The following is a 46,326-nucleotide window of genomic DNA, read 5'->3' as shown; positions in this document are numbered from 1 at the left end:
GAGCTGACCCCGGGGTTCGGGCACCCGGCGGCGGGGGCCCGGGGCCCCCGCGCCCGGGGCCTCGGGTCCGTCCGGCACGGACGGACCCGAGGCCGCGGGCCTTCAGCACCGCGGCGGCAGGACCCGCCCCGACGGAGAACTGTGCACGCCCGCGTGGTATTTGGGGATGCGCACGGTCACCTTCATGCCGGCGCCGACCCCCGTCTCCATCACCGGACCGTACGCGTCCCCGTACACCTGCCGGATCCGCTCGTCGACATTGGGCAGTCCCACCCCCGACGAGGAACCCCCGCGCTCCCCGGCCAGGATCCGGCGCAACAGGGCCGGATCCATCCCCACCCCGTTGTCCTCGACGGTGATCACGGCGTCGGGACCCGTGTCCTGTGCCGTGATCGTGATCCGGCACTCCTTGGTCGAGTCCTCCAGCCCGTGTTTGACGGCGTTCTCCACCAGCGGCTGCAGACACAGGAACGGCAGGGCCACCGGCAGCACCTCGGGCGCCACCTGCAAGGTCACCTTCAGCCGGTCACCGAACCGGGCCCCGGCCAGCGCCAGGTACTGCTGGATGGAACGCAACTCATCGGCCAGCGTGGTGAATTCGCCGTGCCGGCGGAAGGAGTAACGCGTGAAGTCCGCGAACTCCAGCAGCAGCTCCCGCGCCCGCTCCGGATCGGTCCGCACGAACGAGGCGATCGCCGCCAGCGAGTTGAAGATGAAATGCGGGGAGATCTGCGCCCGCAGTGCCTTGATCTCCGCCTCCATCAGCCGGGTCCGCGAACGGTCCAGCTCGGACAGCTCCAGCTGCACCGACACCCACCGCGCCACCTCCGTCGCGGCCCGTACCAACACCGCCGACTCCCGCGACCCGTACGCCACCAGCGCCCCCAGCACCCCGTCCTCGCCGGTCAGCGGGGCGAACACCGCCCACTTCAGCGGACAGTCCGGCCGCAGGCAGTCCGTCCGCACGCTCTGGCTGCGCCCCGACTCCAGCATCACCGCCACCCGCGCCATCGCCCGCCGCTCGTGGTGGTCGGCACCCGGGCCGTCCCACGCCAGGACCGCCTCCCGGTCCGTCAGGCACAGCGCCTCCGTCCCCAGCAGCGACCGCAGCCGCCGGGCCGCCTTGCGCGCCGCATCCTCGGTCAGTCCGGCGCGCAGCGGGGGAGCGGCCAGCGAAGCCGTGTGCAGCGTGTGGAAGGTGGCCCGCTCCACCGGAGTGCCCAGGTCCAGACCCGCCAGGCGCTCCCCGCGCCGCGCGTGCCAGCGGCCCGCCGCCCAGCCGAGCCCCAGCATCACCGCCGCACCCGCCACCACCAGCACGGCGAGCAGTGCCTGTCCCACCCCGGTCACCGCAGGCCCCCCGCACGGCTCCCCGCCACGACCTCCGGCAGGTGCAGCCGGGTCAGGATCGCCGCCGTCCCCGCCGGTATCCGGGACCGGGTGGCCAGCGACACCGCCACCATCGTCAGGAACCCGAGCGGTACCGACCATGCCGCCGGCCAGGCCAGCATCGTGTGCGCCCAGCCCGCCGGAGCCAGCCCGGTCCGTGTCGCCAGCACTGCGCTCAGCGCGGCCCCGCCACCGGTGACCAGCCCGGCCACCGCACCCGGCGGGGTCAGTCCGCGCCACCAGATGCCCAGCACCAGCAGCGGGCAGAACGACGAGGCCGACACGGCGAACGCCAGGCCCACCGCGTCCGCCACCGGCACCTGGGTGGCCGCCATGCTCCCGCCCAGCGGCACCCCGATCGCCACCAGCGCCGCCCACCGGAAACCGTGCGCCCCGCACCTCGGCAGCACGTCCTGGTGCAGTACCCCGGCCACCGCCACGGTCAGGCCCGAGGCCGTCGACAGGAACGCCGCAAAGGCACCCCCGGCCAGCAGGGCCCCCAGCAACTCGCCCAGCACACCGCCCAGCATCCGCTCCGGGAGCACCAGCACCGCGGCGTCCGCGTCACCCGTCAGCGCCAGCTCGGGGGCGTAGATCCGGCCCAGCGCCCCGTACACCGGCGGCAGCAGGTAGAAGGCACCGACCAGCCCCAGCACCACCAGCGTGGTGCGCCGCGCCGCCCGCCCGTTGGGGCTCGTGTAGAAGCGGACCGCCACGTGCGGCAAGCCCATCGTCCCGAGGAACGTCGCCAGGATCAGTCCGTACGTGGCGTACAGCCGGTACTCCCGCAGCTCCCCGGACGGCGGCTCCGACCACGTGCCCACCCCCGCCCCCGGCTCCGCCCGGGCGTCCGGGACCGGTGTGTCCGCGGCGAACTCCAGCCGCGCGTGAGCCCGTACGGAATGTTCACCGGCGGCCAGCACCAGCGGTACCGACACATGGCTGCGGCCGTCCACCTGCCCGGTCACCGTCACCGCCAGCGGCTCCCGCACCGACAGTCGCACGTCCTGCGCGAGCGTCACCGACGTGGCCTGGCGGAAGACCGCCGGCGCGTCGAAGGTGGCCCGCGGCGCACCGTCCCCGGCCCACGCGCCGAGCAGGAAGAACGCAGGCACCAGCAGGGCGGTCAGCTTGAGCCAGTACTGGAAGGCTTGCACGAAGGTGATGCTGCGCATCCCGCCGGCGGCCACAGCCACGCTCACCACACAGGACACGACCAGCCCGCCGGCCCAGTGCGGAGCCCCGGTGAGGATCTCCAAGGTCAGCCCGGCCCCCTGCAACTGCGGCAGCAGGTACAGCCAGCCGACCCCGACCACGAACAGCACCGCGATCCGGCGCACCGCCCGGGACTCCAGCCGCGCCTCGGCGAAGTCGGGCAGCGTGTAGGCGCCGGACCGCCGCAGCGGGGCGGCCACCAGTGCCAGCAGCACCACGTATCCGGCCGTGTAGCCGACCGGATACCAGAGCATCCCGGGGCCCTGCAGCAGCACCAGCCCGGCCACCCCGAGGAAGGACGCCGCGGAGAGGTACTCCCCGCTGATCGCCGCCGCGTTCAGCCGCGGCCCCACCGTGCGCGAGGCCACGTAGAAGTCGGACGTGGTCCGGGATATCCGCAGGCCCAGCGCGCCGAGCAGCAGGGTGACCAGGACGACGACACCGACCGCGGTCAGCGCGTACGTCTGGTTCACCAGAGCGGTCCTTCGGACGGGAGGCGGGGTGACCGGAGTCTACGCAGGCCCCCGACCGGGCGACAGACACGATTCGGACCCTCCCGGTCCGCCGCCGTCAGATGGCCGGGTCACGATGCCCGGCGCAGTCCCGCAGTGCGATCTCCAGCTCCACGTACGACTCCTCCGCGCGCCGGAAGGCCAGCGTCAGCGCCGCCTCCGCACGCGGCGGGACCTGATCGCGGACGCCCTCACCCGCCTCGTACAGGATGTCTGCCCAGCGGGCGGCCGCACTGCGCAGCAGGGCGAGCAGCGCCTCGGCCTCGGCGGGCCCCGCCGGCCGCCTCCGCGGCAGCCCGCTCAGGGCGTCGACCAGCGCCTGGACCTCGGACATCTCGCTCCTCCCGGGCCGGGAAGATCCACGATACGCAGCGGCGACGGCATCGGCGGGCCGTTCACACCACCGCTGCGGCAGGCGGCTCCCGCGGATCGCCGTACGCCCCTCCCGGTGCGGTGAACGGCATCCGCGCGCGCCCGGCGGTCGCCGCGAACAAGCCCGGCAGGGGCGTACGGTGGGCGACGGCGGGCCGCGGCGACCGGATTCAACCGGTCGCGTGCCGCATCAGCAGGTCCCGCAGCTCCCGCGCATGCCTGCGGCTCACCTGGAGGTCCGCCGACCCGACCCGGACCGTGGTCGTGCCCGAGTCCAGCCGGAGCTCGTCGATCCGGGCCAGCGCCACCAGGTGGCGGCGGTGGATCCGCACGAACCCGCGCGCCGCCCAGCGCTCCTCCAGCGTGGACAGCGGGATCCGCACCAGATGGCTGCCCCCGTCGGTGTGCAGGCGGGCGTAGTCGCCCTGCGCCTCGACGTAGGCGATGTCGGCGATCGCCACGAAGCGGGTGACGCCGCCCAGTTCGACCGCGATCTGCTCCGGGCCGCGGTCGGCGGCGGCGCCCTCCGGAGCAGGCCGGGCTGTCGCGACCACGGCCGGCTCGGCCGGCTCCGGAGGTGCCGGTGCCGTGGCGGCGGTCGGCACCGCCTCGGCCCGGCCCAGCTGCGCACAGGCCCGCCGTACGGCCTCGGCCAGCCGCTCCGGGCGCACCGGCTTGAGCACGTAGTCCACGGCCTTCAGGTCGAAGGCCTGCACGGCGAAACCTTCGTGGGCGGTGACGAACACGATCAGCGGCGGGTGCGCGAACCCGGCCAGCAGCCGGGCGATGTCCAGCCCGGTCAGACCGGCCATATGGATGTCGAGGAACACCACGTCGATGCCGTCGGGCCCGTCATGACCCGACTCCAGCGCCCGGGTGACCCGGCGCAGCGCCTCGGTGGCGTCCGAGGCGCCCTCGGCGCTGCGCACCCGGGGGTCGGAGCGCAGCAGGTAGAGGAGTTCCTCCAGGAGCGGTTTCTCGTCGTCGACAGCGAGCACGCGCAGCATGCGGCCGAGTCTAGTGGGGGGTCCGGCCGGTCCGGCCGGGCTCGCGGGCCCCGGCATCCTCCGGGGAGGGCACGTTCGGGCCGCTCCGGAGCGCCGTGAACAGTGCGCGGCCCCTGCCCGGGGGGAGGTGGGGCAGAGGCCGCGCGGACCGTGGTGGTGGGGGGATCGGGCCGGCTACTGGACGGTGATCAGCTTGCCGTCGGGGGAGACCGCGTACCAGGTTCCGCCCACGCCCTGCCCGTTGGTGTCGCCGGGCTTCTTGTCGCCGGAGAAGGTGTAGACGGGCCAGCAGTCGACGGTCTGCTGCTTCTTGCCGTCGGGGCGGTCCATGACCCGGTAGTTCTTCTCGATGATGCCCTTGGCGTTGGCCTTGTCCACCGGGGGCACGACCGGCCATTTGGCCAGGCAGTCACCGACGCAGTTGGAGACCATCGGCCAGGCGGTGTCCTTCTTGAAGCGGTAGACCGTCATGCCCTTGCCGTCGACGATGTGCTCGCCCAACTTCGGGTCCTTCGCGACGGACAGGCCGGGGGTCGGCTCGCCGGCCTCGGCGGGAGCACCCTCGGCGGGGGCGTCCGGGGCGGCCTCGGCCGGAGCCGACTTCGCCGCCTTCTTGCCGTCCGGACCGAAGGCGAACCACACTCCGCCGACACCCTGGCCGTTGATGTCGCCCGGCTTGGCGTCCTTGTTGAAGCGGTACGCGGGCCAGCCCGCAACCGTCAGCTGCTTCGTGCCGTCGCTGCGCACCACCTCGCCGAGCAGCGACGGGTCCATGCCCGAGGCGGCGGTCACGTCACCGGCCGCGACCACCGGCCAGGTCTTCGCGCAGTCCCCCTCGCAGTTGGACTTCGGGGGCTTCGCGGTGTCCTTGTCGAACCGGTAGAGGGTCAGGCCCGCGCTGTCGGTCAGGACCGAACCGAGCTGCTCGGTGACCGACGCCGCCAGCTGGCCGCCGGGCTGGTTGCCCGGGCCGGCCGCCGCCGGGGCGGCCTCGGCGGCGCCGGCGGGCTGTGTGGAGTCCGAGGCCGAGTAGTCCGAGGGGCCGCAGGCGCTGGCCGCCAGGACGACGGCTGCGGCGGCCGCGGCGAAGGTGGTTGCGCGCTTCATGCCCATGTTGATCTCTCCCACATCGTGTCTGTCTGTGCCGTCGCCCCCAGCGGCGGCAACTGTGCACAGGACACGCCCTGGTGGACGGGATCTGTTCACCCCGTCCGGTGTGGGCTGTTTCACTCACCCCGCACCGAACCCGGCGCGCCGCAGGGCCGTGGCCACAGCGAGGCCGAGCACCTGGTGTCCGGAGTCGTTGGGGTGCAGCCCGTCCGCGAGGTGTTCGGGTCCGAGCAGGTCACGGCCGGGGAGGACGGCGAGCCGGGCGTCACCGGCGGCGATCCGGTCGTGGGCGGCGCGCTCCATCGCGTCGCGCAGCGCGCCCAGGGTGGCGCCGAGCCGGTTCGGGGTGCGTTCGGCGTCGGGCCGCAGCACGGGGGAGACCAGCAGCAGGGGGGTCCGCGGGTGCCCCTGGCGGACCAGTTCGAGGAAGGCGCGCGTGGTCTCGTACAGCAGCGGCGCGGAGAACGGCACCCGGGACCAGCAGTTGGTGCCGAAGGCGAGGGTCAGGACGTCCGCCGGTAGCCCCGAGAGCTGTTCGGCGGTGGCGAGTTCACCGCGCGCTGCGCCCGCGTAGCCAAGGTTGACGGTGTCCCAGCCGAGGGCTCGGCCGGCGACGGAGGGCCAGCCGTGGGCAGGGCGGGTGGCCCACCAGCCCTCGGTGATGGAGTCGCCGTGGACGACCCAGCGCGGAGTGGGCGGTGCGGGCGCGAGGGCGCCGCCGATCCCGCGCAGGCCGAGCACGACGGGCGACTGGTTCTCGGGCGGGTGGATGGTGAAGGGACCGTGGAAAGGCCCGTCGCCACCCCCGAGCCCGATGCGTACGACAGCCTCCGCGGCCGGTTCGGTGAACACCTCGCTGACCACCCCGTGGCGGTCCCACAGGGCGAAGCCGTGAGCGAGGTCGCGCAGGGCGTCCGTGGGGCCGGGCACGGTGGCCCGGTAGCGGATCTCGACCGCCGTCGCGGTCTCGGTGGTGAACTCCAGGCGCACCCCGATGGGCAGGGTGGCCCGCTCGCCGGTGTCCCAGGGCAGCCGCATCGTGTCGGCGGGGTCGGCGCGCACCGGACGGCCCTTGTCCAGCCAGGCGATCCCGCGCAGGAAGGGCTGCGGGTCCTGCCATCCGCCGGGCACCTCGTCCCGCCCTGCGCCCCGCCGCTCGGCCCGCCACCGGTCGCCCTGCCGCCGGTCGTCCCGCTGCTGCTCCTCCTGTCGCCGGTCCGGCCACACCGCCCGTCCGGGCCGCCCCGCCCGCTCCTGCCGCGGTCCCGGCCGCCCCTCGTCGTGCACCGGTGCGCTCATCCTTCGCCTCCGATCGTCGGGTACGGGAACTCCACGCCGACCCCGCCGTCCACCACGGGCTTCTGCCCCGCCCCGTACGAGGGCAACGGTGGGACGGGGGAGCACGTGGTGGCCGCGCCGCCACCGCGTTCACCCGTACCCCGCGGCGGCCTGCTTCCACCGCCGCCGGGCGGCACCGATGCGATCCGGGTGGCCGCGGTGGGCCCGGTGGGCACGGTGGGCACGGCTGCCGTGTGCGGCGCGCCTCGGGCCACCGGTGCCGGCACCGGCACCGGCGCGCCGATCGTGCGGAGCGCGTCCGGCTCAGGGCCGCAGGCTGCGACAAATCTGACGAAGTGTCAATGGAGCGGGTCTCCGGCGGCCCGCGCAGCGATCGATCATCCCTACGCAACAAACAACTGTCCGTGACCGATCCGCGCAATGATCGTGCGCCAATGTGCAAGGATGGTCCATTACGGGCGGTATCACTCAGCTCGTAGGCTCACTCGCTGTACGTGGAGTGGCGCGGATCGCCTGCTCGGCGGTCCCCCATGCCAGGCCCTTCCTCCGTCGGGCCCTGTCCTGCTCCGGACCGTCGCGGTCGACGCCTCATCCCCGACCTCTCCGATCCGCAGTGACAAGGAGTCCCCTCGTGCTCGACCACGGCCAGGCGCCACCGCTCGCTTCCGAGCCCCGCAGGCCCGCCAACCCGCTGCTCCGCCGCAAGCCGGTCGAGCTGCTGGTCGCCGAAGGCGGCCAGGGCGAAGGCGGCGCGCTCAAGCGTTCGCTCACCATGTGGCAGCTGACCATGATCAGCATCGGCGCGACCCTGGGCACGGGCATCTTCGTCGTCCTCGGCGAAGCCACCCCGATCGCCGGCCCGGCCGTCTTCATCGCCTTCATCGTCGCGGGCCTGACCGCGCTCTTCTCGGCGCTCTCCTACGCCGAGCTCGCGGGCTCCATCCCCGTCTCGGGCTCCTCGTACTCCTACGCCTACGCCACCATGGGCGAGCTCATAGCCTGGGTCTGCGGCTGGTGCCTGGTCCTGGAGTACGGCGTCTCGGTCGCCGCCGTCGCCGTCGGCTGGGGCCAGTACCTCAACGAGCTGCTCGACGGCACGCTCGGCGTCACCATCCCCGAGGGCTTCTCCGCTCCGCTGGGCGAGGGCGGCTACATCAACATGCCGGCGCTGGTCGTCGTCCTGCTCTGCATGGTGTTCCTGCTGCGCGGCGCCAAGGAGAGCGCCCGGATCAACACGATCATGGTCGCCGTCAAGATCGTCACGCTGGGCCTCTTCATCGTGATCGGCTTCATGGGCATCAAGGCCGGCAACTACACCCCGCTGGCCCCGCTCGGCGTCACCGCCATCAGCACCGCCGCCTCCATGCTCTTCTTCTCCTACATCGGCTTCGACGCGGCCTCCACGGCTGGCGAGGAGGCCAAGGACCCGAAGCGGGACCTGCCCCGCGCGATCATGCTCTCGCTGCTGATCGTCACCGCGATCTACTGCCTCGTCGCCCTGGTCGCCGTCGGCGCCATGCCGTGGCAGGAGTTCGAGGGCAGCGAGGCCGCCCTGGCCCAGATCATGGAAGACGTCACCGGCCACTCCTTCTGGAGCGTCATCCTGGCCGCCGGCGCGGTCGTCGCCATCGCCAGCGTCGTCTTCGCCGTCCTCTACGGCCAGACCCGCATCCTCTTCGCCATGTCCCGCGACGGCCTGATGCCGAAGGCCTTCGCCAAGGTCGACGAGAAGACCGGCACCCCGAAGGTCAACACGATCATCGTCTGCCTCTTCTGCGGACTCCTCGCCGCCTTCATCCCGCTGGGTGAACTGGCCAACGCCACCAGCATCGGCACGCTCTTCGCCTTCGGCCTGGTCAACGTGGCGGTCGTCATCCTGCGCTACACCCGCCCCGAGATGAACCGCACCTTCAAGGTCGCCCTCTTCCCGGTCACCCCGATCCTGGGCTTCCTCTTCTGCGCGTACCTCATGACCGAGCTGCCGCTGGCCACCTGGTTGGTGTTCGGTGGCTGGATGGCGGTCGGGCTCGTGATCTACTTCTTCTACGGCATGCGCCGCTCCAGCCTGGCCACCGTGGCCGACGTGGCCGCCCCGGCCGCGGAGGTCGCTGAACAGAAGTGATTCACCCCCCGTGCGACTGAACGATCTCGACGAACGCATCGTGCACGCCCTCGCCGAGGACGCCCGCCGCTCCTACGCGGACATCGGCTCCGAGGTCGGGCTCTCCGCCCCCGCCGTGAAGCGGCGCGTGGACCGGCTGCGCGCCGAAGGCGCCATCACCGGATTCACCGTCCGCGTCGACCCGGCCGCCATGGGCTGGGAGACCGAGGGCTTCATCGAGATCTACTGTCGCCACAACACCTCGCCGGACGACATCCGGCGAGGACTGGAGCGGTACCCCGAGGTGGTGTCCGCGTCGACCGTCACCGGCGACGCGGACGCCCTCGTCCAGATCTTCGCCTCCGACATGCGGCACTTCGAGCGGGTCCTGGAACGCATCGCGGGCGAGCCCTTCGTCGAGCGCACGAAGTCCGTCCTCGTCCTCTCCCCGCTGCTGCGCCGCTTCACCTCGGGCGCCCCCGCGTAGCCGCCCCTTCGTCCCGCGCGCCTCGTGCGCCGCCGGACGGAAAACCGGGTGCCCGGAGCGTCCCGGACCGGGACGGTGTACGGGTGAACCGAGAAACGATCTCCCACCTGGCCCACACCCACCACCCCATCGCGGCCCCGCTGGGCGACGCCGCCGTGGCCCGGCTCCTGGACCGCGCGTGGCCCGCGGCACCGAACGCGTCCTCGACCTCGGCTGCGGCCCCGGCGAGTGGCTGCTGCAGGCCCTGCGCGACCGCCCCGGCGTGCACGGCGTCGGCGTCGACGTCTCCGGGAACGCCCTCGACCGGGCCGCCGGCGCGGCACGGGCCCTCGACCACCCCGACCACCCGGACAGCGCCGAAGCCCTCGACGCAGCGAACGGCCACCGCGCCGCATGGCTCCGCGGATACCGCGCCACCTGGGGTTTCGCCACCCTCCTGCTGCGCCGGACCGCCGACTGACCGGCCCCTGCGGCCACCGGACGCAACGAATCGCCGCCAGAGCCCCGTAACGCGCAACGAATCGCACAGCAGCGCGCAACATCGGCGCCTTGTTGCGCCGGGAGGGCGAAACGTACCGTTCATAGGACCGCACACACCCCTCCTGCCACAGAGGTACGCCCATGCCCCCGCTGCGCACCGCCCTCCTCCAGAGCTCCGGAGTCCTCGGCGACGTCGCCGAGAACCTCAAGGCGCTCGACGAGGCCGCCGAGCGCGCCGCACAGGCGGGGGCCGGGCTGCTGGTGGCGCCGGAGATGTTCCTGACCGGCTACGCGCTCGACCTCGACGCCGTCCCCGGACTCGCAGAGGCCCACGACGGCGACTCCGCCCGGGCCATCGGCGAGATCGCCCGCCGCCACGGACTCGCGGTCCTCTACGGCTACCCCGAGCGGGACGGCGACACGGTCTACAACTCCGCCCAGCTCATCGGCCCCGACGGCGCCTCCCTGGCGAACTACCGCAAGACCCACCTCTTCGGCTGCTTCGAGCAGGACGCCTTCACCCCCGGCGACGCCCCCGTAGTCCAGGCCGACCTCGGCGGCATCCGCGTCGGCATCATGATCTGCTACGACGTGGAGTTCCCCGAGAACGTCCGCGCCCACGCACTCGCCGGTACCGACCTCCTCCTGGTGCCGACCGCCCAGATGCACCCCTTCCAGTTCGTCGCCGAGCACCTCGTCCCCGTCCGGGCCTTCGAGAACCAGATGTACGTCGCGTACGTCAACCGCACCGGCCCCGAGGGCGAGTTCGAGTTCGTCGGTCTCAGCTGCCTGGCGAGCCCCGACGGCACCACCCGCACCCGCGCAGGCCGCGGCGAGGAAATGGTGTTCGGCGAGGTCGACCCCGAGCTGCTCAGCGCCTCGCGCGAGAACAACCCCTACCTGCGCGACCGCAGGCCCGGGCTCTACGCCTCGCTCGTCTGACCCCGCCGGTATCCCGCCGCACCCCGCCCCCACCGCTCCACCCCCGAGCCCTGCCCCGCAAGGAGTCGTACCCCATGACGTCCACGGTGCCCACCACCGCCGTCCCGCACAGTGACGGACAGCCGCCGATCACCATGTTCGGTCCGGACTTCCCGTACGCCTACGACGACTTCCTCGCCCACCCGGCGGGCCTCGGCCAGATACCCGCGACCGAGTTCGGCACCGAGGTCGCCGTCATCGGCGGCGGACTCTCCGGCATCGTCTCGGCCTACGAGCTGATGAAGATGGGCCTCAAGCCCGTCGTCTACGAGGCCGACCAGATCGGCGGCCGCCTGCGCACCGTCGGCTTCGAGGGCGCCGAGACCGAGGGCCTCACCGCCGAGATGGGCGCCATGCGCTTCCCGCCCTCCTCCACGGCCCTGCAGCACTACATCGACCTCGTCGGCCTGGTCACCGAGCCCTTCCCGAACCCGCTCGCCGAGGCCACCCCCTCCACGGTCGTCGACCTCAAGGGCGAGACCCACTACGCCGAGACCATCGCCGACCTCCCGCAGATCTACCGCGACGTCGCCGAGGCCTGGAACGCCTGCCTCGACGAGGGCGCCGACTTCTCCGACATGAACACCGCGATGCGCGAGCGGGACGTCCCGCGCATCCGCGAGATCTGGGCCAAGCTCGTCGAGAAGCTCGACGACGAGACCTTCTACGGCTTCCTGTGCAAGTCGGAGGCCTTCAAGTCCTTCCGCAAGCGCGAGATCTTCGGCCAGGTCGGCTTCGGCACCGGCGGCTGGGACACCGACTTCCCGAACTCGATCCTCGAAATCCTGCGCGTCGTCTACACCGAGGCCGACGACCACCACCGCGGCATCGTCGGCGGCTCGCAGCAGCTGCCGCTGCGCCTGTGGGAGCGCGAGCCCGAGAAGATCGTCCACTGGGCGCAGGGGACCTCGCTGTCCGCCCTCCACGACGGCACCCCGCGCCCGGCGGTGACCCGACTGCACCGCACGGCGGGCAACCGGATCACGGTCACGGACTCCTCCGGAGACATCCGCACGTACCGCGCCGCGATCTTCACGGCCCAGTCGTGGATGCTCCTGTCGAAGATCGAGTGCGACGACACGCTGTTCCCGATCGACCACTGGACGGCGATCGAGCGCACCCACTACATGGAGTCGTCCAAGCTGTTCGTTCCCGTCGACCGGCCGTTCTGGCTGGACAAGGACGAGGAGACCGGCCGCGACGTCATGTCGATGACGCTGACCGACCGCATGACCCGCGGCACCTACCTGCTGGACAACGGCCCCGACAAGCCCGCCGTCATCTGCCTGTCGTACACCTGGTGCGACGACAGCCTGAAGTGGCTGCCGCTGTCCGCGAACGAGCGGATGGAGGTCATGCTGAAGTCCCTCGGCGAGATCTACCCCAAGGTCGACATCCGCCGCCACATCATCGGCAATCCGGTCACCGTCTCCTGGGAGGACGAGCCCTACTTCATGGGCGCGTTCAAGGCCAACCTCCCCGGCCACTACCGCTACCAGCGCCGCCTGTACACCCACTTCATGCAGGACCGCCTCCCCGAGGACAAGCGCGGCATCTTCCTCGCGGGCGACGACATCTCCTGGACGGCGGGCTGGGCCGAGGGCGCGGTCCAGACGGCCCTGAACGCGGTCTGGGGCGTCATGCACCACCTCGGCGGGTCCACGGACTCCACCAACCCGGGCCCCGGCGACGTCTACGACGAGATCGCCCCGGTCGAACTCCCGGAGGACTGACCCCCTCCCGGTCCCGCGATCCACGGGCCGTCGCCCCGCGCCGTCAGCACGCGGGCCGGCGGTCCGTTCCCGTACCGGGCCCCGAGCGGAGCCCGCGCTTGTCCACGGGGCCGGGCCCCTCCCTTCAGCCGCGGGGAGTCAGCAGGCAGCGGCCGACCAGGCCCACGCATGCGTCCAAGGAGTCCGCGAACTCCTCGGCCAGGTCCGGCGCGCGGCGCAGCGTCCACAGCAGCCGCGCCGCGGACCAGGCACCGGCGCGGGCCCGCTCCAGGCTCCACGAGCCGACCAGGTGGGTCAGCGGATCGGCGATCTCCAGCAGGTCCGGACCCGGCATCAGGTCCTCGCGGATGTGCTCCTCCAGCGAGACCAGCGTGTCGCCGACCCGGTCGAAGTCCGCCTCCAGGGCCCGCGGTTCGCAGTCCAGCTCACCGCAGGTGGCGACCACCGCGAGCGCCAGGTCGTGACCGATGTGGGCGTTGATCCCGGCCAGCGCGTGTTGGAGCGGCCGGATCCCTGGGTGGCGGCGGTACTGCAGCAACGGGCGCCAGCAGGCCGGAGCCCGGTCCGCCTCCACCGCCGCCAGGTACCGCTCCGCGAACCGCACGCTGAGGGTCGCCGCGCGCCGCGGCGCCGGGAAACCCCCGTGCTCGATCCGATGGTGCAGGGCCTCCGTCACCGTCAGGTAGACCCGGTTGAAGACGGCGACACCGTCCCGCGGCGGGAGCCGCTCCTCCAGGGCGCGCATCCGCGCCAGCACCGCTTCCATGGGAGGCAGAGTCGCAGGCGCCGGCACGGATCCGGGGAACTTGGCCGTACGCTTCCCCGGTTCGGGCGAAACCCCGTCAACGGGGCTTGTCCTCCGCCTCCCCGCCGTCGTCATAGCCGGACGTGCCCGCATCGAGCAGCGGTTCCTGCGGCTTCAGGTGCGCGGGGGCGAGGCATCGCAGCGCGTGGTAGCCCCCTATCACCACGATCGTGCCCAGTGCGATGCCGCCCAGCTCGAAGTCGTCGGTGATCTGCAGCTTCACCCCGCCGACGCCGATGATGATGCCCGCGGCGGCCGGGACCAGGTTCAGCGGATTGCGCAGGTCCACCCGGCCGTTGATCCAGATCTGGGCGCCGAGCAGGCCGATCATGCCGTACAGGATGACGGTGATGCCGCCGAGGACGCCGCCCGGGATCGCCGCGACGACCGCGCCGAACTTGGGGCACAGCCCGAAGAGCAGCGCGAAGCCCGCCGCGGCCCAGTACGCCGCCGTGGAGTAGACCCGGGTGGCCGCCATGACGCCGATGTTCTCCGAGTAGGTGGTGTTGGGCGGGCCGCCCACCGCCGTGGACAGCATCGACGCGGCGCCGTCCGCCGCGATAGCCGTGCCCAACATGTCGTCCAGGGGGTCGCCGGTCATCTCTCCCACGGCCTTGATGTGGCCGGCGTTCTCAGCGATCAGCGCGATCACCACGGGCAGGGCGATCAGGATCGCCGACCACTCGAAGGACGGTCCGTGAAAGGACGGCAGTCCGATCCAGTCGGCCTCCGCGACCGCGGAGAGGTCCAGACGCCAGTGGTCCACCGCCGCCGTCCCGCCCACCGTCGAGTGGATCTTCCCGAAGAGCCGGTCGAAGAGCCATGAGATCGCGTAGCCGAAGACCAGCCCGAGGAAGATCGCGACGCGCGACCAGAAGCCCCGCAGGCACACCACGGCGAACCCGGTGAACAGCATGGTCAGCAACGCTGTCCACTGGTCCTGCGGCCAGTACGTCGACGCCGTCACCGGGGCCAGGTTGAAGCCGATCAGCATCACCACCGCGCCCGTCACGATCGGCGGCATCGCCGTGTGGATGACGCGCGCGCCGAAGCGCCGCACCGCCAGACCGGCGAGAAACAGCGCCACTCCGACGACGAACACGGAGCCCGTGACCACGGCGCTGTCTCCGCCCGACGCCCGGATCGCCGCGGCGACACCGACGAAGGACAGCGAGCAGCCCAGGTACGAGGGCACCCGGCCGCGCGTCGCGAGTAGGAAGATCACCGTCGCGATGCCGGACATCATGATGGCCAGGTTCGGATCCAGGCCCATCAGCACCGGCGCGACGAAACTCGCCCCGAACATCGCCACGACGTGCTGGGCGCCCAGCCCGGCGGTCCGCGGCCACGTCAGCCGCTCCTCCGGCCGGACCACCGCGCCGGGGGCGGGGGTCCGCCCGTCTCCGTGCAGGGTCCAGCCCACGCCGAGGCGCATGTTCCACTCCTCTTCACCGGTTGTCCCGGTTCACTGGTTGTCCCGGTCCTCCGGACGCGCACGGCAGCGGCCGCGCACACATCGAAGCCGCAGCGTGACAGGGTGCCGCTGCGGCCAGTCGACATATTACGGCCGGATATCGACAGGTTCATCCCTGCCGGCCGATCCGGCGTTCCCGGCGACCCCGCCCCCGGACTGCCCCGTCACCGGCCTCGGGCGCAGCACCGCGGCGCCGATCACCAGCGCGAACGCCAACACGGTCACCAGCCCGAACGACACGACCAGCGAGGTCGCGTCCGCCACCGCGCCGATCGCCGACGGCGCGATCAGCCCCGACGTGTACGTGATCGTCGCGACACCCGCGATCGCCTGTGCCGGGGCCGGCCCGCTGCGCCCCGCCGCGGCGAAGGCCAGCGGGACCACCACCGCGATGCCGAGCCCGATCAGTCCGAAACCGGCCAGCACCCCCGCCGGATGCCGGACCCCGACGACGAGCAGCCCGCCGAGGGTGGCCAGTACGCCACCCGCGCGGACCGTGCGCACCGGCCCGAAGCAGTCCACCACCCGGTCGCCGACGAGCCTGGCCACGGCCATGGTCAGTGCGAAGGCGGTGGTCGAGGCGGCCGCGAGGCCCGCGTCCGTGTGCAGGACGTCCCGCAGGTAGACCGCCGACCAGTCCAGGCTCGCACCCTCGGCGAACACCGCGCAGAAGCCGATCGCGCCGATCAGCAGCGCGGACCGGGGCGGCAGGGCGAAGTGCGGGGGTGCCTGCGCGTCCCCGTCGCTGCGCAGGTCCAGCACCCCCTGTACGGCGACCAGGCCGCCCGCGGTCAGCACGAGCGCGGCGAACAGGTGGTGTAGCCGGGCGTCGGTGCCGGCGTGCGCGGCGACCGTGCCGGCCGCGGAACCGAGCAGCGCGCCCACGCTCCACATGCCGTGCAGGGAGGACATGATGGAGCGGCCCAGTCGGTTCTCCGTCTCCACGCCCAGCGCGTTCATCGCCACGTCCGACATGCCGGCGGTGGCCCCGTAGACGAGCAGCACCAGGCACAGGACCGGCAGGCTCGGGGCGAGGCTCGGCAGGATCAGCGACAGGGTCCACAGCGCCAGCAGCCCCCGTAGCGCGGCCCGCGCCCCGAACCGGTGGTTGATCCGTCCGGCCAGCGGCATCGCGAGCGCAGCGCCCACGGCGGGGAAGGCGAGCGCGAGCCCGAGGGTGCCCGCGCTGAGCTGGGCGTGCTCCTGGATCCAGGGGATGCGGGTGGCGAAGGAGCCGGTGACCGCGCCGTGGGCGCAGAACACGGTGGCGATGGCGATGCGGGCACGGCGCAGGCGCGCCGGGCTGAGGTCGGTGTCCCCGGTCATGACGCATAAACTATCAGGGAACCTGCCTGATAAATAATGGGCCCGACTCCTAGGATGGCGCCGTGACTCCAGCCCGCACCCCGGTACCGTCCCCCGCCTCACCCAGTACGGCCCGGGCCATCAACGACCGCCTCGCCCTGCAACTCCTCCAGGACTCCGGGCCGCTGACGGCAGCCCAGCTCAAGAACATGACCGGCCTCTCCCGCCCCTCCGTCGCCGACCTCGTCGACCGGCTCACCGCAGCGGGCCTCATCGAGGTCGTCGGCGAATCCGGGGCACAGCGCCGCGGCCCCAACGCCAAGCTCTACGGAATCGTCGCCAGCCGCGCCCACCTGGCCGCGCTCGACGTCCGCACCGACCGGGTCACCGCCGTCGTCACCGACCTGCTCGGCCATCCCCTGGCCGAAGCCGCCCTGCCCGTCGGCGCACCCGAGGACGCCGTCACGGCCCTGCTGCGCACCGCCCACGAGGCCGGTGCCGCCGAACTGCACACCGTCGTCGTGGGCGCCCCGGGCCTCGTCGCCCCCGCCACCGGCGAACTCCGCGACACCATCGGCCTTCCGGCCTGGCACCGTGACCTGGTCACGGCCCTGCAGCGGACCCTGCCCGCCCTCGTCGTCGTAGAGAACGAGACCAACCTGGCCGCCCTCGCCGAGCAGCGCCTGGGCGTCGCCCGCGACCTGGACTCCTTCGTCCTGCTCTGGCTCGGCGCGGGGGTGGGCGCGGCCGTGGTCCTGGACGGCCGGCTGCGCCGGGGCGCCTCCGGCGGCGCGGGCGAGATCGGCTTCCTGCCCGTACCGGGCACCGGGGGCCTCCCCTCGGCCGCCGACTGCGCGGGCGGGTTCCACGCCCTGGTCGGCCGGGACGCCGTCACTGCTCTGGCGCGCCGACACGGCTACGCAGGCCCGGCGGAGCAGGCCGTCACTGGAGCCGCCGGCGAGCTCTTCCTCGAAGCCCTCGCCGAACGCCTCGCCCTGGGCGCCGCGGCCGCCGCGGCCCTCCTCGACCCCGGCTGCGTGGTCCTCGCGGGAGAACTCGGCCGCGCGGGCGGTCCCGCCCTGGCCGCCCGGGTCTCCCACCGCCTGGCGAAACTGACCCCGGTCCCGACGGAGATCCGTGCCACGACCCTGGGCGACCCGGCGGTCCTGGCCGGTGCCCGCCTGGCGGCCCGCGAAGCGGCCCAGGGCGTGCTGTTCGGGACGTGAGGGCCGGGCGGGCCCCGCCGCGCCGATCGATCACGGTCGTGCTGGAGCCCCTCGCCGCAGCCCCCGCCCACCGAAGCCGCCCTCAGGCCTTCGTCCCCGCCCCGCCGTGTCCCCGCCGTGCCGCGAACTGCTCGAACGTCTCGTGGCCGACCGCGTGCGTGGGGGCCAGGTGGCCGCCCCGGCGGAAGGCGGCGTAGGTTCTGCCCGCCAGGGGGAGGGGGAGGACGCGGCGGGTGCGGCCGGTCGCCCGCAGGTAGACGCGGGCCAGGTCCGGCAGGCTACGGATCTGCGGCCCGCCCATGTCCGGGACCCGACCTGACGGGGTCGGGACCGCCAGCTCCGCCAGGCGGGCGGCGACCTCGCCCACCGCGATGGGCTGTACGGATACGCCCTTGGGGATCGGTGCGACGGGCAGCTTGGCGGCCGTGTCCGCCACCATCGCCACGAGGTCGTGGAACTGTGTCGTGCGCAGGATCGTCACGCCCAGCCCCGACGCCTCCAGCAGTCGCTCCACCCGGAGCTTGCGCTTGTAGTAGCCGAGCGGGACCGCGTCCACCCCGACGATCGAGATGTAGACGATGTTCGCGACGGTCCCGGCCCGCCGGGAAGCCTCGATCAGGTTCCCGGCGGCCATGTCGTCGCCCTTGCCGGCCCCGCGCGTGTTGCTCGCGCAGTGCACGATCACCGCCGCGCCCGACAGCGCCGCGTCCAGGCCGCTGCCGTCCCGGAGGTCGACGGGGTGGTCCGGGGCGTGTCGGCTGAGCACGCGGACGTCGTGCCCGCCCGCCCGCAGCCGTTCGGCGACGAGTGAGCCGAGCGTTCCGGTGCCTCCCGTGACGACGATGGTGCCCATGGTGCCGGTCCTTCCCTGGTGGTGTGCGGGGTGTGTCCACCAACTGGACCGGACAGCCTTCAGGAATGTGACAGCTGCCGCCGGATGAATTCCAGCTTCTCCGGGTTGACCACCGTGCTGATCTCGCTGACCAGCCCATTCTCGAATTCCACCAGCAGAACTGCCACCTCGCCGAAGAGCAGCGCGGGCGATCCGTTGACCTCCGCGACGCTGACCGGCACCCCGGCCACGTACTTCGCCATGGCGCCCATCGCGAAGCGGGCCACGTTGTCGCGCCCCAGGATCGGCCGCCGCGCCGCGTTGACCACGCCGCCGCCGTCCGACACGTACCGCACGTCGGCCGCCAGCACCCCCTCCAGTCGGGTGAGGTCCCCGCTCTGTGCGGCGGCCAGGAAGCTGTCCACGAGCCCCTGCCACCGCTCCGGATCGGCGGAGAACCGCTTTTCCGGCGCGGCCTCGCGCTCGGCGGCGATCCGGCCCGCCGCGCGCCGGTAGATCTGACGGCAGTTGGCCTCCCCGAGGTCGAGGAGGCCGGCGATCTCCCGGTGGCTGTAGGCGAAGGCCTCGCGCAGCACGTACACGGCGCGTTCGACCGGGGTGAGCTGCTCCAGCAGCAGGAGCAGGGCCATGGACACGCTGTCCCGCTGCTCCGCCGACTCCAGCGGGCCGAGGGTGCCGTCCCCGGTGAGGACCGGTTCCGGCAGCCAGGGGCCGACGTACCTCTCGCGCTTGGCCCGCGCCGAGGTGAGGCTGTTGAGGCAGAGGTTGGTGACGACCTTGGCCAGCCAGGCCCCCGGGTGCTCGACGGCGGCCCGGTCCGCGGAGTCCCAGCGCAGATATGCGTCCTGCACGATGTCCTCGGCCTCCGCGGCGGAGCCGAGCATGCGGTAGGCGATGCCGAACATCCGGGGCCGGTGTTCCTCGAAATCCGCTACGGACGGGGCGACATGTGTGATCACCGGGCCAGCCTACGAGGCCGGGTCCGGCGGGAAGGCGGGAGGACCCGGTGGCCGCCGGGCCACCGGGTCCCCTCACGTTCTCGGCGGGCGCTCAGCAGGCGCCCTGGTCCTTCCAGACGCCCCATTCGCCGGTGGTGCCGGGTTCCTCGTTCTGGGTCCACCACTGGGCCTTCCAGTTGTGGCCCTGGTGGGAGACGACGTTGCCGCTGTTGTAGATCGTGCCCGCGACGTACGCCGGGTTGGTGCAGGTCCCGCCGGTCGGCGGCGGGGTCGTGGGGGGTGTGGTGGGAGGTGTGGTCGGGGGAGTGGTGGGCGGGGTGCTGCCGCCGCCCGGCTCGCCGACCGTGGTGCCGCGCGCCAGGTCACCGGCGAGCGCGTACGTCGTGCCGGAGATGTTCACCGTCCAGTTGGAGGGGGTGGACACCGGCAGGTAGTAGTTGAAGGCCAGGTCGACGGAGGCGCCCGGGGCCAGGGACTGCCAGGCCGGGAGCTTCAGCGACACCCGGTGGAAGTCGCCCTTCAGGCCGCCCACGTTGCTCCCCGTGTGGCCACTGCTGATGATCTTCGTGCCGAAGCCGGACTGGTCGGAGGCGTTGTTCGGGGCCGAGGTCGAGTAGTCGAACTGGAACTCGGTTCCGCCGGGCAGTGCCGTCCCCGTGTTGTTGGTGATCTTGATCTTCGGGGTGATCGGGTAGTTCGAGTCGCCCAGCTTGAACTCGGTGAACTGCGTGGTGATGTCCACGGCCCGGGTCGGCAGGGCGGTGGCGCCCGCCTTCGTCGCACCGTACGGGGCGGCCGCCTTGAACTTGTCGTACATCAGCGAGGTGAGCGTCGAGCCCATCTCGTACTGGCCCTTGGCCGCGTTCCAGCCGTAGTCGCCGGCCATCTCCCAGACCATCGTGCCACCGATGCCGCGGTCCACCACGTAGTCGGCCTTGGCGGCCACCGACTGCTCGTCCTCGGTGGAGAGGAAGACCTTCTTCTGCGCGTTCCACAGCCACGGCGCGACCAGGGTCGAGTCGTACTTGCGGGTGTAGGTGCCGGTCAGGGAGGTGTTCGCCGGGAAGCCGTACTGGGTGACGTAGTCGCCGACGATCCCCTTCTCCAGGTTCTTGGCGTGCCACATCGGGTTCGAGCCGGCCGGGGACTCGTTGCCGTTGTCGTCCTTGTCGTGCCACAGGTTGTCGATGCCGACCGCGCCGTCACCGCACTTGGTCAGCCCCGAGCCGGCCGGGCAGCTGGTCGCCGCGGCCTTGCCCCACAGGCCGTCGGTGCCGCCCTGCACGTTCTTGTGGCCGCGGGTGTAGTAGGGCAGGCCGATGTTGATCCGGCCGGCCGGCATGGAGCCGCGGAAGTAGTGGTATGCCCAGTCCGTGTTGAGGTAGCCGATCCCGCCGTACTGCTGGGAGCCGTAGACGCCGGCGGCGGCGAGCTCGCCGTCCTTGCCGTCGTCGAAGAGCGAGGCGTTCGGGCCCACGTACTCGTTCCAGGCGCCGTGCAGGTCGTAGGACATGATGTTGACGTAGTCCAGGTACTGCTGCATCTGGAACGTCTCCATGCCGCGCAGCAGGTAGCCGGAGGAGGGTGCTGCGACGGTCAGCAGGTAGTGCTTGCCGTCGGCGGCGCCGGCCGCGTCCAGCTTCTGGCGCAGGCTCTTCATGAGGGCGTCGTAGCCCTTGACCAGGCCGGCCCGGCGGGCGTTGGCGATCTGCCAGTCCAGCGGATTGCCGGCGTCCTTCATCGTGGTCGGGTACTCGTAGTCGATGTCGACGCCGTTGAACCCGTACGTGCGGATGAAGTCCACCGAGGACTGGGCGAACGTGTCGATGCCCGCCTGGTTGACGGAGCCGTCCGCGTGGGTGGCCATGCTGTAGAAGCCGCCGGAGGCCACGCGCTTGCCGTCCGCGCCGAAGTAGCCGCCGGTCTCGGCCCAGCCGCCGACGGAGATCAGGGTCTTCACGTCGGGGTGCTGCTTCTTGTACTTCGTCAGCAGGTTGAAGTGGCCCTTGTAGGGGAGCGACGGGTCCATCTCGGCCCCGGCGACGCCCGGCCAGGTCATCCCGGTGGCCTCGTTCGTCGCACCGTCGGCGCCGACCGAGATCTTGTTGTCGCTGCCGACGTGCGCGAACGCGTAGTTGATGTGGGTGATCTTGTCCCACGGGATGTTGTTGACCAGGTACGACGGCTGGCCGTTCTTGCCGGTGCGCCAGCCGGTGAAGTAGCCGATGACGCGGCGCTGGTGGTCGGCGCCCATCTTCTCGCGGCCCTCGGTGTCGTAGACCGAGCAGTACGGGACGTCGACACCGGCCGTCTTGTAGAGGCCGTCGGGGCGACAGCTCTCGTTGTCTGCCGCGTGCGAGACGCCCGCGGAGAGTCCGCCGACCAGCAGTCCGGCGATTGCGGCACCGGATGCCAGGAGCAGCGCTCTCGCGCGTGTGGGGGACAGCATTGTGCCTCCTGGGGAGGGGAGGATGCAGGACACGAATGGACACAACATGGAGCAACGTGACTGGTGCAGAAGCTTGTTGGCCCGTGACGTGCGCACATCTGACGGGCTGTTCCCGGGGAGATGAAGGGAACGTTAAAAGGACTAGACCAACCCGTCAATAGGTCTGGACCAGTCGCGCCACTACTTGTCCTGGTTCGCGCCGGGGCGCCCCCGGAGTCACCCTCTGTGAGCCAGGCCACATCGCATCCCCCGCATGGCGGGCGATCGGTCGTGGCAAACTGGCTGGAGTACCAGTAGCAGCGCACTCCGGGGTCGGTGTAATTCCGAACCGGCGGTATAGTCCGCGACCCGTCCGCAGCCAGCGGCCGGTTGACCAGGTGAAATTCCTGGACCGACGGTTAAAGTCCGGATGGGAGGCAGTGCGCGGCGGGCCAGTCACCGGTACGCCGCCGTCGGCGGTTCATCGGCACATCCCCCCGGATGTGCCCGGTCGAGCCGTTGTTCCGGCCTCGGCGTCCCCGTGTGGGCTGTTCCGCTCCATCTGTCGTATCCCGACAGGCCCCGGAGTCCGTGCCCGATGAGGCAGGAGGACCCGGTGGCGACACACGCCGCGCACGCACCCGACGCGGGTACCCGTGCCATGCGACGGGCCATCGCACTCGCCGCCCGCGGACTCGGCTCCACCAGCCCCAACCCGGTCGTCGGCTGCGTCATCACCGATGCCCGCGGCGCCGTCGTCGGCGAGGGCTGGCACCAGCGGGCCGGCGGCCCGCACGCCGAGGTCCACGCCCTGCGCGCCGCAGGCGCCGCCGCCCGCGGCGGCACGGCCTACGTCACCCTCGAACCCTGCAACCACACGGGCCGCACCGGCCCCTGCGCACAGGCCCTCGCTGACGCCGGCGTTGCCCGCGTGGTCTACGCAGTCCCCGACCCGAACCCGCAGGCCAGCGGCGGTGCGGCCACCCTGCGCGCCGCCGGGATCGAGGCCGAGGCCGGACTGCTGCGGGCCGAGGCGGAGGCCGGTAACACCGCCTGGCTGACCTCCGTACGCCTCGGCCGCCCCCACGTGACCTGGAAGTACGCCGCCACCCTCGACGGCCGCAGCGCCGCCGCCGACGGCAGCAGCCGCTGGATCAGCTCCGCAGAGTCCCGCGCCGACGTCCACCGGCTGCGCGCCCAGGTCGATGCCGTCCTGGTCGGCGGCGGCACCCTGCGCGCCGACGACCCGCACCTCGCCGTCCGCGGCGTCGACGGTGCCACCCAGCCCCTGCGCGTGGCCCTCGACACCCGCGCCGCCGTCCGGCCCACCGCCCGCGTCCTCGACGCCGCCGCACCCACCCTGCTGGTCGTCGCCGACGATGCCGACACCCGCCACCTGCCCGGCGTCGACCTGCTCCGGCTGCCCCCGCGCGACGGCCGCATCCCGCTCGACCGACTCCTGGCCGAGCTGTACGCCCGCGGCGTGCGCTCCCTGCTCCTGGAAGGCGGACCCACCCTCGCGGGCGCCTTCCTCGAAGCCGGGGCCGTCGACCGCGTCGTCGGCTACCTCGCCCCCGCCCTGCTGGGCGCCGGCCCCGCCGCCCTCGGCGCCGCCGGCATCACGAACATCACCCACGCCCTGCGCCTCGACATCACCGAGGTCGTCCGGGTGGGCCCCGACCTGCGCATCACCGCCCTTCCATCCACCGCCCCCAAGGAGCACTGAGTGTTCACCGGAATCGTCGAAGAACTGGGCGAGGTCACCGCCGTCGAGCCGCTCCGGGAAGCCTCCCGCTTCCGGCTGCGCGGCCCCCTCGTCACCCAGGACGCCAAACACGGCGACTCCATCGCCGTCAACGGCGTCTGCCTTACCGTCGTGGAGACCGCCGACGGCGAGTTCACCGCCGACGTCATGCAGGAGACCCTCAACCGCTCCAGCCTCGGCGCCCTGACCGCGGGCTCCCGGGTCAACCTGGAGCGCCCGATGGCCCTCGGCGGACGGCTCGGCGGCCACCTGGTCCAGGGCCACGTCGACGGCACGGGTGAGATCCTTTCGCGCACCCCCTCCGAGCACTGGGAGATCGTCAAGGTCGCCCTCCCGGAGCACCTCTCCCGCTACGTCGTCGAGAAGGGCTCCATCACCGTCGACGGCGTCAGCCTCACTGTCGTCGAGGCCGCAGCCGACTGGTTCACCATCAGCCTCATCCCCACCACCCTCGCGCTGACCACCCTCGGCATCAAGCAGCCCGGCGACCCGGTCAACCTGGAGGTCGACGTCCTCGCCAAGTACGTCGAGCGCCTGCTGGCCGCCGGCGTCGACCCGCTGCGCGCCGACCCGGCGGGAGACTCCCAGTGACCGCCCTGAACTGGCTCAACGCGGAGGCCTTCACGGTCCTCGGCCAGCAGGTCATCTGGTCCGACATGATCGGAAACCTGATGGGCCTGGCCGCGCTCGCCCTCGGCTGGCGCCGCTCCATATGGACCTGGCCCGCCCAGCTGCTGTCCGGCCTCATCCTCATCGCCGCCTACGCCTCCGCCCACCTCGCCGGTGGCGTCGGCAAGCAGCTCCTGGTCATCGGCGTGGCCGTCTTCGGCTGGCGCGCCTGGCAGAGCGGCCGACAGCGGGCCCAGGACGGCTCCATCGCCGTGCGCACCGCCACCTGGGCCGAACGCGGACTGCTCCTCGCCGCAGCGGCCCTCGGCACGCTCGCCGTCGGCGGCCTCTTCACGCTCTACCCGGCACTCTCCTGGAGCCCCTGGGCCGACGCCTACATCTTCGTCGGCACCATCGTCGCGATGGTGGCCCAGGCCCGCGGCCTCGTCGAGTTCTGGTTCGCCTGGCTCCTCGTCGACCTCGTCGGCGTCCCCCTCGCCTTCACCGGCGGCCTGGCCTTCTCCGGACTGGTCTACGTCGTCTACTTCGCCCTCGTGGTGTGGGGTGCCTACGACTGGTACCGGCGCTCCCGCACCAACCCCGCCCCGGCCCTCGAAGGAGCAGCGGCATGACCAGCCTCAAGCCCGTGCCCGACATCCCCGAAGAGACCTTCCGCCTCGACCCCGTCGAGCAGGCCGTCCGCGACATCGCCGCAGGCCGGCCCGTCGTCGTGGTCGACGACGAGGACCGCGAGAACGAGGGCGACCTCGTCATCGCCGCCGAGATGGCCACCCCCGAGATCATCGCCTTCATGATGAGCGAGTGCCGGGGCCTGATCTGCGCCCCCATGGAGGGCTCCGAGCTGGACCGGCTCGAACTCCCCCAAATGGTGCAGAACAACACCGAGTCGATGAAGACCGCCTTCACCGTCTCCGTCGACGCGAGCGCCGCCCACGGCGTCACCACCGGCATCTCCGCCGCCGACCGCGCCACCACCCTGCGGCTCCTCGCCGACGGTGTCAGCGGCCCCGGCGAGTTCGTCCGCCCCGGCCACGTCTTCCCGCTGCGCGCCAAGCCCGGCGGCGTCCTGGTCCGCAACGGCCACACCGAGGCCGCCGTCGACCTCGCCCGCCTCGCGGGCCTGCGCCCGGCCGGCGCCATCGTGGAGATCGCCGGCGAGGACGGCGTCATGCTGCGCCTGCCCGAGCTGATCCCCTTCGCCCGCAAGCACGGCCTGACGATCATCTCCATCGAGGACCTGATCGCCTACCGCCGCTCCGCCGAGCCCAAGGTGCGCCGCGAGGCGGAGGTCAACCTGCCGACCGCCTTCGGCGAGTTCACCGCCCACGGCTACCGCTCCACCGTCGACGGCGTCGAGCACGTCGCCCTCGTCCACGGCGAGATCGGCGACGGCTCCGACATCTTGGTCCGCATGCACTCCGAGTGCCTGACCGGCGACATCTTCGCCTCCCAGCGGTGCGACTGCGGCCCCCAGCTGCACGCCTCCATGGAACGGATCAGGACCGAGGGCCGCGGCGTCGTCGTCTACCTGCGCGGCCACGAGGGCCGCGGCATCGGACTGCTGTCCAAGCTGCGCGCGTACGAGCTCCAGGAGCGCGGCCGCGACACCCTCGACGCCAACCTGGAGCTGGGACTGCCGGCCGACGCCCGCGACTACGCGGCCGGCGCGCAGATCCTCGCCGACCTCGGCGTGCACAGCGTCCGGCTGCTGACGAACAACCCCGACAAGTCCGCGGCCCTGGAGGCACACGGCATCACGGTCGCCAGCCGGGAGTCGATGCCGGTCGAGGCCGGCGAGCACAATCTGCGGTACCTGCGCACCAAGCGGGACCGGATGGGCCACGACCTGCCCTGGCTGGACGGGACAGTGACCACGTCCGCCTGCGGCAACCAGTGAGCACGCACCACCACCCCGTACGTACCACCACCCACCACCGAGGAGCAGAGCTGTGAGCGGCAAGGGCGCACCCGAACTGAGCGTGAAGAACTGCGGAGACCTGCGCGTCGCCGTGATCGCGGCTCAGTGGCACGAGAAGGTCATGGACGGACTGGTCGACGGAGCCCTGCGGGCCCTGCACGAGCTGGGCATCGACGAGCCGACGCTGCTCCGGGTGCCCGGCAGCTTCGAGCTCCCGGTCGTGGCGAAGGTACTGGCCGGCCGAGGCTACGACGCCATCGTCGCCCTCGGCGTGGTCATCCGCGGCGGCACCCCGCACTTCGACTACGTCTGCCAGGGCGTCACCCAGGGCCTGGTCCAGGTGTCGATCGACACCGGGGTTCCCGTCGGCTTCGGAGTGCTCACCTGCGACAACGACGAGCAGGCGCTGGACCGTGCCGGCCTCGAAGGCTCGAACGAGGACAAGGGGCACGAAGCGGTCACCGCCGCCGTCTCCACCGCGATGACCCTGCGTACCGTGAGCGAGCCCTGGCGCTAGGGGGCGTCCTGCCGGTCAGGCCGGTCCCGACCGGCACGACATCCCCTGGTCCACAGAGTGAACCCCGGCACCGGGACACCCGGGTGAGCCCGTACTCTAAGGACATCATGGCGAACAAACCCTCCAAGACCTTCGAAGAGCTCTTCACCGAGCTCCAACACAAGGCCGCCGAAGGCGACCCCGGCACCTCCCGCACCGCCGAACTCGTCCACAAGGGCGTCCATGCCATCGGCAAGAAGGTCGTCGAGGAGGCCGCCGAAGTCTGGATGGCCGCCGAGTACGAGGGCAAGGAAGCGGCCGCCGAGGAGATCTCCCAGCTGCTGTACCACGTCCAGGTGATGATGGTCGCGCGCGGGATCTCCCTCGACGACGTCTACGCACACCTCTGAGTCCGGGCCGCCCGCCGGCCCGTTCCCCAGCACGTCCACCCTGCACACCACGCATCAAAGGAAGCCCCATGCTGCGCATCGCCGTCCCCAACAAGGGTTCACTCTCCGGACCGGCGTCGGCGATGCTCCATGAGGCCGGCTACCGGATGCGCAAGGAGTCCAAGGAACTCGTGGTCGTCGACCCCGAGAACGAGGTGGAGTTCTTCTACCTCCGCCCCAAGGACATCGCGATCTACGTCTCCTCGGGCAAGCTCGACATCGGCATCACCGGCCGTGACCTGCTGCTCGACTCCGGCGCCAGCGCCGAGGAGATCCTCCCGCTGAACTTCGGCCGCTCCACCTTCCGCTACGCCACCACCCCCGGAACCGCGAAGGGCCCCGAGGACTTCACCGGCCTGACGATCGCGACCTCGTACGAGGGAATCGTCGCCAAGCACCTGGCCGACCAGGGCATCGACGCCTCCGTCGTCCACCTCGACGGCGCTGTCGAGACCGCCATCCAGCTCGGTGTCGCCCAGATCATCGCGGACGTCGTCGAGACCGGCACCAGCCTGCGCAACGCCGGCCTGGAGGTCATCGGCGAGCCGATCCTCACCTCCGAGGCCGTCGTCATCCGCGGCAACGGCGCCGACGCCGAGGACCCGCAGGTCCAGCAGTTCCTGCGGCGCCTCCAGGGCGTCCTCGTGGCCCGCAGCTACGTGATGATGGACTACGACTGCCGCGCCGAGCACCTCGAGCGCGCCGTCGCCCTCACCCCGGGCCTGGAGTCGCCGACCGTCTCCCCGCTCCACAACGAGGGCTGGGTCGCGGTCCGTGCCATGGTCCCCGCCAAGGAGGCCCAGCGCATCATGGACGACTTGTACGAGCTGGGCGCACGCGCGATCCTCACCACCTCGATCCACGCCTGCCGCCTGTAGGGGCAGTTCGCCGGCCCCCGGGCCGACACACCGCCTCCTCCTCCGCACGCCGCACCAGAAGGCAACGCACCATGGCCGAGTCCGCCGCCCCGCCCGCACCGCCCGCCCTGCCGGTCACCTTCCGGCCGACCCGCACCCGGGTGGTCCTGCTGGGCGTCGGACTCGCCATGTTCGCCACCATCACGGCCATCGCCGTGATGCTGGAACGCCTCCAGCCGGGCGAGCGGATCAGCTTCGTGTTCACGGCCGTCCTGCTGACCTCCGTCCTCGTCCTGCTCAGCCGCCCCAAGGTGGTCGCCGACGAGGACGGCGTGACCGTCGTCAACCTCACCAACACCCGCCGCCTGGCGTGGGCCGAGATCCTCCGGGTCAACCTCCGCCCCGGCGACCCGTGGGTGTTCCTGGACCTCAGCGACGGCACCAGCCTGCCCGTGCTCGGCATCCAGCCGGGCGTGGCCCGGCAACAGGCCATCCGCGACGCGCGCGCCCTGCGCGCCCTCGCGGAAATCCGGGGAACCGGCACGGACGACAGCTGACCCCGCCGAACCTCGTCGCCGCCTACCGTTGCGGCCAGGATCCCAGTGACTACCCTGGTGGCGGGGCGCAGCCGTGCGCCCTCCCACCGGCCCCGGACCCCGAGGCCCGCGGGCACCTGCAACTTGAGGAGTGACTCCCTCCAGCAATGGACGGATCGTCCGGTAATACCCGCGCCGCCCTCTCCGCGGAGGCGGCGGCATGACCATCCCGCTACTCCTGCTCGCGGCGGCCTTCGCCCTGATCCTCGCCAACGGATTCTTCGTGGCGGCCGAGTTCGGCCTCGTCACCGTGGAACGCCCCGAGGCCGAGCGCGCCGCAGCCGACGGAGACCGCCGTGCCCGCACGGTCGTCAAGGCCCTGCGTGAGCTGTCCTTCCAGCTCTCCGGCACCCAGCTCGGCATCACCATCACCTCCCTCGTGGTCGGCATGCTCGCCGAGCCCGCCCTCGCCGCACTGCTGGCCGGGCCGCTCTCCGCGACCGGCCTCCCGAAGGGAGCCGTCTCCGGCGTCGCCGTCGTCATCGGCATGCTGCTCGCCTCCGCCGTCCAGATGGTCGTCGGCGAGCTCGTCCCGAAGAACTGGGCGGTCTCCCGGCCCCTCCAGGTGGCCCGCTTCGTCGCCGGCCCGCAACACGTCTTCTCGCGCGTCTTCCGGCCGGTCATCGCCGGTCTCAACGCCGTCGCCAACCGGCTCGTACGGGCCCTCGGCGTGGAGCCCACCGAGGAGATGGCCTCCGCCCGCACCCCGGGTGAACTGGTTTCCCTGGTACGCCATTCGGCCCAAGCCGGCGCCCTCGAACAGGACACCGCCGACCTCTTCGTCCGGACCCTGTCGCTGGGCGAGCTCACCGCCCAGCACGTCATGACCCCCCGGGTGAAGGTCAGCGCCCTCCAGCACACGGCCACCGCGGCCGACGTGCTCAACCTGACGCGGGCCACGGGCCTGTCCCGCTTCCCCGTCTACCGCGAACGCATCGACGAGATCACCGGCGTGGTCCACCTCAAGGACGCCCTCGCCGTCGCCGAGACCGAGCGCGACCGCATCAGCGTGGGCCGGATCTGCGTCCCCCCGCTGCTGGTGCCCGGCTCCCTGCCGGTGCAGCCGCTGCTGGAGCGGCTGCGCAGCGAACAGCCGATGGCCGTCGTCGTCGACGAGTACGGCGGCACCGCCGGCGTCGTCACCCTGGAGGACATCGTGGAGGAACTCGTCGGGGAGGTACGCGACGAGCACGACCTGGCCGAGGACGAGACCCCCGAACTCGCCGCCGTGGCCGCCGAGGACGGCCGCCCCTCCTGGGAGGCCGACGGCAGCTGCCGCGTGCAGACCCTGCGTCGGATAGGCCTGGAGGTGCCCGAGGGCCCCTACGAGACCGTCGCCGGACTCGTCGCCGACCTGCTCGGCCGGATCCCCGCCCCCGGGGACCGCGCGGATCTCCCCGGATGGAAGCTGTCCGTCCGCAGGGTCGGCCGCAACCGGGCGGAACGCGTCCGGCTGGTCCGGCTGGCGGCCGTACCCGCCGCCGGGGGGCTCCGGAAGCCCGCGGGCCCCGCCGGCGCCGCCGTGCCCGGCTCCGGCCGCCGCGGCGAGCACGCCCCGCAGCGGGCCGAACTGGAAGGCGCCGCCCGGTGAACGCCCTCCAGCTCGTCTTCGCACTGCTCCTCGTCCTTGCCAACGGCTTCTTCGTCGGCGCCGAGTTCGCTCTGGTCTCCGTACGGCGCAGCCAGATCGAGCCGCTCGCGGCGGAGTCCAAGAGGGCCCGCCAGGTGCTCCACGGCCTGGAGAACCTGCCCCTGATGATGGCCGCCGCCCAGTTCGGCATCACCATCTGCTCGCTCACCCTCGGCGCGGTCGCCGAACCCACCGTGGCCCGGCTGCTGGAGCCCGTCTTCCACGCCGTCCACGTGCCGCAGGGGCTGATCCACCCGCTCGGCTACGCCCTCGCGCTCGCCGCCGTGATCTTCCTGCACCTGGTCATTGGCGAGATGGTCCCCAAGAACCTCGCCATGGCCGCCCCCGAGAAGACCGCCCTGTGGTTCAGCCCCGGCCTGGTCGCCTTCGCCCGCCTCTGCGGGCCGGTCACCACCGCGCTCGGGGCCTGCGCCAAGCTGGTCCTGAAGCTCTTCAAGGTCGAGCCCAAGGACGAGGTCGAGGCCGCCTACACCTCCGCCCAGCTGGGCCGGCTCCTCCAGGACTCCCGGCAGGCCGGACTCCTGGAGCAGGTCGAACAGGAGCGGCTGGAGGACGCACTGGAACTGGGCAGCCGCCCCGTCACCGACGTCCTCCTCGACCGGGACCGCCTGGTCACGGTCGGCCCGGCCGTCACCCCGCGGCAGATCGAACAACTGACCGTGCGGACCGGCTACTCCCGGTTCCCCGTCCGGGCCGACAGCGGAGCCTTCATGGGCTACCTCCACGTCAAGGACGTACTGGACCTGGAGGATCGGGAACGGGCCGTGCCCCAGCGGGTCTGGCGCCGCATGACCACACTGTGCGCCACCGTCCCGCTGGACGACGCCCTCGGCGTCATGCGCCGCGACGCCACCCATCTGGCCCAGGTCGCGGACCAGGCGGGCCGGGTCCTCGGCCTGGTCGCCCTGGAGGACGTGCTGGAGATGCTGGTCGGAGAGGTCCGCGACCCGGCGCACCGGGTTCCGGCCTGACCGGCAAGGACAGCCCCGGCCGTCCGGGGCCGGAGGGACCGCGGCACACCGTCCTTCCGGCCCCGCCGGACGTCACAGCGGCGGCTCCTGGCGCTCCTGGGGCCCGCGGCCCGACAGGACCTCTCCATACGCCTGCATCAGATCCGGCAGCCGCAGGGTGGCCAGGTCGTCCCGCGACGGCTCGCCCGCGAAGCCCGCCAGCCGCAGGTCCCGGTAGGCGCAGCTCTTCTCGTACAGGGTGCGCAGGAAGCGGCCGTTGCCCAGCTCGTCGATCCATCCCTGCTCCACCACGTGCCCGCTGATGCTGCGCAGCTCCTCCAAGGCCTCCTCGTCCCAGTGGTCCCCGTTGGCGTCGGCCAGTACGCCGCCGATGGCGGTCAGCTCCGGCGGCCGGTAGCTGGGGAAGTCCACCCGCGTGGTGAACCGCGAGGACAGCCCCGGATTCGCCGCCAGCAGCCGGTCCATCCCGGCCGGATAGCCGGCCAGGATCACCACCAGGTGGTCCCGGTTGTCCTCGGCCCGCTTCAGGAGCACCTGCAGGGCCTCGTCGCCGTACGCGTCGCCCTTGCTGTAAGCGGTGTTCGACAGCGAGTACGCCTCGTCGACGAACAACACACCGCCGATCGCCGAGTCGATCAGCTCGTTGGCCTTCACCGCGGTCTGCCCCAGGAACTCGCCGACCAGATCGGCCCGTTGGGCCTCCACCAGGTGGTCCCCGCCGAGCAGCCCGAGCGCGTAGAAGACCCGTCCGAGGATCCGCGCCACGGTGGTCTTGCCGGTACCCGAGGGGCCGGAGAACACGAAGTGTCGTTTCGGAGGCTGCACCGGCAGCCCCTGACCCGCCCTCAGCCGTGCCATGTGCAGCTGCGCGGAGAGCGCCTTCACCTGCCGTTTGACCGGTTCCAGGCCCACCATCCGCTCCAGCTCCGCCAGCGCTTCGGCCAGCGCCGCCGGGTCCGACGGCCCGGTCGGCAACCCCTCCGCCGAAGCCTGCGGCGGGACGGCCGCCTTGCGCCGCACGCCCTCCATCCGGCCGGGCGGGGGAGGCGGCGGAGCCAGCGGGTCGAGCCCCGCCGGGCCGTCCGCGGCGATGTCCTGGACGGGCCCGCCGCCGGGCGAACCGCCCAGGGCGACCGCCGCGAAGTCCCCGCCGGCCGGGGACGGGCCGTGCCCCGCATAGCCGCCGTACCCCGAGTACCCGGCCAGACCCGCCAGATCGGCCATGCCGTCGGTGTCGTCACCGTCCTCGATGGCCGTCAGCCTGGCCGCGGTGTCCATGAAGGAGGGATCCACCCGGTGCACCGCCCGGTACAGAGGCAGCGCCGCCGCACTGCGCCCGGTGCCCTCGTGCGCCCGCGCCAGCCAGTACCGCAGCTCCTTGCGCTGCGGCTGCTCGCTCCGGCAGCGCATCAGCGCCGCCGACAGCAGTGGCTCCGCCTGCCCGTACATCTCCAGCCGGACCCGTGCCATACCGCCGAAGAGTCCCGCCTCGATCCCCAGCAGCGGATCGTTCACCAGCGGCTCGGTGTGCCGGACCAACTGCTCCCAGTCCTTGACCAGGTAGGCCCGGCAGGCGTGCAGGAACCGTACCTGCGCGTCGGTGTCGACGGGCGGCAACGCGGCGAGGGCCTGGTCCAGCTCCGGCACGTGGCGGCCGTCCAGCCAGTGCGAGGCGTGGGCGAGGAGCAGGTCCCGCCGGTTCTCCAGCACTGGCTGCACCCACCAGCCCAGCCAGTACCAGGAGTTCAGGGTTCTGCGGTGCCGGGTGCGCTGCTCGCCGAAGCGGTCCCGGTGCGCGTACATGCGCAATAACGCGTTGCCCGTGTCGACCCGGAGCGCGTGCAGGCCCAGCCACGCGTCGGCCATTGAGGGGTCGAGCCGCACCGCCGTCCGGAACTCCTCCTCGGCCTGCGGGTAGGCGCCCATGGTGCAGGCGTCGACCCCCCGCAACCAGGCGAGTTCGGCCGGGGCGTGCATGCTGCCCGGCGTGCCGAAATCCATCACGTCCCCCACAAGCCTGCCCCGTGGTGCGCCGCAACCCCCGCTTCGAGCGCGCGAGTTGTACCGGTACCCCGCCTGGCGTCGCTGGAATCAGGGCTGCATCGTACCTGCGCTTTCACACCTTACGTAGGGTGCGGCGGGACCGGTTCGGTCCAGAGCCCAGGGCCTGTGCGGTAACACAGAGTGAACGTTCGGGGGGTGGGTGCCGTGCGCGGGACCCCCGTCGAGGGGGGCCGCGGGCAGAACGAAGCCCCCGATCACGGGGGAACAACCGGGGGCTTCGTGTGCGCGGCGGCCGGTAGGGCCCCGCATGGAGAACGTAAGGCCGCTGCGGGCCCCAGGTCAAGCGGGTCGGCGCAGGCCCGGAGAGGCGGACTTCCGAGGCCGTTCAGGCCCGGGGGAGTCCGTCACCTTCAGTGACGGAAGCGGCGTTTCCCGCCGTCGCTCCGGTCCCGCAAGACCACTCGTATCCCGTACCACTCTGGCGTACCAAGGTCTGGGCGAAGGGGCGCGAAGGATCACTGGAGAAGTGCGCGCGCTCCGCGCGCTCCCACCCGTCCCAGAAGTCGGACAGTTCACGCCCGTCCCGGGCGCGGCCCCGCAGCCACGACTGCGCGCGCGGGGTCTCCATCCACAGCAGCCGTGCCAGGTGCGGGCGCAGCGCCCGCCGCCCGGCCCCGACCCCCTCCATCAGGAGCACCGGCGCCGGCTCCAGCACCCGTTCCGGTCCGAGGCGGCGCTCCGCCCAGTCGTACGGGGCCCAGTGGGCCGGCCGGCCGGCGGCGAGGGGCTCCAGCACCCGGGAGCGCAGCCGCTCCTCCCAACCGAAGAGCTCCTCGTGGCTCGCCACGTCGTCCAGGTGCAGCACGGGGGCCCCGCCCAGGGCTGCGGCGAGCCGCCCCGCGAAGGTGCTCTTCCCGGACCCGGCGTGCCCGTCGATCCCGATCAGGCGCACCGGGCCGAGGGAACGCGGCAGGTCGGCGAGCTCCCTCGCGAGTGACTCGAGTGACTGGTGCGGTTCCACCCGACCAGCGTAGACAAGCCCGACACGAGCTGTGGCTTGGGCCTCGGGCCGCCGGGAACCTGGAAGGGTGACACCACCCAAGCGCCGACCCACCCCGGGGGACCACGCGATGACCGCACCCACGCCACGCAGGGCCGTACTCGTCGCCGCGCTGGCGGTCGCCACCGCTGCCACCGCCGCCGCCGTGCCCGGGGGCGGTGCCCCGGCGGTCGCCGCACCCGCCCCGCGCGCCGAGGGCCGCACCGTCGACAACCGCTTCTGGTACTCCTACGGCCACTGGCGGGCGGGCACCCACCGGGGCACCGCGGCCTTCACCGGCACCCGCCCCGGTCTGGAGATCCGGACCGCCGTCGGCCGCACCGAGTACGCGGACCCGCACACCGGACGCCGGAGCACCTGGGAGTACGCCACCTGGACCTCCCCGGTGCACACCTCCACGGTTCCCGCCACCGAGGCCGTCGCTTCCTGGAACGCCCGCACCCCCGCCGGCACCTGGATCCAGGTCGAGCTGCGCGCCACCTACACCGACGGTGCCACCGGCCCCTGGTACGTGATGGGCCGCTGGGCCTCCGGCGACGCGGACATCCGGCGCACCTCGGTGGACGGCCAGACCGACGGCCGGTCCACCGTCTGGACCGACACCCTGGCCGTCGACGCCCCGGCCGCGGCCGGGGGCCTGCGCATCGCCGGCTGGCAGCTGCGCCTGACCCTCCACCGCCGGCCCGGCGCCGCCGAGGGCCCGACGGTGTGGCTGGCCGGCGCGATGGTCTCCGCCGTCCCCGACCGGTTCACCGTCCCGGCCTCCCACCCCTCCGGAACCGCCCATGAGCTGAACGTGCCGCGCTATTCGCAGCAGACCCACACCGGCCGCTATCCCGAGTACGACAACGGCGGCGAGGCCTGGTGCAGCCCCACCTCCTCCCAGATGGTCATCGAGTACTTCGGCCGCAGGGCCGATCCCGCCGCCCTGGCCTGGGTGAACCCCGCCTACTCGGACCCGCAGGTTTGTCACGCCGCCCGTTCCACCTACGACGCCGCTTACCGGGGCTGCGGGAACTGGTCCTTCAACGCCGCCTACGCCGCCACCTACAGCGGCCTCGCCGGGGTCGTGACCCGCCTCGGCTCGCTGGCCGACCTGGAGACCGTGGTGCGGGCCGGAATCCCCGCCATCACCTCTACGTCCTTCCGCGCGGACGAGCTCACCGGCGCCGGCTACGGGACGGCCGGCCACCTGATGACCGTCATCGGATTCACGGCGGTCGGGGACGTGATCGCCAACGATCCCCATGCTCCCGACAACCCGTCCGTCCGCCGGGTCTACCGACGCGCCGAGTGGGAGAAGGTCTGGCTGCGCACCAAGCGCACGACCGCCGGGGGCAAGACCGCCTCCGGAAGCGGCGGGGTCTGCTACCTCTACGCCCCCGCGCTGCCGTCCCCGGCGCAGGTCCTGGCCCTGCGGGCGGTCGGCGTGCTGTGACGGCGGTACGGCGGTGGGGGAGCAGGGGAGCAGGGGAGCGGGGGAGAACGCTGAAATTACCCGTTGACCAGGCAGCCCCTACAAGCGGAACATAATGGAGTAAATGGCATATAAAGGCTTCTCGTAGGAGGCGGCCGCCATGACCACCCATCCCAGCATCGAGCACCACCCCGACCTCGCCGAGATGCGCACCCGGTTCGAGCGGGTGACCAGCACCCCCCGCGCGCAGGCCGTCGAGGCACTGGCCCTGATCACGGGCCTGTACCTGGCCGCCTCGCCGTGGATCGCGGGATTCGGCATCCTGATCCCGCTGGCGATCAACAACCTGATCGTCGGCCTCGCGTTCTGCCTGTGCATGGGCGGCCTGGGATCCGCCTACGAGCGCACCCATGCGATGGCGTGGACGGCGGTCGTTCTCGGCGCCTGGACGATCATCGCCCCGTGGGCCATCGCCGGTGAGATGGACACGACGCGCACGGTGGTCAACAACGTGATCACCGGAGCCGTCGCCCTCTGCCTCGGCCTCGCGATGGCGGCCATGGCCGGCCGCAGCCGGGACACCAGGGTCTAACCGGCCCCGGCCCCGGCGCCGTGCACAACCGCATGCCGGGCCCCGACCGCACCGCGTACCAGGCGGAGCGGCCGGGGCCCGGCAGTGTGACGTGCGCCACCAGTGACCCTCGCCTCTACCGCGAAAGCCGCGAATGCTGGCACATTGGACGCCATGACCGCAGACGCCGCCGCCCCGACCGCACCCGCCGGGAACCCCGCTCGTACCGGGGGCCCCGAGGAGCACTCCAACTGGCTTGAGCACGCCCTCGGCTGGACCCTCGTGGTCCTCGTGGCCATGTTCGTCACCCAGGTCGGCTGGCTCTGACGGCACCGCCCCGGTGCGGCGGGGCCGGTACGCCGGCCGCATGCTCCCGTCGCGCGGGTCTGCCATACTTCGGCCGTCCTGTGGCAGTGCGAGGCTGGGGCCGAACGTGAACGACAGTCAGCAGCATGGCAAGACCAGGCGTTCGCGGGCACGCAGAGCCGAACTCATATCCATCGGGCGCAAGTTGTTCGCCGACACCGCCTACGACGCGCTCTGCATGGACGACATTGCCAGGCAGGCGGGCGTCGCCAAGGGCCTGATCTACTACTACTTCAAGAGCAAGCGCGGCTACTACCTCGCCATCGTCGAGGACTCCGTGGCCGGTCTCGTGGCCCGCGCCCGCGGCGACACCGACCTCCCGAACGCGGAACGGCTCCGCCGCACCGTCGACGGGTACCTCCAGTACGCCGAACACCACCCCGCCGCCTACCGCACCATCGCCACCGGGGGCGTCGGCTGCGACGCCGAGGTGCTCGCCGTCCGCGACGCCGTCCGCGAGGAACTGGTCGCCACCATCGCCGAAGGCGCCTACGGACACCGCACCCTCCCGCCCATCGCCCGGCTCGCCCTCGTGGGCTGGCTCTCCGCCGTCGAAGGGACCACCCTGGAATGGATCGGCGGGCCGAGCGCCCCGGACCGGCCCGGGCGCGCCCGGCTCGGAGCCCTGCTGGCACGCCAGCTCCGCGCGACATTGGCGGTGATCGAGGAGTTCGCCCCGGAGTGTCCGGCACCTCCCCCCGAGGAAGAGACGTTCGAAAACGTCGGTGATCTTGCACCGGTGACGGGAAGCCCCTGATCGGGCATACTCAAGCCGCCGCAGCCGCTGAACAGCCTCTTCCGTGATCCGGGAGGGCAGCATCGGCTGCACAGAGCCCGAGACCCGGCGGCGCGTCCCACACCTCGCGCGTCGCCGCCGTGCCCGAGATGGAGGAGAGCGCCGCCATGACCGACCGCGCCCCGCAGCCGGTGGACCGACAGCTGCCCACCGAGGAGTCCCGCGACCTCCTCGCCCTCGTACGCGAGATCGCCCAGCGCGAGATCCGCCCCCGGGCCGCCGAGGAGGAGGATTCCGGACGGTTCCCCCGAGAGGTCTTCACGCTGCTCTCCGAGGCCGGCCTGCTCGGCCTCCCGTACCCCGGCGAGTACGGCGGCGGCGAGCAGCCGTATGAGGTCTACCTCCAGGTCCTGGAAGAGCTCGCAGCGGCCCGCCTGACCGTCGGCCTCGGCGTCAGCGTCCACTCCTTGGCCTGCCACGGCCTCGGCGGCTACGGCACCAAGGAACAGCAGGCCGCGCACCTGCCCGCGATGCTCGGTGGCGGCCTCCTGGGCGCCTACTGCCTCTCCGAGCCGGCCGCCGGCTCGGACGCCGCCTCCCTCGCTACCAAGGCGGTCCGCGACGGCGACGACTGGATCATCACCGGCACCAAGGCCTGGATCACCCACGGCGGGGTCGCCGACTTCTACACCGTCCTCGCCCGCACCGGCGTCGAGGGGCCCAAGGGCATCACCGCCTTCCTCGTTCCCGGGGACGCGGCCGGACTGACCGCAGCCGTGCCCGAGAAGAAGATGGGCATGAAGGGCTCTCCCACTGCCCAGCTGCACTTCGACGGCGTGCGCGTACCGGACTCCCGCCGCATCGGCGAGGAGGGGCAGGGCTTCTCCATCGCCCTGGCCGCGCTCGACGCGGGCCGCCTGGGCATCGCGGCCTGCGCCATCGGCGTCGCCCAGGCGGCACTGGACGAGGCGCTCACGTACGCGCTGGACCGCAAGCAGTTCGGCCACCCCATCGCGGACTTCCAGGGGCTGCGGTTCATGCTGGCCGACATGGCCACCAAGATCGAGGCCGGCCGGGCGCTCTACCTCGCCGCGGCGCGCCTGCGGGACGCCGGCAAGCCGTTCTCCCGGCAGGCAGCCATGGCCAAGCTCTTCTGCACCGACGCTGCGATGGCCGTCACCACCGACGCGGTGCAGGTCCTCGGCGGCTACGGCTACACCGCGGACTTCCCCGTCGAGCGCCTGATGCGCGAGGCGAAGGTGCTCCAGATCGTGGAGGGCACCAACCAGATCCAGCGCATGGTCATCGCACGTCACCTGGCGGGGCCCGAAACGCGCTGACGAGGTTCGTGGCCGGACGGGTCAGTACAGCCCGCTGCCGGCCGAGGGCCAGACCGGGGACGACGTGAGCCGGGACCACTCCGGGTCCCGCCGGCCGGGCAGGGTGCGGCCGGCGTCGGCCCACCGGGCCAGCAGGTCCCGGTAGATCGGCGGATCGGGCACCTGCTGCTCACGTTGAGGCTCCCGGGGCAGCGGGCGCTGAACCGGTTCTTCGAAACCCGACGAGATCGAACGGCGCCTTCGGCCCGTTGCAGACTGAAGCGTGCTCATGCACGGCCAACGCGGGACGGAAGCCACGGGTAATCGCCCCTGGCGTGCGCGGATCCGTTCGAGGAGTCCCCGGGAGCACGCTGGAGGCGGGGCCGGGCGGGCCGGAAAGCCGGCGGCGGCTCGGCGGCGCGTCGGGGCAGTGGGTGGGTGCGGTGGTTCGTCGGGGCGGTGGATCCCGCCCCGGAACCACCCGCCCGCCCGGTGGGTTTCCGCCCCCGTGGGCCCCGTGGGCCCCCGCTCCTCTCTCCTCCCGGTGGGCCGAAGCCCTGCCACTTCGTGTCCGGCTGTCAGAGCGTGCCAGAAGTCTGGTACCGCAGCATGTTTCTGACGTACCGTCATGTCTGCCTGTGCTGCCCTCGCCCTCGCCTGCCCCGGAGGTCCGTCATGCCCGCAGACCGGCCCGTCGCACTCGACGAGTACCCCATCCACCAGGCCCCCCTGTCGATGAAGCACCTCGTCAGCGGCGACCGGAACGCCTACGACCGGTGCATCTTCCACGTCTTCGACCACGCCGGCCGTGCCGTCCTGATCCTCGGCCTCGGCGTCTATCCCAACGCCGGGGTCATCGACGCCTACGCCACCCTCCGCCTCGGTGACGAGTTGCTGGCGGTCCGGGCCTCCGACGCCCTCACCGACGACCGCATGAACCTCTCGGTGGGCCCCTTGTCCATCACCGTCGACGTGCCGCTCAAGCGGCTCACCCTGCGCTGCGCCCCTGATTCCGGCGACCCGCACGGGCTCTCGTACGACATCACCTGGACCGCTGAGTTCCCCGCGGTCTGGGAACCGCACCACATCCAGCGGCGTGGCGACCGGCTCATGCTGGAAGGCCGCCGCTTCGTCCAGGCGGGCCGCGTCACCGGAACGATCCGTGCCAAGGGCGAGGAGTTCACGCTCACGGCGGGGGAGTGGACCGGTACCCGGGACCGCAGCTGGGGCGTGCGGCCGATCCCCGGAGAGGAGGGCGGCCGGGCGGCCGAGGAGCACCGGCCCGAGGGCTTCCACTGGCTCTGGATCCCGGTCCGCTTCGCGGACCGCTTCGTCATGGTGATCGCCCAGGAGGACGCCGACGGCCACCGCACCCTGAACGAGGCCGTGCAGGTCTTTCCCGAAGGCAGGGGCCGCCCGGACGTTCAGCTCGGCTGGCCGCACACCGAGATCCGCTACCGCCCTGGCAGCCGGCAGCCCGAGAGCGCCGTCATCCATCTCACCGACCCGTCCCGCAAGCCCCTGGAACTGGGGGTGGAGATACTGAACTCCTCCCCGCTCGCCGTCGGCGCCGGCTATCCGCCCGCCGGTGACTGGCAGCACGGCACCTGGCAGGGGCGCGACTGGAGCGACCGCCGGGTCTACGACCTCTCCCACCCGGCCGCCCACCCCATGGCCGCCTTCGGGGTCACCGACCACTCGGCCCGATTCACGCTCGACGGCCGGACCGGGCACGGCATCTTCGAGCACGGCAGCTTCGGGCGCCACGACCCGAGCGGATTCACCGACCACGCCTCCGTCGCCCCGTAGCTCCCGGCCCCGTCCCCGCAGCCCCCTCACGTCCCCCGCAGATCCAGGTCCGAGCAGGAGAAGGGGTCTCCATGACAACCGCACCACGTCCGCGCACCTCCACCCGGGAGCCCGAGGAACTCGGTCGCCGCCTCGGCGCGTGGCTCGACGGCCGGCTCCCCGGGGCGGAGGTCACCAACGTCTCCGTCCCCGGTTCGAACGGGATGTCCAGCGAGACCCTCCTCTTCGACATAGAGCACCCCGACACCCCGCTGCGTGCGTGCGCGCTGCGGCTCGCCGCCGACCCGGCGGCCTACACCGTCTTCCCGACGTACGACATGGCGCGCCAGCATCGCGTGATGAGTCTGGTCGCCGAGCACACGGACCTGCCCGTCCCCCGCGTGCAGTGGTTGGAGGAGGATCCCGGGCCGCTGGGCGCGCCGTTCTTCGTGATGGCCCGCGCCGAGGGCCGGGTCCCGCCCGACGTCATGCCCTACACCTACGAGGGCAACTGGCTGCACGCGGCGACGGACGCCGAACGGGGCGTGCTCCAGGAGGCGAGCATCTCGCTGCTGGCCCGGCTGCACGACCAGTTCCCGGCCGAGGAGGCCGAGTTCCTGCTGCCCGCAGGTGAGGGCTGTCCCCTGCGCCGGCACGTGGAGGCGCAACGGGCCTACTACGCCTGGGTGGTGGGCGGACTGTCGCCTTCCCCGCTGATCGAGCGGGCCTTTGCACGCCTGGAGGAGCTGTGGCCGGCCGACCCCGGCCCCGCCGTCCTGAACTGGGGCGACGCCCGTATCGGCAACGTCGTCTACGACGGCTTCACACCAGTGGCCGTCCTGGACTGGGAGATGGCGGCGTACGCCCCGCGCGAGGTGGACCTCGGCTGGACGGTGTACCTCCACCGGTTCTTCCAGGACCTCACCGTGAGCTTCGGCCAGTCCGGTCTGCCGGACTTCCTGCGCCGGGAGGACCTGGAGCGCCGCTACGCCGAACTGACCGGCCACACACCGCGGGACATGGAGTTCCACACCCTCTACGCGGCCCTGCGGCACGCCATCGTGATGCTGCGCATCGCCTACCGGCAGGCGCACTTCGGGGAGGTCGAGGTCCCGGCGGACCCGGACGGCCTGATCCTGCACCAGGCGAGCCTGGCCGCCATGGTGCAGGGGACGTACTGGTAGGGGAGGGGCGGGAGTGACGGACGGGCGGGGCTCAGGCCGCCTGCGCGTGCTGCTGACGCGTCTGCGCCTGGGGCTGTGGCAGGAGCGGGCGCACGACGCGGATCGGGCGCGAGCCCGGGCCCCCGACGTGCGAGAAGGGCTGCGTCCGCCAGTCCAGGCCCTGGGGCAGGGCCGACGGGGCGAAGGAGTCGGGTTCCGGTGCCTGCGCCGACTGGGTCACGCCGACCGTCGGCAGGGCTTCGGCGGCGGGCCGGCCGGTGCCTGCGCACACGGTGAGCCCGAAGGGGTTCCACGGGGTCAGGCAGAGCGCGTGCTGCGGCAGGTACTCCTCGTCGGCGACGAGGGCGATCGACTGGCCGCAGTCCGGGCAGGTCGCGTGGCGGATCTCGAACCCCTCGACCTCGTCGAGGTATTCGCCGTCCTCCGGGTACCCGTCGTCCTCGGCATCGAGCGGTTCGACAGGCTCCGGTTCGCTGCGACCGGCGCGCTTGGTGTTCGGCATGGATGTACTCCCCCTTGGGTGGGCCGGGCGGGCAGGTACTTCGGCCTCGGCCACAGCAACCACTTCCCGTCGAGCGTCACGAGTAACCACAACAGACCGGCCTCCACCTGCATACCCCTGTGGCCTTGGTCACATGCCTGGCGCAGATGCCTCCAGTGGGCGGACAGCACTGGGCCTGGAGTGCCTTTGGCCGTAAGTTGAGCGGCTATGAGTGCAATGGAGGAGCTGGACCGCCAGATCGTCGATCTGCTCGTGCGGGACGGGCGGATGAGCTACACGGATCTGGGCAAGGCCACGGGACTGTCCACGTCGGCGGTCCATCAGCGGGTACGCCGACTGGAGCAGCGCGGGGTGATCCGGGGCTACGCGGCTGTGGTCGACCCGGAGGCCGTCGGCCTGCCGCTGACCGCATTCATCTCGGTCAAGCCCTTCGACCCGAGCGCCCCGGACGACATCGCCGACCGGCTGGCCGGCGTTCCCGAGATCGAGGCCTGCCACAGCGTCGCGGGCGACGAGAACTACATCCTGAAGGTGCGCGTCGCCACCCCGTTGGAGTTGGAGGACCTGCTGAGCCGGCTGCGGGCCCTGGCGCACGTCTCGACGCGTACGACGGTGGTCCTCTCCACCCCCTACGAGGCGCGCCCGCCCCGCGTGTGACGCCCGCGGGGTCCTCGTGGGGACCCCGGCGGTCGGAGGCGGCCGGCCGACGCGGGACACTGGTCGGCATGACTGACCGCACCGCCCCCTCCGCCGACGCCGCCGGAGCGCCGACCAGGACCGTCCTCCTCCGCGGGGGCGAAGTACACAGCCCCGCCGACCCCTTCGCCACGGCGATGGTCGTCGAGCGCGGCCACATCGCCTGGGTGGGTTCCGAAGGCGCGGCCGACGCCTTCGCGCAGGGTGTCGACGAGGTCGTCGATCTCGGTGGGGCGCTCGTGACCCCCGCCTTCACCGACGCCCATGTCCACACGACCTCCGCGGGCCTGGCCCTGACCGGGCTGGACCTCACTGGAGCCCGCTCGCTGGCCGCCGCGCTGGACCTGGTAAGCGCGTACGCGGCGAGCCGGCCGGCCGACCGGGTGCTGCTCGGACACGGCTGGGACGCCGCCCGCTGGCCCGAGCGGCGCGCGCCGCGGCGCGCCGAGCTCGACCGGGCCACCGGTGGCCGTCCGCTCTATCTCAGCCGCATCGACGTGCACTCGGCCGTGGTCAGCAAGGCCCTGCTCGACCTGGTTCCGGGAGTGCGCCCCGACGGGGACCTGCCGCTGACCGCCGACGACCACCACGCCGTGCGGCGGGCCGCGCTGGCCGCGGTCACGCCCGCCCAGCGCGCCGAGGCGCAGCGGGCCGCGCTGGACCGGGCCGCCTCCCTCGGGATCGGCTCCGTGCACGAGTGCGGCGGCCCCGACATCTCGTCGGCCGAGGACTTCACCGCTCTGCTGGCCCTTGCGGCGGAGCGGCCCGGGCCGCGCGTGTTCGGGTACTGGGCCGACCGGGACCTGGACCTGGCCAGGGAGCTGGGGGCCGTGGGGGCCGCCGGTGACCTCTTCGTGGACGGCGCCCTCGGTTCGCACACCGCCTGCCTGCACGCCCCGTATGCCGACGCCTCGCACTCGGGGACGGACTACCTGGACGCGGCGGCGGTCGCCGAGCACGTGGCGGCCTGCACCGAGGAGGGGCTCCAGGCGGGCTTCCACGCCATCGGTGATGCGGCGATCACGGCGGTGGTCGAGGGGGTCCGCGCGGCCGCCGAGAAGGTCGGCCTGGGGCGGGTCCGGGCGGCCCGGCACCGGGTCGAGCACGCCGAGATGATGACCCCGGCCACCATCGCCGCCTTCGCGGAGCTGGGACTCACCGCCTCGGTGCAGCCCGCCTTCGATGCGGCGTGGGGTGGCGAGGAGGGTATGTACGCCGACCGGCTCGGGGCCGACCGCGCCCGGACCCTCAACCCGTACGCGGCGATGCTCAGGGCCGGGGTGCCGCTGGCCTTCGGCTCGGACGCGCCGGTGACCCCGCTGGACCCGTGGGGCACCGTCCGGGCGGCCGCCTTCCACCGGACGCCTGAGCACCGGGTCTCGGTGCGGGCCGGCTTCACCGCGCACACCCGGGGCGGCTGGCGGGCCCTGGGCCGCGACGACGCGGGGATCCTCGTGCCCGGCGCTCCGGCCGACTACGCGGTCTGGCGGACGGGCGAGCTGATCGTGCAGGCCCCGGACGACCGGGTCGCCCGCTGGTCCACCGATCCGCGCTCCGGCACCCCCGGACTGCCCGACCTGACGCCCGGTTCCGAACTGCCGGTGTGCCTCGCCACCGTCGTCGGCGGGCGGGAGGTATTCGTACGCCCACAGGGGTGATCCGGTCGGCCTCGGTTCGGTACCGGCGGCCGGACCCGGATAGGTTCGGCCGGGTCCACCACAGGACGTCGTGCCGGACGGATCCGTCTGCTCAGCGCGCCCGCGCCTCGGGGGCGAGGGAAGGTTTCGCCGGGCGGCGGGTGGCCCCAGGTCGGGGTCCGGAGGTCCAGTAGACAACGGTCACGGCGGCCCGCAGCCAGCGGGAGTCTGATCGGCCCGAAGGACCGCGGGCCCCGATCACCCGCCCGGTGCCGCCCGGTGCCCGCACCGTCGGGGCGGGCCGCGGCCGATGTTCTAGAGTCATCCTCTGCGACCAGACGTACAGGACGTGCGCGAGCACAAAAGGGGACTCAGTGAGCGACGGCGGACAGCGGGCCTACGGGCCGCTCGGTACAGCCTTGGTGATTATTCCGACCTACAACGAGGCGGAGAACATCGGGCTGATCGTCGGCCGCGTCCGGGCGGCGGTTCCCGAGGCCCACATCCTGGTCGCCGACGACAACAGCCCCGACGGCACCGGCAAGCTTGCCGACGAGCTCGCCGCCGGTGACGACCACGTGCACGTCCTGCACCGCAAGGGCAAGGAAGGGCTCGGCGCCGCCTACCTCGCGGGTTTCGTCTGGGGTCTGGACGAGGGCTACGGCGTGATCGTCGAGATGGACGCCGACGGTTCCCACCAGCCCGAGGAACTGCCCCGCCTGCTGACGGCATTGGCCGGCGCCGACCTGGTCCTGGGCTCGCGCTGGGTGCCGGGCGGCCGTGTCGTGAACTGGCCCAAGACCCGTGAGTTCCTCTCGCGCGGCGGTTCGACCTACTCCCGGCTGATGCTGGATCTCCCGCTGCGGGACGTCACCGGTGGATACCGGGCCTTCCGCCGGGAGACCCTGGAGGGGCTGGGCCTGGAGGACGTGGCCTCCGCGGGCTACTGCTTCCAGGTGGACCTGGCCCGCAGGGCCGTGCAGAAGGGTTTCCGCGTGGTGGAGGTTCCCATCACGTTCGTCGAGCGCGAGTTCGGCGACAGCAAGATGAACAGGAGCATCGTCGTGGAGGCACTCTGGCGGGTCAGCCAGTGGGGCCTCAAGGCGCAGGCGGCCAAGCTCCTGGGCAAGGGCGGCGGCACGTCGGGCGACAGGTCCTGAGGCGAGGGCGGCGGTCCGTCGGCCGACGGGTCCTGATTCCGGGGAGCCTGTCGACCACGCCGGGTCGCGGGCGCCGTCCCGCGCCGCTCTCCGGTCCGGCCCCGGGGCACGCCCCCTAGGGGGGCCTCCGTACCTCCGGCTGAGGACACTTTTATCCGGCCCCAGGCACACTGGATGCTATGACGACCGGCACTGGATCCCTGCGAACGGGCACCCCGACGGCTCCCCGTCGGCGCTCGCCCGCCCGAACCTTCCTCCCCCTGGCCATCGCCGCCTGGCTGATCCTGGAGATCTGGCTGCTCGGCATGGTCGCCGACGCGGCCGGCGGGCTGGCCGTGGCCGCACTGATCGCCGGCGGACTGGTCCTGGGCGCGGTGGTCATCAAGCGTGCCGGGCGGCGCGCCTTCAAGAACCTGACGGACACCTTCCAGCAGGCCCAGCAGGGGCGGCAGCCCGCCCCGCAGCAGCCCGGCCGGGGCAATGGCCTGACGATGCTGGCGGGCCTGCTCCTCATGCTCCCGGGCCTGCTGTCGGACGTCGCGGGCCTGCTCCTGCTGCTCCCGCCCGTCCGGGCGTGGGCCGGTCGCAGGGCCACGCGTTCTCTGGAGCGGAAGATGGCCGCGGCACCTTCGGGCAGCTTCGGCGATGCCTTCCAGCAGGCCCGCATCCACTACCCGGACGGCAAGATCGTCCAGGGAGAAGTCGTCCGCGAGGACCGGCCGGGGGCGCCGGACGGCCCGGACGCCACCTACCGCCCGCCGCTCACGCCGTAGGCTCGCGATCACGCCGAGGGGCCCCGCCACACACTGTGTGGCGG

Annotated in this window: 43 protein-coding genes and 1 riboswitch; of the genes, 27 read left to right on the top strand and 16 right to left on the bottom strand. The window is 72.4% G+C overall.

Annotated features, from left to right (window positions below):
• Window positions 1-102: 102 nt before the first annotated feature.
• The 6 genes from ACFW2G_RS26785 to ACFW2G_RS26760 form a co-directional block, all read right to left on the bottom strand.
• Window positions 103-1,350, bottom strand: coding sequence for a histidine kinase (locus ACFW2G_RS26785; protein WP_037926222.1), 1,248 nt, complete (start codon window positions 1,348-1,350; stop codon window positions 103-105).
• Window positions 1,347-3,077 (bottom strand): cation acetate symporter, encoded by a 1,731-nt coding sequence (locus ACFW2G_RS26780; RefSeq protein ID WP_037926224.1) that lies wholly within the window; start codon window positions 3,075-3,077, stop codon window positions 1,347-1,349. Before ACFW2G_RS26780 ends, ACFW2G_RS26785 begins: the two co-directional genes overlap by 4 nt.
• Window positions 3,078-3,174: 97 nt before the next feature.
• Window positions 3,175-3,450 carry a hypothetical protein gene (locus ACFW2G_RS26775; RefSeq protein ID WP_037926226.1) on the bottom strand — a complete coding sequence of 92 codons (276 nt, stop codon included), beginning with the start codon at window positions 3,448-3,450 and terminating at the stop codon, window positions 3,175-3,177.
• Between the two features lie 208 nt (window positions 3,451-3,658).
• On the bottom strand, window positions 3,659-4,495 hold the full coding sequence (locus tag ACFW2G_RS26770) for a LytTR family DNA-binding domain-containing protein (RefSeq protein WP_037926229.1): 837 nt from the start codon (window positions 4,493-4,495) through the stop codon (window positions 3,659-3,661).
• Between the two features lie 174 nt (window positions 4,496-4,669).
• Entirely contained in the window at window positions 4,670-5,608 is a 939-nt protein-coding gene (locus tag ACFW2G_RS26765; protein WP_037926557.1) for an SCO0930 family lipoprotein, read from the bottom strand.
• Between the two features lie 117 nt (window positions 5,609-5,725).
• Window positions 5,726-6,904: a GDSL-type esterase/lipase family protein gene (locus ACFW2G_RS26760; protein ID WP_384449317.1), complete on the bottom strand. Its 1,179-nt coding sequence runs from the start codon at window positions 6,902-6,904 to the stop codon at window positions 5,726-5,728.
• A gap of 631 nt (window positions 6,905-7,535) precedes the next feature.
• Between ACFW2G_RS26760 and ACFW2G_RS26755 the strand changes: the two genes are divergently transcribed.
• From ACFW2G_RS26755 to ACFW2G_RS26735, 5 genes are all read left to right on the top strand, one after another.
• Entirely contained in the window at window positions 7,536-9,026 is a 1,491-nt protein-coding gene (locus tag ACFW2G_RS26755) for an amino acid permease (RefSeq protein ID WP_037926232.1), read from the top strand.
• Window positions 9,027-9,036: 10 nt separating this feature from the next.
• Window positions 9,037-9,492 (top strand): Lrp/AsnC family transcriptional regulator, encoded by a 456-nt coding sequence (locus tag ACFW2G_RS26750; RefSeq protein ID WP_030027017.1) that lies wholly within the window; start codon window positions 9,037-9,039, stop codon window positions 9,490-9,492.
• Window positions 9,493-9,670: 178 nt separating this feature from the next.
• Entirely contained in the window at window positions 9,671-9,952 is a 282-nt protein-coding gene (locus ACFW2G_RS26745) for a class I SAM-dependent methyltransferase (RefSeq protein WP_384582649.1), read from the top strand.
• Between the two features lie 161 nt (window positions 9,953-10,113).
• Window positions 10,114-10,914 (top strand): carbon-nitrogen hydrolase family protein, encoded by an 801-nt coding sequence (locus ACFW2G_RS26740; RefSeq protein WP_384449325.1) that lies wholly within the window; start codon window positions 10,114-10,116, stop codon window positions 10,912-10,914.
• Window positions 10,915-10,988: 74 nt separating this feature from the next.
• The gene (locus tag ACFW2G_RS26735) at window positions 10,989-12,686 is read left to right on the top strand and encodes a flavin monoamine oxidase family protein (protein ID WP_384449328.1); all 1,698 of its coding nucleotides are present in this window, start codon (window positions 10,989-10,991) and stop codon (window positions 12,684-12,686) included.
• A 124-nt stretch (window positions 12,687-12,810) separates the two neighbouring features.
• Here the strand turns inward: ACFW2G_RS26735 and ACFW2G_RS26730 are convergent, their stop codons facing one another.
• The 3 genes from ACFW2G_RS26730 to ACFW2G_RS26720 form a co-directional block, all read right to left on the bottom strand.
• Window positions 12,811-13,452, bottom strand: a complete 642-nt coding sequence (locus ACFW2G_RS26730) for a DUF5995 family protein (protein WP_037926243.1) — start codon at window positions 13,450-13,452, stop codon at window positions 12,811-12,813.
• Window positions 13,453-13,528: 76 nt separating this feature from the next.
• On the bottom strand, window positions 13,529-14,926 hold the full coding sequence (locus ACFW2G_RS26725; RefSeq protein ID WP_037926246.1) for a uracil-xanthine permease family protein: 1,398 nt from the start codon (window positions 14,924-14,926) through the stop codon (window positions 13,529-13,531).
• 126 nt (window positions 14,927-15,052) lie between these two features.
• Window positions 15,053-16,291 (bottom strand): MFS transporter, encoded by a 1,239-nt coding sequence (locus tag ACFW2G_RS26720; protein ID WP_384582646.1) that lies wholly within the window; start codon window positions 16,289-16,291, stop codon window positions 15,053-15,055.
• Between the two features lie 62 nt (window positions 16,292-16,353).
• Here ACFW2G_RS26720 and ACFW2G_RS26715 point away from each other — a divergent pair, with 62 nt between their 5' ends.
• Entirely contained in the window at window positions 16,354-17,496 is a 1,143-nt protein-coding gene (locus ACFW2G_RS26715; RefSeq protein ID WP_384449336.1) for an ROK family transcriptional regulator, read from the top strand.
• A gap of 82 nt (window positions 17,497-17,578) precedes the next feature.
• Here the strand turns inward: ACFW2G_RS26715 and ACFW2G_RS26710 are convergent, their stop codons facing one another.
• From ACFW2G_RS26710 to ACFW2G_RS26700, 3 genes are all read right to left on the bottom strand, one after another.
• A complete protein-coding gene (locus tag ACFW2G_RS26710; protein ID WP_384449339.1) occupies window positions 17,579-18,349 on the bottom strand; it encodes an SDR family oxidoreductase in 771 nt (256 codons plus the stop codon).
• Between the two features lie 59 nt (window positions 18,350-18,408).
• Entirely contained in the window at window positions 18,409-19,308 is a 900-nt protein-coding gene (locus ACFW2G_RS26705) for an RNA polymerase sigma-70 factor (protein WP_236647784.1), read from the bottom strand.
• 91 nt (window positions 19,309-19,399) lie between these two features.
• A complete protein-coding gene (locus ACFW2G_RS26700) occupies window positions 19,400-21,757 on the bottom strand; it encodes a chitinase C-terminal domain-containing protein (protein ID WP_037926259.1) in 2,358 nt (785 codons plus the stop codon).
• Between the two features lie 297 nt (window positions 21,758-22,054).
• Window positions 22,055-22,184, top strand: a riboswitch (FMN riboswitch).
• Window positions 22,185-22,397: 213 nt separating this feature from the next.
• Here ACFW2G_RS26700 and ribD point away from each other — a divergent pair.
• From ribD to ACFW2G_RS26650, 10 genes are all read left to right on the top strand, one after another.
• Window positions 22,398-23,462: a bifunctional diaminohydroxyphosphoribosylaminopyrimidine deaminase/5-amino-6-(5-phosphoribosylamino)uracil reductase RibD gene (ribD, locus tag ACFW2G_RS26695; RefSeq protein WP_384582667.1), complete on the top strand. Its 1,065-nt coding sequence runs from the start codon at window positions 22,398-22,400 to the stop codon at window positions 23,460-23,462.
• Window positions 23,463-24,092, top strand: coding sequence for a riboflavin synthase (locus ACFW2G_RS26690; RefSeq protein ID WP_384582643.1), 630 nt, complete (start codon window positions 23,463-23,465; stop codon window positions 24,090-24,092).
• Window positions 24,089-24,742: a nicotinamide mononucleotide transporter family protein gene (locus ACFW2G_RS26685; protein WP_037926265.1), complete on the top strand. Its 654-nt coding sequence runs from the start codon at window positions 24,089-24,091 to the stop codon at window positions 24,740-24,742. The genes ACFW2G_RS26690 and ACFW2G_RS26685 overlap by 4 nt, the downstream gene beginning before the upstream one ends.
• Entirely contained in the window at window positions 24,739-26,028 is a 1,290-nt protein-coding gene (locus tag ACFW2G_RS26680) for a bifunctional 3,4-dihydroxy-2-butanone-4-phosphate synthase/GTP cyclohydrolase II (RefSeq protein WP_052031169.1), read from the top strand. Before ACFW2G_RS26685 ends, ACFW2G_RS26680 begins: the two co-directional genes overlap by 4 nt.
• Before the next feature lie 52 nt (window positions 26,029-26,080).
• Window positions 26,081-26,566 (top strand): 6,7-dimethyl-8-ribityllumazine synthase, encoded by a 486-nt coding sequence (gene ribH, locus ACFW2G_RS26675; RefSeq protein ID WP_007262951.1) that lies wholly within the window; start codon window positions 26,081-26,083, stop codon window positions 26,564-26,566.
• 107 nt (window positions 26,567-26,673) lie between these two features.
• Entirely contained in the window at window positions 26,674-26,955 is a 282-nt protein-coding gene (locus ACFW2G_RS26670) for a phosphoribosyl-ATP diphosphatase (RefSeq protein WP_030775422.1), read from the top strand.
• Window positions 26,956-27,023: 68 nt separating this feature from the next.
• The gene (gene hisG, locus ACFW2G_RS26665; RefSeq protein WP_037926272.1) at window positions 27,024-27,872 is read left to right on the top strand and encodes an ATP phosphoribosyltransferase; all 849 of its coding nucleotides are present in this window, start codon (window positions 27,024-27,026) and stop codon (window positions 27,870-27,872) included.
• Window positions 27,873-27,943: 71 nt separating this feature from the next.
• The gene (locus ACFW2G_RS26660; protein WP_037926275.1) at window positions 27,944-28,408 is read left to right on the top strand and encodes a PH domain-containing protein; all 465 of its coding nucleotides are present in this window, start codon (window positions 27,944-27,946) and stop codon (window positions 28,406-28,408) included.
• A gap of 199 nt (window positions 28,409-28,607) precedes the next feature.
• Entirely contained in the window at window positions 28,608-30,038 is a 1,431-nt protein-coding gene (locus tag ACFW2G_RS26655) for a hemolysin family protein (protein ID WP_384582640.1), read from the top strand.
• Window positions 30,035-31,069: a hemolysin family protein gene (locus ACFW2G_RS26650; RefSeq protein WP_384582637.1), complete on the top strand. Its 1,035-nt coding sequence runs from the start codon at window positions 30,035-30,037 to the stop codon at window positions 31,067-31,069. The genes ACFW2G_RS26655 and ACFW2G_RS26650 overlap by 4 nt, the downstream gene beginning before the upstream one ends.
• A 72-nt stretch (window positions 31,070-31,141) precedes the next feature.
• Here the strand turns inward: ACFW2G_RS26650 and ACFW2G_RS26645 are convergent, their stop codons facing one another.
• Together ACFW2G_RS26645 and ACFW2G_RS26640 are read right to left on the bottom strand one after the other, a co-directional pair.
• The gene (locus tag ACFW2G_RS26645; RefSeq protein ID WP_384449354.1) at window positions 31,142-33,070 is read right to left on the bottom strand and encodes an AAA family ATPase; all 1,929 of its coding nucleotides are present in this window, start codon (window positions 33,068-33,070) and stop codon (window positions 31,142-31,144) included.
• 388 nt (window positions 33,071-33,458) lie between these two features.
• On the bottom strand, window positions 33,459-34,094 hold the full coding sequence (locus ACFW2G_RS26640) for a uridine kinase (protein ID WP_384582634.1): 636 nt from the start codon (window positions 34,092-34,094) through the stop codon (window positions 33,459-33,461).
• A 109-nt stretch (window positions 34,095-34,203) separates the two neighbouring features.
• Between ACFW2G_RS26640 and ACFW2G_RS26635 the strand changes: the two genes are divergently transcribed.
• The 5 genes from ACFW2G_RS26635 (at window position 34,204) to ACFW2G_RS26615 (ending at window position 38,563) form a co-directional block, all read left to right on the top strand.
• Window positions 34,204-35,571, top strand: coding sequence for a peptidase C39 family protein (locus ACFW2G_RS26635; protein ID WP_384582631.1), 1,368 nt, complete (start codon window positions 34,204-34,206; stop codon window positions 35,569-35,571).
• A gap of 139 nt (window positions 35,572-35,710) precedes the next feature.
• Window positions 35,711-36,142 (top strand): SPW repeat protein, encoded by a 432-nt coding sequence (locus ACFW2G_RS26630; RefSeq protein WP_037926294.1) that lies wholly within the window; start codon window positions 35,711-35,713, stop codon window positions 36,140-36,142.
• Window positions 36,143-36,295: 153 nt separating this feature from the next.
• The gene (locus ACFW2G_RS26625; RefSeq protein WP_172671382.1) at window positions 36,296-36,448 is read left to right on the top strand and encodes an SCO1431 family membrane protein; all 153 of its coding nucleotides are present in this window, start codon (window positions 36,296-36,298) and stop codon (window positions 36,446-36,448) included.
• A gap of 106 nt (window positions 36,449-36,554) precedes the next feature.
• Window positions 36,555-37,244, top strand: a complete 690-nt coding sequence (locus ACFW2G_RS26620) for a TetR/AcrR family transcriptional regulator (protein WP_384449365.1) — start codon at window positions 36,555-36,557, stop codon at window positions 37,242-37,244.
• A gap of 146 nt (window positions 37,245-37,390) precedes the next feature.
• Window positions 37,391-38,563: an acyl-CoA dehydrogenase family protein gene (locus tag ACFW2G_RS26615; protein WP_384449368.1), complete on the top strand. Its 1,173-nt coding sequence runs from the start codon at window positions 37,391-37,393 to the stop codon at window positions 38,561-38,563.
• 21 nt (window positions 38,564-38,584) lie between these two features.
• Here ACFW2G_RS26615 and ACFW2G_RS26610 read toward each other — a convergent pair whose 3' ends face one another.
• Complete coding sequence (locus ACFW2G_RS26610) at window positions 38,585-38,725, bottom strand: hypothetical protein (protein WP_236647786.1); 141 nt, start codon at window positions 38,723-38,725, stop codon at window positions 38,585-38,587.
• A 492-nt stretch (window positions 38,726-39,217) separates the two neighbouring features.
• Here ACFW2G_RS26610 and ACFW2G_RS26605 point away from each other — a divergent pair, with 492 nt between their 5' ends.
• Window positions 39,218-40,351: a hypothetical protein gene (locus tag ACFW2G_RS26605; RefSeq protein WP_384449371.1), complete on the top strand. Its 1,134-nt coding sequence runs from the start codon at window positions 39,218-39,220 to the stop codon at window positions 40,349-40,351.
• 71 nt (window positions 40,352-40,422) lie between these two features.
• The gene (locus ACFW2G_RS26600; protein WP_384449374.1) at window positions 40,423-41,514 is read left to right on the top strand and encodes a phosphotransferase family protein; all 1,092 of its coding nucleotides are present in this window, start codon (window positions 40,423-40,425) and stop codon (window positions 41,512-41,514) included.
• A gap of 31 nt (window positions 41,515-41,545) precedes the next feature.
• Here ACFW2G_RS26600 and ACFW2G_RS26595 read toward each other — a convergent pair whose 3' ends face one another.
• Window positions 41,546-42,016 carry a hypothetical protein gene (locus ACFW2G_RS26595; RefSeq protein ID WP_384449377.1) on the bottom strand — a complete coding sequence of 157 codons (471 nt, stop codon included), beginning with the start codon at window positions 42,014-42,016 and terminating at the stop codon, window positions 41,546-41,548.
• 216 nt (window positions 42,017-42,232) lie between these two features.
• Here ACFW2G_RS26595 and ACFW2G_RS26590 point away from each other — a divergent pair, with 216 nt between their 5' ends.
• From ACFW2G_RS26590 to fxsA, 4 genes are all read left to right on the top strand, one after another.
• Complete coding sequence (locus ACFW2G_RS26590; protein WP_030162595.1) at window positions 42,233-42,673, top strand: Lrp/AsnC family transcriptional regulator; 441 nt, start codon at window positions 42,233-42,235, stop codon at window positions 42,671-42,673.
• A gap of 68 nt (window positions 42,674-42,741) precedes the next feature.
• The gene (locus ACFW2G_RS26585) at window positions 42,742-44,370 is read left to right on the top strand and encodes an amidohydrolase (protein WP_384582628.1); all 1,629 of its coding nucleotides are present in this window, start codon (window positions 42,742-42,744) and stop codon (window positions 44,368-44,370) included.
• Window positions 44,371-44,723: 353 nt separating this feature from the next.
• A complete protein-coding gene (locus ACFW2G_RS26580) occupies window positions 44,724-45,509 on the top strand; it encodes a polyprenol monophosphomannose synthase (protein WP_037926318.1) in 786 nt (261 codons plus the stop codon).
• Between the two features lie 179 nt (window positions 45,510-45,688).
• Window positions 45,689-46,282, top strand: coding sequence for an FxsA family membrane protein (fxsA, locus tag ACFW2G_RS26575; protein ID WP_384449381.1), 594 nt, complete (start codon window positions 45,689-45,691; stop codon window positions 46,280-46,282).
• Window positions 46,283-46,326 lie beyond the last annotated feature (44 nt).

The sequence above is a fragment of the Streptomyces sp. NPDC058880 genome, from assembly GCF_042742535.1.
Classification (GTDB): Bacteria; Actinomycetota; Actinomycetes; order Streptomycetales; family Streptomycetaceae; genus Streptomyces.
This window is presented reverse-complemented; position numbering and strand designations above follow the sequence as displayed.

Excerpts from the sequence above, each read along its gene's own strand:
- ACFW2G_RS26775 (WP_037926226.1), bottom strand. The coding sequence starts at position 3,450 with ATGTCCGAGGTCCAGGCGCTGGTCGACGCCCTGAGCGGGCTGCCGCGG.
- ACFW2G_RS26770 (WP_037926229.1), bottom strand. The coding sequence starts at position 4,495 with ATGCTGCGCGTGCTCGCTGTCGACGACGAGAAACCGCTCCTGGAGGAA.
- ACFW2G_RS26765 (WP_037926557.1), bottom strand. The coding sequence starts at position 5,608 with ATGGGCATGAAGCGCGCAACCACCTTCGCCGCGGCCGCCGCAGCCGTC.
- ACFW2G_RS26760 (WP_384449317.1), bottom strand. The coding sequence starts at position 6,904 with ATGAGCGCACCGGTGCACGACGAGGGGCGGCCGGGACCGCGGCAGGAG.
- ACFW2G_RS26740 (WP_384449325.1), top strand. The coding sequence starts at position 10,114 with ATGCCCCCGCTGCGCACCGCCCTCCTCCAGAGCTCCGGAGTCCTCGGC.
- ACFW2G_RS26735 (WP_384449328.1), top strand. The coding sequence starts at position 10,989 with ATGACGTCCACGGTGCCCACCACCGCCGTCCCGCACAGTGACGGACAG.
- ACFW2G_RS26730 (WP_037926243.1), bottom strand. The coding sequence starts at position 13,452 with ATGGAAGCGGTGCTGGCGCGGATGCGCGCCCTGGAGGAGCGGCTCCCG.
- ACFW2G_RS26725 (WP_037926246.1), bottom strand. The coding sequence starts at position 14,926 with ATGCGCCTCGGCGTGGGCTGGACCCTGCACGGAGACGGGCGGACCCCC.
- ACFW2G_RS26720 (WP_384582646.1), bottom strand. The coding sequence starts at position 16,291 with ATGACCGGGGACACCGACCTCAGCCCGGCGCGCCTGCGCCGTGCCCGC.
- ACFW2G_RS26710 (WP_384449339.1), bottom strand. The coding sequence starts at position 18,349 with ATGGGCACCATCGTCGTCACGGGAGGCACCGGAACGCTCGGCTCACTC.
- ACFW2G_RS26700 (WP_037926259.1), bottom strand. The coding sequence starts at position 21,757 with ATGCTGTCCCCCACACGCGCGAGAGCGCTGCTCCTGGCATCCGGTGCC.
- ribD (WP_384582667.1), top strand. The coding sequence starts at position 22,398 with ATGCGACGGGCCATCGCACTCGCCGCCCGCGGACTCGGCTCCACCAGC.
- ACFW2G_RS26680 (WP_052031169.1), top strand. The coding sequence starts at position 24,739 with ATGACCAGCCTCAAGCCCGTGCCCGACATCCCCGAAGAGACCTTCCGC.
- ACFW2G_RS26670 (WP_030775422.1), top strand. The coding sequence starts at position 26,674 with ATGGCGAACAAACCCTCCAAGACCTTCGAAGAGCTCTTCACCGAGCTC.
- hisG (WP_037926272.1), top strand. The coding sequence starts at position 27,024 with ATGCTGCGCATCGCCGTCCCCAACAAGGGTTCACTCTCCGGACCGGCG.
- ACFW2G_RS26660 (WP_037926275.1), top strand. The coding sequence starts at position 27,944 with ATGGCCGAGTCCGCCGCCCCGCCCGCACCGCCCGCCCTGCCGGTCACC.
- ACFW2G_RS26655 (WP_384582640.1), top strand. The coding sequence starts at position 28,608 with ATGACCATCCCGCTACTCCTGCTCGCGGCGGCCTTCGCCCTGATCCTC.
- ACFW2G_RS26645 (WP_384449354.1), bottom strand. The coding sequence starts at position 33,070 with ATGGATTTCGGCACGCCGGGCAGCATGCACGCCCCGGCCGAACTCGCC.
- ACFW2G_RS26635 (WP_384582631.1), top strand. The coding sequence starts at position 34,204 with ATGACCGCACCCACGCCACGCAGGGCCGTACTCGTCGCCGCGCTGGCG.
- ACFW2G_RS26630 (WP_037926294.1), top strand. The coding sequence starts at position 35,711 with ATGACCACCCATCCCAGCATCGAGCACCACCCCGACCTCGCCGAGATG.
- ACFW2G_RS26625 (WP_172671382.1), top strand. The coding sequence starts at position 36,296 with ATGACCGCAGACGCCGCCGCCCCGACCGCACCCGCCGGGAACCCCGCT.
- ACFW2G_RS26615 (WP_384449368.1), top strand. The coding sequence starts at position 37,391 with ATGACCGACCGCGCCCCGCAGCCGGTGGACCGACAGCTGCCCACCGAG.
- ACFW2G_RS26605 (WP_384449371.1), top strand. The coding sequence starts at position 39,218 with ATGCCCGCAGACCGGCCCGTCGCACTCGACGAGTACCCCATCCACCAG.
- ACFW2G_RS26600 (WP_384449374.1), top strand. The coding sequence starts at position 40,423 with ATGACAACCGCACCACGTCCGCGCACCTCCACCCGGGAGCCCGAGGAA.
- ACFW2G_RS26595 (WP_384449377.1), bottom strand. The coding sequence starts at position 42,016 with ATGCCGAACACCAAGCGCGCCGGTCGCAGCGAACCGGAGCCTGTCGAA.
- ACFW2G_RS26590 (WP_030162595.1), top strand. The coding sequence starts at position 42,233 with ATGGAGGAGCTGGACCGCCAGATCGTCGATCTGCTCGTGCGGGACGGG.
- ACFW2G_RS26585 (WP_384582628.1), top strand. The coding sequence starts at position 42,742 with ATGACTGACCGCACCGCCCCCTCCGCCGACGCCGCCGGAGCGCCGACC.
- fxsA (WP_384449381.1), top strand. The coding sequence starts at position 45,689 with ATGACGACCGGCACTGGATCCCTGCGAACGGGCACCCCGACGGCTCCC.